Annotated in this window: 46 protein-coding genes (2 of these 46 cut by a window edge); 18 read left to right on the forward strand and 28 right to left on the reverse strand. The window is 48.6% G+C overall.

Going from position 1 to position 57671, the window contains the following annotated elements; translation table 11 throughout:
• On the reverse strand, positions 1 to 111 hold the 5' portion of the coding sequence (locus ACYVJM_RS01615) for a CheR family methyltransferase (protein ID WP_461146458.1). It extends 2937 nt beyond the left edge of the window; 111 of the gene's 3048 nt are visible here — the first part of the coding sequence; it begins with the start codon at positions 109 to 111; the stop codon falls past the left edge of the window.
• Between the two features lie 67 nt (positions 112 to 178).
• Positions 179 to 427, reverse strand: coding sequence for a hypothetical protein (locus tag ACYVJM_RS01620; protein WP_461146459.1), 249 nt, complete (start codon positions 425 to 427; stop codon positions 179 to 181).
• Positions 428 to 555: 128 nt separating this feature from the next.
• Between ACYVJM_RS01620 and ACYVJM_RS01625 the strand changes: the two genes are divergently transcribed.
• On the forward strand, positions 556 to 1554 hold the full coding sequence (locus tag ACYVJM_RS01625) for a tetratricopeptide repeat protein (protein ID WP_461146460.1): 999 nt from the start codon (positions 556 to 558) through the stop codon (positions 1552 to 1554).
• Positions 1555 to 1671: 117 nt separating this feature from the next.
• Here ACYVJM_RS01625 and menD read toward each other — a convergent pair whose 3' ends face one another.
• From menD to ACYVJM_RS01640, 3 genes are read right to left on the reverse strand one after another with little or no spacing between them, the layout of a single operon-like run.
• Positions 1672 to 3420: a 2-succinyl-5-enolpyruvyl-6-hydroxy-3-cyclohexene-1-carboxylic-acid synthase gene (gene menD, locus ACYVJM_RS01630; protein WP_461146461.1), complete on the reverse strand. Its 1749-nt coding sequence runs from the start codon at positions 3418 to 3420 to the stop codon at positions 1672 to 1674.
• 17 nt (positions 3421 to 3437) lie between these two features.
• Positions 3438 to 3845: a response regulator gene (locus ACYVJM_RS01635; RefSeq protein ID WP_461146462.1), complete on the reverse strand. Its 408-nt coding sequence runs from the start codon at positions 3843 to 3845 to the stop codon at positions 3438 to 3440.
• Entirely contained in the window at positions 3811 to 4974 is a 1164-nt protein-coding gene (locus ACYVJM_RS01640; protein ID WP_461146463.1) for a sensor histidine kinase, read from the reverse strand. Before ACYVJM_RS01640 ends, ACYVJM_RS01635 begins: the two co-directional genes overlap by 35 nt.
• Before the next feature lie 315 nt (positions 4975 to 5289).
• Here ACYVJM_RS01640 and ACYVJM_RS01645 point away from each other — a divergent pair, with 315 nt between their 5' ends.
• Genes ACYVJM_RS01645 through trmB form a run of 3 tightly spaced genes read left to right on the forward strand, consistent with a single transcriptional unit; the run spans position 5290 to position 8194 of the window.
• Complete coding sequence (locus tag ACYVJM_RS01645; RefSeq protein ID WP_461146464.1) at positions 5290 to 6234, forward strand: hypothetical protein; 945 nt, start codon at positions 5290 to 5292, stop codon at positions 6232 to 6234.
• Positions 6234 to 7529 carry a bifunctional folylpolyglutamate synthase/dihydrofolate synthase gene (locus ACYVJM_RS01650; protein WP_461146465.1) on the forward strand — a complete coding sequence of 432 codons (1296 nt, stop codon included), beginning with the start codon at positions 6234 to 6236 and terminating at the stop codon, positions 7527 to 7529. The genes ACYVJM_RS01645 and ACYVJM_RS01650 overlap by 1 nt, the downstream gene beginning before the upstream one ends.
• Before the next feature lie 2 nt (positions 7530 to 7531).
• Positions 7532 to 8194, forward strand: coding sequence for a tRNA (guanosine(46)-N7)-methyltransferase TrmB (gene trmB, locus ACYVJM_RS01655; protein WP_461146466.1), 663 nt, complete (start codon positions 7532 to 7534; stop codon positions 8192 to 8194).
• Positions 8195 to 8302: 108 nt separating this feature from the next.
• Here the strand turns inward: trmB and gap are convergent, their stop codons facing one another.
• The gene (gene gap / locus ACYVJM_RS01660; RefSeq protein ID WP_461146467.1) at positions 8303 to 9295 is read right to left on the reverse strand and encodes a type I glyceraldehyde-3-phosphate dehydrogenase; all 993 of its coding nucleotides are present in this window, start codon (positions 9293 to 9295) and stop codon (positions 8303 to 8305) included.
• A gap of 1297 nt (positions 9296 to 10592) precedes the next feature.
• Between gap and ACYVJM_RS01665 the strand changes: the two genes are divergently transcribed.
• Both ACYVJM_RS01665 and ACYVJM_RS01670 read left to right on the forward strand, forming a co-directional pair.
• Positions 10593 to 11408 (forward strand): 2,3,4,5-tetrahydropyridine-2,6-dicarboxylate N-succinyltransferase, encoded by an 816-nt coding sequence (locus ACYVJM_RS01665; protein ID WP_461146468.1) that lies wholly within the window; start codon positions 10593 to 10595, stop codon positions 11406 to 11408.
• A gap of 189 nt (positions 11409 to 11597) precedes the next feature.
• A complete protein-coding gene (locus tag ACYVJM_RS01670) occupies positions 11598 to 12116 on the forward strand; it encodes a helix-turn-helix transcriptional regulator (protein WP_461146469.1) in 519 nt (172 codons plus the stop codon).
• A 722-nt stretch (positions 12117 to 12838) separates the two neighbouring features.
• Here ACYVJM_RS01670 and ACYVJM_RS01675 read toward each other — a convergent pair.
• The 4 genes from ACYVJM_RS01675 to parS all read right to left on the reverse strand — a co-directional run bounded on the left by ACYVJM_RS01675 (position 12839) and on the right by parS (position 18072).
• Positions 12839 to 14278 carry a tetratricopeptide repeat protein gene (locus tag ACYVJM_RS01675; RefSeq protein ID WP_461146470.1) on the reverse strand — a complete coding sequence of 480 codons (1440 nt, stop codon included), beginning with the start codon at positions 14276 to 14278 and terminating at the stop codon, positions 12839 to 12841.
• A 142-nt stretch (positions 14279 to 14420) separates the two neighbouring features.
• A complete protein-coding gene (gene gyrA / locus ACYVJM_RS01680) occupies positions 14421 to 16937 on the reverse strand; it encodes a DNA gyrase subunit A (protein WP_461146471.1) in 2517 nt (838 codons plus the stop codon).
• 277 nt (positions 16938 to 17214) lie between these two features.
• Entirely contained in the window at positions 17215 to 17664 is a 450-nt protein-coding gene (locus ACYVJM_RS01685) for an RES family NAD+ phosphorylase (RefSeq protein WP_461146472.1), read from the reverse strand.
• Between the two features lie 24 nt (positions 17665 to 17688).
• On the reverse strand, positions 17689 to 18072 hold the full coding sequence (gene parS, locus ACYVJM_RS01690) for a type II RES/Xre toxin-antitoxin system antitoxin (RefSeq protein WP_461146473.1): 384 nt from the start codon (positions 18070 to 18072) through the stop codon (positions 17689 to 17691).
• Positions 18073 to 18202: 130 nt separating this feature from the next.
• Between parS and ACYVJM_RS01695 the strand changes: the two genes are divergently transcribed.
• The 3 genes from ACYVJM_RS01695 to ACYVJM_RS01705 all read left to right on the forward strand — a co-directional run bounded on the left by ACYVJM_RS01695 (position 18203) and on the right by ACYVJM_RS01705 (position 20184).
• On the forward strand, positions 18203 to 18781 hold the full coding sequence (locus ACYVJM_RS01695) for a DUF4142 domain-containing protein (protein WP_461146474.1): 579 nt from the start codon (positions 18203 to 18205) through the stop codon (positions 18779 to 18781).
• 68 nt (positions 18782 to 18849) lie between these two features.
• Complete coding sequence (locus tag ACYVJM_RS01700) at positions 18850 to 19179, forward strand: hypothetical protein (protein ID WP_461146475.1); 330 nt, start codon at positions 18850 to 18852, stop codon at positions 19177 to 19179.
• Between the two features lie 111 nt (positions 19180 to 19290).
• On the forward strand, positions 19291 to 20184 hold the full coding sequence (locus ACYVJM_RS01705) for a serine kinase (RefSeq protein ID WP_461146476.1): 894 nt from the start codon (positions 19291 to 19293) through the stop codon (positions 20182 to 20184).
• A 3-nt stretch (positions 20185 to 20187) separates the two neighbouring features.
• On the opposite strand, the gene hisS is transcribed toward ACYVJM_RS01705, so the two are convergent.
• A complete protein-coding gene (gene hisS / locus ACYVJM_RS01710; protein WP_461146477.1) occupies positions 20188 to 21552 on the reverse strand; it encodes a histidine--tRNA ligase in 1365 nt (454 codons plus the stop codon).
• A gap of 221 nt (positions 21553 to 21773) precedes the next feature.
• Here hisS and ACYVJM_RS01715 point away from each other — a divergent pair, with 221 nt between their 5' ends.
• Entirely contained in the window at positions 21774 to 21929 is a 156-nt protein-coding gene (locus tag ACYVJM_RS01715) for a hypothetical protein (RefSeq protein ID WP_012926602.1), read from the forward strand.
• Between the two features lie 32 nt (positions 21930 to 21961).
• Here ACYVJM_RS01715 and ACYVJM_RS01720 read toward each other — a convergent pair whose 3' ends face one another.
• The 10 genes from ACYVJM_RS01720 to lpxK form a co-directional block, all read right to left on the reverse strand.
• The gene (locus ACYVJM_RS01720; RefSeq protein ID WP_461146478.1) at positions 21962 to 22321 is read right to left on the reverse strand and encodes a hypothetical protein; all 360 of its coding nucleotides are present in this window, start codon (positions 22319 to 22321) and stop codon (positions 21962 to 21964) included.
• Between the two features lie 91 nt (positions 22322 to 22412).
• Complete coding sequence (locus ACYVJM_RS01725; protein WP_461146479.1) at positions 22413 to 23420, reverse strand: glycosyltransferase family 2 protein; 1008 nt, start codon at positions 23418 to 23420, stop codon at positions 22413 to 22415.
• Positions 23421 to 23425: 5 nt separating this feature from the next.
• The gene (gene hemL / locus ACYVJM_RS01730) at positions 23426 to 24715 is read right to left on the reverse strand and encodes a glutamate-1-semialdehyde 2,1-aminomutase (RefSeq protein WP_461146480.1); all 1290 of its coding nucleotides are present in this window, start codon (positions 24713 to 24715) and stop codon (positions 23426 to 23428) included.
• A 39-nt stretch (positions 24716 to 24754) separates the two neighbouring features.
• The gene (locus ACYVJM_RS01735) at positions 24755 to 26548 is read right to left on the reverse strand and encodes a tetratricopeptide repeat protein (RefSeq protein ID WP_461146481.1); all 1794 of its coding nucleotides are present in this window, start codon (positions 26546 to 26548) and stop codon (positions 24755 to 24757) included.
• 95 nt (positions 26549 to 26643) lie between these two features.
• Complete coding sequence (yidC, locus tag ACYVJM_RS01740; RefSeq protein ID WP_461146482.1) at positions 26644 to 28509, reverse strand: membrane protein insertase YidC; 1866 nt, start codon at positions 28507 to 28509, stop codon at positions 26644 to 26646.
• Positions 28510 to 28655: 146 nt separating this feature from the next.
• Positions 28656 to 30353: a CTP synthase gene (locus tag ACYVJM_RS01745; RefSeq protein ID WP_461146483.1), complete on the reverse strand. Its 1698-nt coding sequence runs from the start codon at positions 30351 to 30353 to the stop codon at positions 28656 to 28658.
• A 405-nt stretch (positions 30354 to 30758) separates the two neighbouring features.
• On the reverse strand, positions 30759 to 31397 hold the full coding sequence (locus tag ACYVJM_RS01750; protein ID WP_461146484.1) for a gluconate 2-dehydrogenase subunit 3 family protein: 639 nt from the start codon (positions 31395 to 31397) through the stop codon (positions 30759 to 30761).
• 18 nt (positions 31398 to 31415) lie between these two features.
• Positions 31416 to 33161 carry a GMC family oxidoreductase gene (locus ACYVJM_RS01755; RefSeq protein ID WP_012926610.1) on the reverse strand — a complete coding sequence of 582 codons (1746 nt, stop codon included), beginning with the start codon at positions 33159 to 33161 and terminating at the stop codon, positions 31416 to 31418.
• 237 nt (positions 33162 to 33398) lie between these two features.
• Positions 33399 to 35411: a putative porin gene (locus ACYVJM_RS01760; protein ID WP_461146485.1), complete on the reverse strand. Its 2013-nt coding sequence runs from the start codon at positions 35409 to 35411 to the stop codon at positions 33399 to 33401.
• 52 nt (positions 35412 to 35463) lie between these two features.
• Positions 35464 to 36528 (reverse strand): tetraacyldisaccharide 4'-kinase, encoded by a 1065-nt coding sequence (lpxK, locus tag ACYVJM_RS01765; protein WP_461146486.1) that lies wholly within the window; start codon positions 36526 to 36528, stop codon positions 35464 to 35466.
• An 84-nt stretch (positions 36529 to 36612) separates the two neighbouring features.
• Here lpxK and ACYVJM_RS01770 point away from each other — a divergent pair, with 84 nt between their 5' ends.
• The 3 genes from ACYVJM_RS01770 to ACYVJM_RS01780 are packed head-to-tail and all read left to right on the forward strand — an operon-like array spanning position 36613 to position 39784.
• Positions 36613 to 37713 (forward strand): o-succinylbenzoate synthase, encoded by a 1101-nt coding sequence (locus ACYVJM_RS01770; protein WP_461146487.1) that lies wholly within the window; start codon positions 36613 to 36615, stop codon positions 37711 to 37713.
• Positions 37714 to 37728: 15 nt separating this feature from the next.
• Positions 37729 to 39231, forward strand: coding sequence for a helix-turn-helix domain-containing protein (locus ACYVJM_RS01775; RefSeq protein WP_461146488.1), 1503 nt, complete (start codon positions 37729 to 37731; stop codon positions 39229 to 39231).
• Between the two features lie 16 nt (positions 39232 to 39247).
• Positions 39248 to 39784 (forward strand): GNAT family N-acetyltransferase, encoded by a 537-nt coding sequence (locus ACYVJM_RS01780; RefSeq protein ID WP_461146489.1) that lies wholly within the window; start codon positions 39248 to 39250, stop codon positions 39782 to 39784.
• Between the two features lie 156 nt (positions 39785 to 39940).
• Here ACYVJM_RS01780 and ACYVJM_RS01785 read toward each other — a convergent pair whose 3' ends face one another.
• Complete coding sequence (locus ACYVJM_RS01785; RefSeq protein ID WP_461146490.1) at positions 39941 to 42208, reverse strand: aconitate hydratase; 2268 nt, start codon at positions 42206 to 42208, stop codon at positions 39941 to 39943.
• A gap of 309 nt (positions 42209 to 42517) precedes the next feature.
• Between ACYVJM_RS01785 and ACYVJM_RS01790 the strand changes: the two genes are divergently transcribed.
• Positions 42518 to 42973, forward strand: coding sequence for a CHRD domain-containing protein (locus ACYVJM_RS01790; protein ID WP_461146491.1), 456 nt, complete (start codon positions 42518 to 42520; stop codon positions 42971 to 42973).
• Positions 42974 to 43051: 78 nt separating this feature from the next.
• Here ACYVJM_RS01790 and ACYVJM_RS01795 read toward each other — a convergent pair whose 3' ends face one another.
• The 3 genes from ACYVJM_RS01795 to ACYVJM_RS01805 form a co-directional block, all read right to left on the reverse strand.
• Entirely contained in the window at positions 43052 to 43519 is a 468-nt protein-coding gene (locus ACYVJM_RS01795) for an Hsp20/alpha crystallin family protein (RefSeq protein ID WP_461146492.1), read from the reverse strand.
• Positions 43520 to 43580: 61 nt separating this feature from the next.
• Entirely contained in the window at positions 43581 to 43847 is a 267-nt protein-coding gene (locus tag ACYVJM_RS01800; RefSeq protein ID WP_461146493.1) for a hypothetical protein, read from the reverse strand.
• 371 nt (positions 43848 to 44218) lie between these two features.
• Positions 44219 to 44689, reverse strand: coding sequence for a GNAT family N-acetyltransferase (locus ACYVJM_RS01805; RefSeq protein ID WP_461146494.1), 471 nt, complete (start codon positions 44687 to 44689; stop codon positions 44219 to 44221).
• A gap of 142 nt (positions 44690 to 44831) precedes the next feature.
• On the opposite strand from ACYVJM_RS01805, the gene ACYVJM_RS01810 reads away from it, so the two are divergent.
• The 4 genes from ACYVJM_RS01810 to ACYVJM_RS01825 all read left to right on the forward strand — a co-directional run bounded on the left by ACYVJM_RS01810 (position 44832) and on the right by ACYVJM_RS01825 (position 51998).
• Positions 44832 to 45578, forward strand: a complete 747-nt coding sequence (locus tag ACYVJM_RS01810; RefSeq protein ID WP_461146495.1) for a hypothetical protein — start codon at positions 44832 to 44834, stop codon at positions 45576 to 45578.
• 518 nt (positions 45579 to 46096) lie between these two features.
• Positions 46097 to 48775 carry a type I DNA topoisomerase gene (gene topA / locus ACYVJM_RS01815; RefSeq protein ID WP_461146496.1) on the forward strand — a complete coding sequence of 893 codons (2679 nt, stop codon included), beginning with the start codon at positions 46097 to 46099 and terminating at the stop codon, positions 48773 to 48775.
• A gap of 127 nt (positions 48776 to 48902) precedes the next feature.
• Positions 48903 to 51245 carry a glycoside hydrolase family 20 protein gene (locus ACYVJM_RS01820; protein ID WP_461146497.1) on the forward strand — a complete coding sequence of 781 codons (2343 nt, stop codon included), beginning with the start codon at positions 48903 to 48905 and terminating at the stop codon, positions 51243 to 51245.
• Positions 51246 to 51290: 45 nt separating this feature from the next.
• Positions 51291 to 51998, forward strand: coding sequence for an SIR2 family NAD-dependent protein deacylase (locus ACYVJM_RS01825; protein WP_461146498.1), 708 nt, complete (start codon positions 51291 to 51293; stop codon positions 51996 to 51998).
• A 739-nt stretch (positions 51999 to 52737) separates the two neighbouring features.
• Here the strand turns inward: ACYVJM_RS01825 and ACYVJM_RS01830 are convergent.
• The 3 genes from ACYVJM_RS01830 to ACYVJM_RS01840 all read right to left on the reverse strand — a co-directional run.
• Complete coding sequence (locus ACYVJM_RS01830) at positions 52738 to 54771, reverse strand: beta-L-arabinofuranosidase domain-containing protein (RefSeq protein ID WP_461146499.1); 2034 nt, start codon at positions 54769 to 54771, stop codon at positions 52738 to 52740.
• 69 nt (positions 54772 to 54840) lie between these two features.
• Complete coding sequence (locus tag ACYVJM_RS01835; RefSeq protein WP_461146500.1) at positions 54841 to 56055, reverse strand: DUF5009 domain-containing protein; 1215 nt, start codon at positions 56053 to 56055, stop codon at positions 54841 to 54843.
• A gap of 95 nt (positions 56056 to 56150) precedes the next feature.
• Positions 56151 to 57671, reverse strand: the 3' portion of a protein-coding gene (locus ACYVJM_RS01840; protein ID WP_461146501.1) for a M61 family metallopeptidase. The gene runs 336 nt beyond the window's last position; only the last 1521 of its 1857 coding nucleotides appear in the window; the start codon falls outside the window, past its right edge — the gene reads right to left on this strand; its stop codon occupies positions 56151 to 56153.

Consider the following 57671-nt stretch of genomic DNA (forward strand, 5'->3'; position numbering starts at 1 on the left):
CAGTTCAGAAATCGCTTCCGGCCCACCCATCGACGCCCCAATGGCCACAATGGGAATGGTCTGGATGAGTGATGTTGGCTGAGGGCCAATAGTATGATCAGACAAACTCATGTCGGGTAAGTGGCAGGTAGGTAACGTTAACAAGTTGAACTTGTGAGCAGATCATTCACCGGGTACGTCAAAAAGCATCATTGCGCTCGCCGGTAGCCTGCCAATCGGCATCCATGTCCAGAAATCGTTGTTCAACCCTGTTCAGAAATGGTTCGTCGAGCAGATTGGGTACTGCATCGCGGTTAGTGATGTCCATTTCACTGATTTTATATGTCTGTTCGTACGGACCTGCTTCGATTTTGACGATATATTTGCCATTCCAGGCATAAAGGCCTATGCGAAAACGGGCGTGGGGAATATCCTGAACAAAACGCATCTTGTTATTGACGATTAATACGAATGACTAATTTTCTATTAAATGTGTGCCGATTGGCAAAGGTAACCAACGTAATGTCCCGGTTAATCATCCGGATAAGTATGCTCCGTCATTTAGTCAACCTTCTTTTGGTTACTTTCTTATTTTCCAGCTGTTCCAACAGCATTACCGATGAAGCCGCTCAGTTTTTCTTAAAGGGCAATGTTCAGCTACAGAAACGTGAGTTTAAAGAAGCCATCCGGTATTATTCAGAAGCTATTTCGAAAAAATCTGATTTTGCCGACGCGTACAACAATCGGGGATTAGCCAAATTCAGGAACGATGACCGGGAAGGCGCCCTGGCCGATTATACCCGGGCCATTGAACTGGACCCCGATTTCAGCACAGCTTATTTTAATCGGGCCGAGGTGCTTCTGGAAACGGGCGATGTTGCGGGTAGTGTAGCCGATCTGCAACGGATTGAGAAACAGTACCGTGATTCTACATTTTACCAGACTCGTCTGGGCGATGGTTATGTACGATTGGCTAAAACATCCCAGGCGCAGGCAGCGTATGACCGGGCGCTCCAACTCAAGCCTGATAATGTGGAAGCCTTGACCAACCGGGCGGCTTTGTACTATAGCCAAAAAGCGTATGAACAGGCTGGTGAGGATATTCAGCGTGCCCTCCAGCTCAATCCGAAACAGGATGCCGCGCTTAATAACCAGAGTTTGCTGCTTGCTCGTTCCGGGAAGTTCGCCGAAGCACTCACCTTTGTGGAGCGTGCTCTGTCGGTACAGCCCCGCCAGCCTTATTATCTGAACAATAAGGCGTATTTACTCCTGAAACTAAACCGGCCTGCTGAAGCACTCCCGTTGGTGGAGGAGTCACTCCAACGCGATAATCAGAATGCATGGGCACATCAGACCCTTGGCCTCTATTATATGAGTCAGCAGCAAATGCCCCAGGCACTAGCTGCATTCCGGCAGGCTGAAAAACTGGACGCATCCGTTGACCAACTGTATTATTATATCGGTAAGGCCGAACAATCCCTGAAGCATCAACAGGCAGCCTGCGAAGCCTGGCGTTTGGGTGAAGCTGCGGGGGATGATCAGTCCCGACAAATACGTGCAAAGGAATGTAAGTGACCTATTAAATGGGGTGAGTAAATCGAGATCTGTACGCTTACAGTTTTCCACATACAACTATACCTGTAGTTATAGTTGTATGTGGTGCGATTTTAAAGTGCGTTTCCTTTAACTTGGTTAGTGGGATTGAAATACGTTTACTGAAGCTTTGTAGGCCTGGAATTGATCCTGATTGGCTTGTTTGTCCGTTTTCAATTCGAGGAGTTTAGCCGTACTGGCAGGTTTAAAGAAATCGGGTAGGGTGGTTTGCAGAGAGTCCAGTGATTCGCAGGGAATATACGTAAGCCCGGCATCTTGTGCCGTGTTGCGGGCAGTGTAGCCGTGTGGAGTTTCAAAATAAGTTTCCAGTTCAGGTTGACGACTCGGGCCGTCGATCATTCTGAAAATATGCCCGCTATCATTGTTCAATAAAATGATTCGAAGGTTAGGCGGTACCGGAGCTGACCAGAGGGCGTTTCGGTCATAGAAAAATGCTACGTCGCCAATCAGCAGAGTTATAAGCCTGTCCGTCATCAGGGCGGCTCCAACGGCTGTACTTAAACACCCGTCAATACCGCTAACCCCCCGATTGGCAAAGACATTAACTTGCCGTTGTTCGTCTATTCCACACAGGTTTGCGTAACGGACGGGCATACTATTGGCCAGGTGCAGAATTGACATGGCCGGTAATTGGTCGAGGATATGTAATACGGCCGACCAGTCGGTGAGCGTGTTGGTTGGGGTGGCAAGGTTTTTTTCGACCAGGCGTGTTGCCTCACGATCCATCTGTCGCCACTGGTTTAGAAATTCATGTCTCTCCTCCTCCTCCTCATCGCCCTGGAGGAATCGCTGGAAGTCGAGATCGGCAAAAAGTTTTTCCAGGAAGACGAGTGGGGTTGCCGGGATCAGGGTGGTCAGGCTCTGGAACGAGTCATTGATGTGGTCGATGGTTGGTTGTATGTGCCAGTGACGACGGGCGGGATATTGCCGTAAAAACGTTTTTAGGTTCCGGGTCAGGAAGGAATTTCCAATGGTCAGGAGCAGATCCGGCTGAAGGGAACGCGCTACTGGCTCTCTGATTCCGGCCAGGAATGTATCCGTTCGGGTTATAAATAGTTCATTTCGGGGGATGTTCCCAACGATTTCGCCAACAACGACAACGCTGGTTTCTTCACTCAGTTTTCGTAAAACTGCTAACAGTGCCGGATTGTAGGGTAACTGGCCCACGGCGATGATCGTCCGTTCACTCTGTTCCCATTCGGTCAGGAGCCTGTGCCAGGTATCGGTTGCCAGGGTAGGTTGGGCACGGCATACGTCAATGGTTCGTACCGGTTCATACGTAAATGTTTCCTCGGCGCCTGGGTAGAACGGTTCCCGAAGTGGCACATTAACATGAACGGGTCCTGCCGGTTCGAGTTGGGTGAGTGTGATCGCTTCGTTTAATGTTCGTTCGATGTACCAACGGGCATCGTGGTGTGAGTAGTCGGCTGGCAAATCATAACTTCGTTTTACGTGATCACCAAAAATACCCACCTGGTTAATGGTCTGCCCGTCCTGCTGATGCAGCCACTCATGCGGTCGGTCGGCGGTTAACAGCAGGAGGGGAGCCTGGCCAAAGTAGGCTTCGGAAACGGCGGGGGCCAGGTTATAAACGGCACTGCCCGAAGTACAGATAACGCCCACCGTTTTTTGGGATTGTAAGGCCATTCCCAGGGCGACGAAACAGGCGGATCGTTCATCGGCCATCACCCGAACGCGCAGATGTGGGTGCCGGGCAACGGCCAGTGTAAGAGGAGCCGAGCGTGAACCCGGTGAAACAACAATATCCGTTAAACCTTTTTGATGAAGAAGTTCGGCAATATTGACAATGGGTTGAAGAACGGGCATAGGGTAATCTAACAGTGTTAGGAGAAATAGGTATCGACCAATTCGTTGATCATGGCCTGTGTCAGGGGTTTTGTTCGATACGAATTTATTTCCGGTAATGAACTAGCCCGCTGTTTATCAATGGTACTGATCGAGGTTGTCAGCATAACAACCACAACATGGCCTTTTAGTTGGGGATCGAGTCGCTGGTATTCAGCCAGGAACTCGAATCCATTCATACCCGGCATATTGATATCGACAAAAACGACATCGGGCCGGATGTACTTCGGATGATCGGTTTGATTTAAATAAGCAAGAGCCTCCATACCGCTGCCCACAATGCGAACGACATCGCACTGGTTCGATTCGTCAATGATGAGCTGGTGTAAAAAATTATCGTCGGGATCGTCGTCAATTAACAGGATACAGTGAATGGGTCTGTGCATAGTGCTGACTTGTCTTGATAACTTTTGGAATTACTACATAAAAAGTGGAGCCAACGCCAACGGTACTGGTGAGACCGATCTGACCGCCGTAAATGTCGATTACTTTTTTACAGGTAGCTAATCCAATGCCGGTTCCCGGATACTCATTGCGGCCGTGTAGTCGCTGGAATATCTGGAAGACCCGGTCAAAATAGTTGGCGTCGATCCCAATGCCGTTATCACTTACCGTAAACCGATACTGATTCCCCTCATCCATTGCCCGTATCTTTATGCTGGGTACAGCGTCCGGGCGACGGTATTTCAAGCCATTGGTCACCAGATTCTGAAATACCTGTTTCAAATCTGTCCGGTGGGCTCTGATCGTCGGAAGAGGGCCTATATCAAAGGTAGCCCCGGTCGATAGAATATCAGTTTGTTGTTCCTCAAGGATTTCGGCCATCACCTCATTGAGGTCAACGTTCTCAAAATCTATATCTGTACCCACACGGGAGAAGTCGAGCAGGTCATTGATTAACGTCCGCATCCGTTCGGCGGCAGCGGTCGACACATTGATTAATTTAAGCGCATCGGTATCAAGTTTCTCCCCGTGTTTACTTTCCAGTAACGTAAGGTAGTTAACGATTGTCTTAAGCGGGGACTGTAAATCATGGGAGGCAATATAGGCAAACTGTTGGAGTTCCTGATTTGAACGGGTAAGTTCCTGCATGGCCTGCTGGCGGAAAGACAATTCACGGTCATATTCCTTTGATGTACGCAGGCCAACGGCTTCATCGAAATACCGGATCAAGGCCAGCACGGTAGCGACGGAGACACCGGCGGTTAAGAATCGAATCAAGGCATTGATTCGGTAGGCAGGCCACCAGAACATGACCGCATCGAACAGGTGGGTAAGGCCGCAAAGAAGAATAAAGGCTCCAAATAAGACAAAAACGCCCGATAGTGGAACACCTTTTTTGACGAGTATAAACCTGATCAAAATGAGTGGGATTGCCATATAGGCGAGCCAGATTGTTAAGTCAGACACTATATAGAGCCACCCATGAAAATCTGTCCATCGACCACAGTACCAGCGGGGGGGCCAATCGTTAACATTTGCGAGTTGCTGAAAAAACTCGATAACTTCGTTCATAAATTATTGATGGTGAGTATTTTATGTGGGGATGCCAGCGGTAATTTAATGAGAAGGTATCCTTAATTATTAGTCAAAGATACGGGTGTACCTTATGTTCTCCTATTCTCTATGTAGAGCTAAGATGTATACGTTGTCAGTCATATCGTTAAATAACTTAGTTAAACTAATGTTTTTTTCGATTTAATACAACTGATAGAAAGAGCAGCTGGTCAATTTTTCTGTTACTTTGTTTGGTTAGTCAGGCTACAATTGTACCTCATAACAAACGAAGTAGACACTGACAGCGTTATTAACCGGAAAACGATCACCTGCATGAACCGTATTACCTTTGAGAATGAGGACGAAATCCGGGTAAAATCCCTGGCTGGGGCTATTATTATCAACGTAATTTTAATAGCCTTACTGTTGCTGGTCAACTTATCCCAAACCGTACCAAATCCGCCACCTATTGAATTTGTGGAGGTGAACTTTGGCACCGACGCGCGTGGCAGTGGGCGAATTCAAACTTACAACAAAGCGTCTGACTCACCTAACCCGGTGGATGTCAAAGCAGCAGAAAATCGCCCAAATCCTAAGGTAAACACTACCCCCCGATTAGAAAAGACACGCGCAACTCCATCGCCGAAGGTAGAGGATGTTAAACCGGCTAAAACCGCAACGGAGAAACCAATCATTGCTACTAAAGCGGAGAGTCCCGTTACCACGCCCGAGCGTCCTGAACCTAAGCGAGTAGAATCGCCTAAAGCAACGGCCCCCGTAGAACGTCCGGCTCCTCCCGCGCCCCAGAAAAAAGTGGAAACGGTTAATAATGATGCTGTTTTTAAAAAATCGTCAGGTGGCGGTGGTTCGAACGGGACGGTTGGAAAAGCCTCCGGAACGGGCGGTAATAATAACGGTGACGATGCCAGTGGGGTAGGTGATAAAGGAAATCCTAACGGGAAGATAGATGCTAAAGAGTTTTATGGCACCCCCGGAGGGTCTTCTTCCGGCGTTGCTTTCGACGTTTCTGGCTGGTCTTTGGCGAGTCGGCCGAGTATAAATGACGATTCCGATGAAACGGGTAAGATTGTTTTTAAGATAACCGTCGATGGAGAAGGCGAAATTATTCGGGTTCAAACCCAGCAGACAACGGTTAGTCCCTCTGTAGTGGAGGTGTATCGTAAAGCAGTTCAGCGCCTGCGTCTCCGGCCCAAAGGCGGAGCCACCCCACCAACGGCAAGCGGCACCATTACATTTATCATAAAGTCTAAAGATTAATGCAGTATACGGAAGCAATCGACTATCTATACAGTCGGCTCCCAGTCTTTCATCGAATTGGTCCTAAAGCCCTGAAACCAGGATTAAAAAATACCCTGTTACTTTGCGAAGGACTTGGGAATCCCCAACAGCAGTTTACGAGCATCCATGTTGCCGGAACAAACGGGAAGGGAAGTACATCCCATATGCTCTCATCCGTTTACCAGTCCGCAGGGTATCGTGTCGGTTTATACACGTCACCCCATCTTAAATCCTTTACGGAACGGATTCGACTCAATGGTCAGCCTATCTCCGAAGATGAGGTTGCCCGGTTTGTGCAGGAACATCAGAGCTTAATCGAGTCGATAGAGCCATCTTTTTTTGAAGTAACCGTTGCGATGGCTTTCGACTTTTTTGCCCGTAAAGCCGTTGATGTAGCCATCATTGAAGTTGGATTGGGGGGACGTCTCGATTCGACAAATGTAATCACACCTGTTGCATCCGTAATTACTAATATTGGCTACGACCACACCGACATACTGGGGGATACACTCCCGTTAATTGCCGCTGAAAAAGCGGGGATTATTAAAATGGAGATCCCGGTTATTATTGGTGAGTCACATGCCGAAACCAAGGGGGTGTTTACATCTGTCGCGACAGCCCTTCATGCACCCATTACATTTGCTGACCAGTACTTTCGGATGGAAAATCTCGGTTTAGTTAACGGGCTGCGACAGGTGCAAGTGTTCAGTGGTGATGCTATTGAGCAATCTGTGCAATCGATTCAACTTGATTTACAGGGAAATTATCAACTAAAGAACTTACCGGCTGTATTGGCTACTGTAAAACAGTTACAGCATCAGTTTCCTGTAACCTGGGCCGAACAGCAGGAGGGACTGGCTGCGGTCAGTTCGAAAACAGGACTAAAGGGCCGTTTTCAGACCCTGCATTCACAACCCAGGGTAATTGCTGATACAGCTCATAATAAACCCGGTCTGGAAGCGCTTTTCGAAACAATACAGACAATAGCATACAAAAGACTGCGTATTGTTCTCGGGCTTGTGGCCGATAAAGATCGTTCCCAGGTGTTGTCTGTATTTCCCTCAACTGCCATTTTTTATTTTTGCCAGGCACAGACCCCTCGCTCATTGCCCGCCCTTTTACTTCAGGAAGAAGCGATTGGTATTGGACTCACAGGAGATGCATTTACTGATGTAAACTCCGCTTTATCGGCAGCTTTTGCACAAGCTGATCCGGAAGACCTAATCCTAATAACCGGTAGTAATTACACGATTGCTGAATTAATTAATTTATAACTGTGACGCGTAGAAAAACACACCGTTTCCTGCAAAATGCAGAAAGCATTAATGTTATTGAATCTGGTAAACCGATTTACAAAACTATTCGCGGTCGCTGGCGGCCTGATTATTTTAACAACGAAAATCCCATTGTTCTTGAGCTGGCCTGTGGTAAAGGAGAGTATACTGTGGGTTTAGCTCAGGCATTTCCGAATGTAAATTTTATCGGCGTCGATATAAAGGGGGATCGAATTGCCCGTGGTTCAAAAGCGGCCCAAACTTTGGGTCTAACGAATGTCGCGTTCTTGCGGACGGACATTAACTTCTTGACTGAATTCTTCAGTATAGGTGAAGTCAATGAAATCTGGATTACATTTCCTGACCCACAGCCCAGACCAAAACAGGAAAAACATCGGTTAACCCATCCCCGCTTTTTAGAGACGTACCAGAAATTACTTGTTCCGGGGGGGACGCTTCATTTAAAGACGGATAATCCAGAACTATTTACCTATAGTCTGGAGCAGATTCAGGCGGCTAAAGGTGCTAATTTACAATTTACAACAGATCTTTATAACTCTCCCCTCAACGCAATTCATCTGGGAATTAAAACCAAATACGAACAGATCTTTTTCGAAAAGGGATTTACAATAAATTATTTACAATGCAAAATGGGTGTGATTTAACAAAATCACACCCATTTGTAAACTAGTAACTCTTAATTATGTAAATTGAATAGTTTAAATAATATTTAACTTAAAATTTTTACACTATTCAATTTACAATATACATTATTAAAATAGTTTCCCTATTAAATCAGCAACCCGGCTTGAATAACCAAATTCGTTATCGTACCAGCCCACAACTTTAACCAGTGTACCATTTGCTGCTGTTAATTTTGAGTCGAAAATGCAGGAGTGGGAGTTGCCAACGATGTCAATTGACACGATTTCATCCGTGCAGTACTCAAGAATGCCTTTCAATGATGTTTCTGAGGCTTGCTTGATTGCATCGTTGATCTCCTGAATTGATGCTTCCCGCTTCAGAACAACCGTTAAGTCGGTCAGGGAACCGTCTGGTGTAGGTACTCGCATGGCGTTCCCATCGAGTTTCCCTTTGAGTTGAGGTAAAACAAGGCCTACTGCTTTTGCAGCACCTGTTGAGGTTGGTACAATTGATAAGGCAGCGGCCCGAGCCCGACGAAGGTCAGAGTGGGGAGCATCCTGTAAGTTCTGATCGGCAGTGTAGGCGTGAATGGTTGTCATGTACCCTTTTTCGATGCCAAAAACGTCATCAAGTACTTTTGCCATTGGTGCCAGACAGTTGGTCGTGCACGAAGCATTTGAAATGATGGTTTCTCCGCCAGTCAGGGTGTCATCATTTACACCTAATACGACAGTTGGGATGTTTCCTTTTGCGGGAGCAGAGATAACGACCTTTTTAGCACCGGCCTGTAAGTGCATACCTGCACCAGCCTCGTCAACGAACCGTCCGGTAGATTCCAGAACAACATCAATCTTTAAATCACTCCAGGGTAGATTTTTCGGATCACGTTCAGCATATGCATTAATTCTGATACCATTTACGGTTAGGCTATCGCCATCAGAGGCAACTGTCCCGGAGAATTTGCCGTGAACAGAATCGTATTTAAGCAAATGCGCTAATGTCGCATTATCGGTTAGGTCATTGATCGCAACTACTTCGATGTTTTCTTTTTCTAGTAGTTGTCTGAACGATAACCGCCCAATACGGCCAAAGCCGTTAATAGCAACGCGTATTTTTTCCATGTACAGAGAAAATTGGTTTGTTTTCGGGGTCAAATATACGGATTAATAAGGCTTGTTAGGCAATTAAACAATATACTAAAACAGAGAGAACAGATCATAAGCAGAAGGTTTAGTAAAAAAGAGAGAGGATATTTAGCAAATTCAATGCTAATTGCTAATAATAGTAGTATTTTTAGTATTTTTTACTAATATATTTAGTATTTTCGTTAGTATTTACTAATTTTTCTGCTAAATGCTAATTGTAATTGTTTTTTTTACTAAAATAAGCTTTTATTAGCAAATGCTGTTTATATAATTGAATTAGTATTTATGCTTAGATGAATTTATAGCAATAGGGTAGACGTTATTATCTCCTCATAGCTCATTAGTTAGGTTTATCTTATTGCATTCTAATTGATTAACAAACGTTTCTTAACCATCTAGGAGCTTAATTAATTTGACAGTGATTAGATATTCAGGCAGAACACTAATAAATCTAATCTTATTTCATTATCCTGTACGCAGTATACGACCACTTAGTGTTTTTCAATGGTTTTGATGGTTTAGCAGGATGTTTTATATTTTTCAACCGTTATGCAATTCACCTGTGTTATCATTCATGGCTTAATTTTTTGCTACTCAACCTCACAAGGCTACCTATAGTAGGCGGAGTAAAAATTGGTACGATATGTGCACCTCAATGAGGAGTAGAATCAATCTATGACAAGAATTGACCTTATGTTCTACATAACACTCCATATTAATTTTTAAATAAACATGATATCCTGCCATAGCGATCGAATAAGCTGTAACGGTATAATGACATCGGTATCGAAATGAGCGAGCCACTGTCCCTTGTAAATCCCGGCATAGGTCCAGCCTCTACCGACAATAGGGGTCGACAGTCTCAGTACCGTTTACAAAGCAGTTTAGAGAACTTCCTGCACACCCAGCTCGTTCGGCTATCTCTTGTCTAACCTGCTTGAGTCATCCGGGTTCTCCTTAAAAGGCAAATTATGCAACGAAAGCGCTTTTGAACACCCAATGATTCCTTAATCGATAATAATGGATAAGGTTAATTATACAATTGCGGCAACTTAATCAATACTTACCCAATAGTTAGGATTGCCTGGTTGTCGGGAATCAAATTATTTAAGGCATATATTTCAACTATACAGGTGTTAGTGTTACCTTTGAAAAAACAAAAAGAGATATCTATATAATATTGTTATATAACAATAGAAAATTCTGACTAAAAAAAAATAGTGATGATATTCAGATAGTTATGTCCTTATCTATAAACCTTTACTTTAATTAAATGATTAACGAAATCGAAGAAATCTGGTCTAATCGTGAGTTATTAACTAAGACAGAATCAATCAGCCTGATCAAAGACGTAATAAATCAATTAGATAGGGGGGAGCTCCGGGTTGCTACACCACCCACTGATGAGGAGGGAAGCTGGACCGTTAATGAATGGGTAAAAAAAGCAATCTTACTGTACTTTGTCAGTCAACAAATGAAAGCTGAGGAGGTGGGGATCTTCACATTTAACGACAAAATTCCTTTAAAATCGAATTTTGCCAATGCCAAAGTCAGAGCAGTGCCACCCGCCGTAGCTCGTTTTGGTTCGTACCAGGCCCCCGGCGTTATACTAATGCCATCTTATGTCAACATTGGTGCCTATGTTGATGAACGAACAATGGTTGACACCTGGGCTACGGTTGGAAGTTGCGCTCAAATTGGCAAAGATGTTCACTTAAGTGGTGGTGTTGGTATTGGCGGAGTGTTGGAGCCGCCCCAGGCAGCTCCTGTAATTATTGAGGATGGGGCTTTTATTGGTTCCCGCTGCATTGTGGTAGAAGGTGCACACATTGGGAAACGAGCTGTACTAGGTGCTGGTGTTACCATTACCGGTTCATCAAAAATTATTGATGTTACAGGAGAGAATCCTGTCGAATACAAAGGCTTTGTTCCTGCTAACTCTGTCGTTATACCTGGTAGTTATGCTAAACAGTTCCCGGCTGGAGAGTACCACGTCCCTTGTGCAATAATTATTGGCCAGCGTAAACCATCTACAGATTTAAAAACTTCCTTAAACGACGCACTCCGGGAAAATAACGTATCTGTTTAATAATGTAATCCAGTAGCCAACTTAAAGCTATTTACATTCCATTAGTTACATTGTTATATAATTTACATAGCCACATTTTACAGATGTGGCTATTTTTATTTTGTAAATAATCTATTTACAAAACACTAACTATTAATTAATTATTTATATTTGTAACACATAGCCATTTAATTAATAAAGGACTTGATCATGCTGACGATTAATGACAAGATTAAACAGATATTAATCGATAAGAATCTAACACCTTCTTATTTCGCCGATGAAATAGGTGTACAACGATCCAGTATATCTCATATTTTATCTGGCCGTAACAGACCCAGCTTTGATATTATTCAAAAGATAATCCGTCGCTTTCCTGAACTAGGCTATGAATGGATCATGGAAGAAGAAGGACAAAGTAGTAATCAGGTGGCAATCTCAGCAGGAGCAGGGTTCGCAACAAATCGCTCTGTGGGTAGACCTCCCTCTGTTGAACGAGCGGATCGATTTGTTAATACGGGAGCGTCTTCCTTTCAACCTCAATCGCCGGGTGTTCGTAGCCAGCGTACAGAAATACCCCCGGTAAGTCTACCCGTACAACCAGAAACCAGCTCTTTGGACGCTCAACCCGCCGGAATTCTTAACTCTGATAAGACGGAGAAAAAGGTAGAGCGGATACTTATATTTTATACAGATGGGTCGTTTCGTGAGTACACACCAACCGCTTAATCGCGTCGATATCGAATCAAAGGATTTGTAGTTGGTCCGCTTTGTACGAGACTTTCTTTGCTTTCCTTTAAGCAAGTTGGACCACAATCCTTCAGTGAGAGCAATCATTTACGAAGGGGTGTCCGCTCAAAACCTGGATGCCTTTTCTTAGTTAGCACAAAGCCTGGAGTTTGTTACTGTATCTATTTTGGTTCTTACTCAAACAATTTGAGCCAGCAGCATGATCGGGAGTTAAATGAAAAGATCAGTTGCACCAATAGTCTGAAAAATGTCTCATGGTTAGATAAGATAAACGGTAATAGCTTAGGCTATAAGTTGTCTTGGGAGAAATTATCTGGTAGAGGTAGAACCAATATTTTTAACCAATAAGTTGATTAAACTCCCAACGGTCACAGTTTTAAATTATCACCATTTATAGGTCATGCAGCATTGATTTGGCGCGCCATTTATAAAGTGTTTTCTACGCAAATCTGCTCCTTATACCTTTATGTATTTATCTGAAAATGGCTCTTTAAAGCACAATAAGGCCATTTTTGCTATAATTATTACCTAACTCCCTGTAAAGCAATACTTTAGTGTTCCACGTGGATAACGTGTTAATAAGTCTGTGGATTACCCTATCTTATTTGTTATATAATTTATATTATGTTAAGTAAAGTGTTTATTAAATAGGGTCGGCACCTTTCGATACCGACCCTATCCTCTTACGATTACCGCTGGTTCTATTTAGCAGGCTCGATGCAGGTAATCTTCTTCTCTTCGTACTGCTTCAGGATATTCTGAAGGTTGGTCAGGTTTTCATTCACGTCAGCCTCATCTTTAATTGATTTAGCTTTTGTGAAGTACGGTAACGACTGCTTGAATTTACCGCAAACTTTACCGTCCAACTCCTTACCATTTTTGTTGTACTCCGCCATATCCATCCGGTCAACTCCACGCTTCATCTCAACAGCTTCGTTGAACAGGTAAACGGCCGTATTGAAGTTAGCATCATAGTTGTTCGGGTCAATGGCCAGCGCCTTGTCCAGATACAGCTTTTCCTGGTTCTTATTCTCTTGCTGCGCCTGTTTCAACTCGGCTAACCGCTTCGCTCCGTCTGCTGCTGCACTAGCGCTTGCGGCAGCTTCTTTAGCCTCAGCTTCCAGTTTGGCCACTTCTGTCTTTTGCTCTGCTAAGCGCTTCTGCACATCTGTTAGCTGACGTTTCAACTCCGGCTTGGGCGACTTCTTGATCGACGCTTGTAGACGGGCTATTTCGCCGTTATAGGCGTCGATGATGCTTTTCGCATCGGCTAACTGCTTAGCGGTATTACCACCCTTTTTGCTATCTCCTTCCAGTTTCCGAATTTCCTCAGAAGACTTGTTGGCGATGTTATTATACACAATTGAGAGGTTGACCAGATTCTGTACGTTGTTAGGATCTTTTTCAACCATCGCTTTCATCCCACTGATGGCTTCGTCCATCCGGTTCGTAGACAGCATAATATTGATCTTTTCATTAGCCAGATCTTTATTAGCCGGTGCCAGGGCAATCCCTTTGTCCAAAGCAGTCAATGCCTTGTCAATCTCATTATCGGCGCGGTACAGCATCGCCAGCGAACCATAAATGGTTGCATCCTTACCTCCACTGCTGATGTATTTTTCCAGTTGGGTTTTAGCCGTTGCATTATCCCGGATCTGCTGCGCAGCGATAGCCGTGTACAAGGGTGCCAGTGTATCCTTGGGATTGATATCGCCGGCGATCGACATGGACTTCATGGCATCCGCATAGTTCTTGGCCTGGAACTTGGCAACACCCTGCTGCATAAAAGCAGTAGCCATAAGCGGGGCCTTTAACGCTTCCTCTGCCTCTTTTGCCAATTTGCCCGGACCACCTTTTTTGTCCTTGTCTAACTCAACAACCTTTTTGAAAGCATCATAGGCAATCGTAGCGGCTGCAGAATCAATTTTCATCTGTCCCTGAGAAGCGATATTCTGGTACGTTTTAGCCCGATCCATCCAGGTGCTGGCTTTAGCAGCCGCTTTGGCATCGGTAATATCCTTATCACTTTTCTCCTTCTCTTTTTTAAATGCTTCCATAGCAAGCGCGTCTCCGGCTGCCTGCTGGGCGCGTACACCTAGTGAGAGGAGACACGCGACGGCGATTACAAAAACTTGTTTCATGGGTAAACTGGGGTTGTGTTTTCTTTTAAAGAACGAAATTACGGATTCTGTCTGTATAAGCATGACCTATCTGAAATTGTTTGAGCCGCCTGACTGATTATCCAATCAGCACAGGCGGCTCAAAACAACGCATCAATACAGACTATTCTTCCACGGCGGCTTCGGGTTCAACAGGAGCTATCTCCTCGCCCTCCTCCCGCTTGATTTTTGTCACCGATGAGATTTCATCGCCTTCATTGAGCTTGATTAATCGTACACCCTGTGTGTTACGACCAATCACATTGATGGCATCAACGGGTGTCCGGATAGCAATACCCGATTTATTAATAATCATTAAATCGTCGTTATCGGCTACGTCAAGTACCGCGACCAGCCGACCTACTTTCTCGGTCACTTTCAAGGTACCAACGCCTTTAGCACCCCGATTCGTAATGCGGTACCCATCGATATCCGACCGTTTGCCGTATCCATTTTGGGAAACAACCAGTAATTGAGCGTCCTGAGACGAAATACACACCATTCCGATGACATGATCGGTGGCGTCCTCCTCGTCCAGGGAGATACCCCGCACACCAGCAGCCGTACGACCCATAGGACGCACCCGGCTTTCGTGAAAACGAACCGCTTTGCCCGCACTCGACGCAATGACAATGTCGTTGTCGCCGTTGGTCATGCAAACGCCCAGCAGTTGATCATCCTCATCAATTGTAATGGCAATGATTCCGTTCTGGCGAGGGCGGGAGTAGGCCTCCAGCATCGTTTTCTTGATAGTGCCTTTCCGCGTACACATCACAATGTAATTATTGTTGATGTAGTCCTCGTTTTTAAGGTCGGTCACGTTGATGACGGCCCTGACTTTATCGTCTGACTCGATGTTAATAAAATTAGCCAGTGGCCGACCTTTCGATATCCGTGACCCTTCGGGAAGTTCGTAAACCGGCAGCCAGTACATCCGTCCCTTCTGGGTAAACGCCAGCAGGGTGTTGTGCATGGTAGCGGTAAAGAGGTGTTCGGTGAAGTCTTCTTCTTTCGTGGAAGCCGCCTTCGCCCCTACTCCTCCCCGACCCTGCGACCGGTACTCCGTCGTTGGTGTTCGTTTGATATAACCTTCGTGCGAAATGGTGATGACCATATCCTCATCGGCAATCAGGGAAAGATCACTGATGTTACCATCACCAAGGGGATTGATTTCAGTCCGGCGCTCATCCCCGTAACGGGCACGAATATCAGTCAGTTCTTCTTTGATAACCTGGCGTTTTCGCTCCTCGCTGGCCAAAATCTCTTTCAGATCAGCAATTTCAGTCATCAGTTCATCGTACTCGGCCTGTAACTTATCCCGCTCCAGACCGGTCAGCCGTTGCAGACGCATTTCCAGAATCGCTTTCGCCTGAAGATCGCTCAGACTAAAGCGCTCCATCAGCCCCGTACGAGCCACTTCCGGATCACGTGACGAGCGGATCAGTTCGATAACCGCATCGATATTATCCAGCGCAATTAACAGCCCTTCCAGAATATGCGCGCGTTTCTCGGCTTCGCGAAGTTCGTACTGCGTCCGACGGGTAATTACTTCGAACCGGTGCTCGACGTAATACTTCATCATATCCTTCAGATTCAGCATCATTGGACGTCCCTTCACCAGGGCGACGTTGTTGATACTGAATGACGATTGAAGCGCGGTATGCTTGTACAGGTTATTCAGAACGACATTAGGGATGGCATCCTTCCGGAGATCATACACCACACGCAGGCCGTCGCGGTCAGACTCGTCCCGGAAGGCCATAATGCCTTCGATCTTCTTATCGTTGATCAGTTCGGCCGTTTTTTCGAGCATTACCGCTTTATTGACCATGTACGGAACGTCCGTGACGATGATCTGGGTTTTGCCCCGGTTCTCTTCAATCGTGGCGTGAGCCCGCATAACAACGCGTCCACGGCCGGTCTTGAAAGCCGACTTAACACCTTCCATCCCGTAGATAGTCGCGCCGGTCGGGAAATCAGGCGCTTTGACAAACTGCATCAGTTCCTCAATGCTGATCTCACTGTTTTCCAGGTAAGCCAGAATACCATCTACAACTTCCGTCAGGTTGTGCGGAGCCATATTGGTGGCCATACCAACGGCAATACCCGACGACCCATTCAATAACAGGTTCGGCAGTTTGGCCGGCATGACGGTTGGCTCCTGTAGAGAATCATCGAAGTTTCCCTGAAAATCAACCGTCTCCTTGTAAATATCGGTCAGCAGTTCGTCGGCTATTCGTTTCAGACGCGCTTCGGTGTAACGCATGGCAGCGGGTGAGTCGCCATCGATTGAGCCAAAGTTTCCCTGTCCATCAACAAGCGGATAGCGTAATGACCAGTCCTGGGCCATTCGGACCATGGTATCATACACCGATGAATCGCCGTGCGGGTGGTATTTACCCAACACTTCACCAACGATACGGGCGGATTTCTTATGTGGTTTGTTGTAATTGACCCCCAGTTCAGCCATTCCGAACAATACCCGGCGGTGCACAGGCTTTAGACCGTCACGCACATCGGGCAAGGCACGAGAAATGATAACCGACATTGAATAATCAATGTAGGCACCACGCATCTCGTCTTCAATGTTGATAGGAATGATATTACTGGGAGATTCGAGGTCGGGAGTTTCGTCCGCCATGTGCCAAAGGAGTTTCGCAGAAAATTACTATTCCGGCTCACACACTACGCGTGAACCGCTCTATAGACAAATATACAAAATTTTCAGGAGAAAAGAGAAGTAAACCCGTAAAAACGCGCCTAAGCGGCCTGAAATACCCGATATAATCCTAGTATCAAGAACGTAAAATGAACCCCTCAACCGGCACAATCATCTAAATGAAATACAATTCTATTTCAACTAAAACACAAGCTATAATCATACCCGCACTTACTACTCCAGTAGAGTACTATAGCTGTCAGGATTTTAGGCGTGGGTCAAAGGAAAATGGCTCGGTACTCACTAAGGTGATACGGGAAAAATCAGGATGTGCCGGGTTTAGAAGGTAGTTCGACTCGTCGGGAATAATTGCAGAGGGGACACGCAGAACAGCGGCCTGTCTTTTTTCGAGCCACTCCCCTCCCAGTTGCTGACAAACGCCATATTGCCAGTAATCAGACCAGTTCTCGGGCAACAGTTTCCTATCCACTGTATCCATAGACAGGTTGTCCGGTACGTTGATGACCATTACCCGGAAGTTGTCCATGAGGCCTTCGCTGGAGCGGTGAACGACGTTCTCAAGGCAGGCCAGCGCCCGGGTTCCAGCGGTATAGATAACAAACTGGCCGCGGCTATTCCAGCGTGCGGCTCCGCCCGATGCAACCAGGCGATCCGCGTAAACAGCTTTCGTAATTCGGTAAACAAGCATCAAACAGGAAATCCGTTAGTACAATCAGGCCAGGTCGCCGTATTCAATCCGGGTGACCTCATCCATTACCAAGTCGATTCCCCCGGAGGTGTGCAGTAAATCGAATGGGACCTGGTTACCTAAGCCATAGGCGGGTTTGTCCATCCAGCGCCGAAAGGAATCGGCAGAACCAAAAACGGATTCGCCGGTCTGGAACAGGGCCATGATTTTAAGCACTTTCTCGCTGTCCTGCGGATTAAGACTTTTTTTTTCGCGTTCGTACCGCTGAAAAGTTTTGAGCGATGTATCGAAGACTTCCGCCAACTGCTCTCGCTTATAACCCGTTAGTTCAGCAATTTCAAAGAAACGCGTGGCGGGAACCCCCTTTAGAGCAGAAAATACAAGCGCTATACGATCTGGAATTACCATGTAACAAACATAAGAAATATGTCCGATAAACTAAGAATTTTGTCCAAAAGTTCGCCTTCATTTACATACCTTAAAACCTAACGGGCTTAAAAACGTTTGTAGTACTAGTTCATTACTTAACAATAACGTTATGAAAAAGATAAGCCTGGTTGTACTACTCGCGATCAGCACCCTGAGTTTTCAGGCATGCAGCGACAAGAAAAAAGAAAGTGAAGACAGCGTTGAGAACGCAGAAAACGCCAACGATGCCAAAGAAGATGCGGGAACCGGTCAGACCGAAGAAAGCAACGAGTTTGCCGTAAAAGCCGCGAATGGTGGCATGATGGAGGTTGAACTGGGTCGTCTGGCACAAGAAAAAGCCCAGAGCCAGGATGTGAAGGAGTTTGGTGCTATGATGGTAGCCGACCACTCGAAAGCAAATGACGAGTTAAAAACTATCGCGGCTACGCAAAACATCACATTGCCCACTACCTTGGGTGAAGACGAACAGAAGCATGTAAATGACCTCGCCAAACTGACCGGCGCAGAGTTCGACAAAAAGTACGTAAGCATGATGGTTGATGACCACAAAGAGGACATCGATCTGTTTAAAAAAGCCGCCGACGACGAAAAGACGAACCCGGCGGTTAAGGAGTTTGCCACAAAGACTCTGCCTACGCTGCAAAAGCATATGGATCGCATCAACGCCATCGATAAGAAAATTGATTAAGCAATCGTAAGCTTCCGTACCGGCCTTGTCATAAGGCCGGTACGGAACAACACAAACGACCTCAACCTATGAAAACGACAGTCTCAACCATTGCGCTGCTTGCATTTCTTAGCGTCGCCATAACCAGCCAGGCGCAGTCAACAACGGGTGGGCGCAGTGGGGGCTCAACGGCTTCTACCGGAACGGGTTACCTGACGGAAGGCAAACGAACAACGGCATCTGATCCAGCCAGCATGACAATTGCCGACGAAGGTGCTTCCCGGGCATACATGTACGTCCCCCCCACAACAGCGAAAAACCGGTCAACATCACCGGATGGGTCGGGTGGACGCACGAAAACGTCGACAAAAACACCCGCTGACACGGGTAAAAAAGCATCGGCGAAGAAGGTGAATTAACCCAGAGTCCTCTCCTACCTTAAAACCACTTTTCGGACTGGTTATCGACAAGGCTGGTATTTTCCTTACTTTTGGACACCCGGACCAAAAGCGTAGGGTAGCTGCGTTACAATGAAAAAATACCTGGCCTTTGGCCTGACCCTTGAAACCGGGCTTGATTTCACGGACGTTCTGCAAGAGTCAACCGCAAAAACCGACGTTCGATTAACCGAAGCAATAATCCCCGATAAAGCCGATCGACCAACCCGTGTGCACCGCCGGGGTATACGAGCTGGATTCGGTAAAACAGCAACAAGTCTGCTTCTGAACTGGCCCGGCATTGCCAAATTCAAGGTCTCCGCCGGAAACGAAATTATCTATCAGAATCTAGGCGCCGATGAAGGCACGCTGCGGCTATTTATGCTGAGTGAAGTTGTTGGCTTACTCCTCTACCAGCGGGGCCTGTTTCTGCTCCATGGGAGTGCCGTACAAGTGGGCGCAACAGCATCAGTATTTGTGGGCGTACCCGGCGCGGGTAAATCAACGACAGCTGCTGCCTTTGGGAGAGCCGGTCATACTGTGCTGACAGATGATCTGGTCGCCATTCAACTACTCGATAACAGGCCGTTTGTCATCCCGGCATTTGCCCAGTACAAAATCTGGAAGAATACGGTGGATGGGCTGAACATCGATGAGTCAAAGCTGGAGCCGTCCTTTGAAGGAGCTACCAAATTTCTGGTAACGCAGCCTTTAGCCGATTTTCCCCGAAACCCTGTCCCCCTAGACCGCATTACGCTCCTGTATCCGCCGAATGCTCGCCGACCGAATGAGCCGATCAAACCCCTTAGGGCACCGGTCGAACTGCTCAAACATTTTCCACTCCCGGTTCAACTTCTGACGGGTCAGTTTTTACAGACGCATTTCCGGGATTCGCTGTCAATTGCTCAGCATGCCAGCATCTACCAATTAAAAAGGCCCAACGGATTTGACGCGCTGGACCTTTTCATTCAATCGTTTGCGGCCTGATCCTTACCGGACTCGTTGCAGCAAGTCCTCCTTATTGACCTTGACCTGTTCGCCCGTCACCATATTTTTGAGTGTCAGCATACCCGTCTGCACTTCTTCCGAGCCAATTAGCACAACAAAAGGAATATTTTTTGCATTGGCGTAATCGAGCATCTTCTTCACTTTCGATAGATCAGGATACATCTCGGCGGCAATTGTGGCTGTCCGAAGTTGCTTCAACAAGGGCAACGCTACCGAACGGGCATCTTTATCGAAGGGCACGATCAGCACCTGCGTTCCCTGACCGGCATCGGCCGGGAAAAGAGTCAACTCCTCCATCACATCGTAAATCCGGTCTACGCCAAACGAGATCCCTACACCCGACAAACCCGGCATGCCAAAAGCACCGGTTAAATTATCATACCGGCCTCCCCCGCTCACACTACCAATGGAAACCCCATTGGCTTTCACTTCAAAGATGGCACCCGTGTAATACGACAGTCCACGCGCCAGTGTCGGATCAATTTCCACCCCGGAATCAGGCAATCCATATTGATCGGCTAAAAGAAGCATTTCTTCCAGTTCAGCAATGCCCTGACGAGCGGTATGGGAAGCCGAAAGCCAATCTTTTAACTGATCGAGCAGCTGTCCAGGGGTAACAGAGCCGAATTGAAACAATGGCTCCAGACTCACGATGGTCTCTTCCGCAAATCCCCGCTCCCGGAGTTCATCCAGCACTTTCTCTTTTCCGATCTTATCCAGTTTATCGATGGCCACGCTTAAAGTACTTTCCTGACCCGGCGCCCCAATAACCTCAGCAATGCCTGCCAGAATTTTCCGGTTGTTGACTTTTAGCGTAAAGTCCTGAATGTTCAGATTTCTGAATACCTCATGAATCATCAGCACGATTTCGGCTTCACAAAGAAGCGAATCCGTACCCACCACATCGGCATCACACTGGTAAAATTCACGGTAGCGTCCTTTTTGCGGGCGATCGGCCCGCCAAACGGGCTGCATCTGGTAACGTTTAAAGGGCAACGTCAGCGAATTACGATTCATCACTACATACCGGGCAAAAGGTACGGTAAGGTCGTAGCGCAGTCCCTTCTCGGCAATTTTAGGGGTTAGTTTTTTCGATCCGGTGGCCAGATCGAGTTCAGTAATTCCCGCAGCAAAATCGCCGGAATTCAGTATTTTAAAGAGGAGTTGATCACCTTCATCCCCGTACTTACCCGTCAGGGTCGACAGGTTTTCCATAGAAGGGGTCTCTATAGGATGAAATCCAAATCGTTGAAATGTCTGACGAATCGTATCAAAAATAAAAAGCCGTTTACGCATCTGCTCCGGCCCAAAGTCACGGGTGCCTTTCGGCAAGGTTGGTTTTTGCATAGTGCAAAAATAATAGACAGGACTACAGGATTGCAGGAAATTGTTAGAACACATCCTGCAATCCTGTCGATAGACGCTTGTCAGGATCACGGAAATCCCAAAGTACGGTCGGCAAAAGACGACAGGTAGACGACAAAAAAAGCGCACAATTGTATAATTCTCTCTAAAAAAAGCGTACTTTTGCGGTCTGATTTTGAACTGACACGTAAAAAGATACAATCATGGGAGTAACAGAATTAAAGCGGAAGGCTCGCCGGAACCGCGCTATCGCCAATAACAAGACCAACGCGATCAAACAACTGCTGCGTAAGCCAACCATCAAAAACGTAGACGTAGAAGCCATCAAGGCATCGTTTGCTGAGAAAAAAGCAGCCTAACGAATACAAAGTCGGTTAAAACCAGACAATCCTTATTTAGTAGCCTCGCCCTTACCCGGTGAGGCTTTTCTTTTGGGGCGAAAGCGCTCCCAGTCGCGATCACGCTTTTTAAGTTCGCGACGCACAAACCGACGATAATCCAGCTGTGCACGGTAACGAATAGCCTGCCCGAACAGCAGTAATCCCCCATTGATCAACACCAGGCTGTAGGCCCCCCATAAAAACCATTGCCGAAAGGGAGCCCCCCCGTGTTTTGCCTCCGCAGCTTCACTTAATACACACAGGCCCACGCTAAGCAGAAGCAGACCCAGGGGGGCCACTATCAGGCCTTTGGTTCGGGTACTCATGCGTTTTACCAATCGTTGACCAGGTGGCTTAGCGAGTTTTGCCATAGACTATAGAGTGACAGAGGGGTTTAAGTAAGTAACGTTCCGGCGGTTAATTTCGTTGATTCCGGGTATATAATTGCACTAAAAACGCGGCTCAGGATGGATATTCGAGGGTAGCTCCCGTTTCGCGGAATTCTTTGGGCTCTTTCCATCGTTTCCAGCCTTCGCTCAAAAAACCGGTTCCGTAGCCGATCAGCTGAACAAAAGCGGCTACAATACTCAACAGACCTACCTTCAGGCTTTTTTCCTTACGGGTAGCATCCACAAAAATCAGGACCGAAAACAGGACCAATATACCCACTGCCAGCGAAAAGAGTACTGAACTGAGAAATGCCCAGATGGGTACGGAGTAAACGAACAGCGTAAAGAGCGCCGGAAAGGCATGAACGAGCTTTAACTCGGCCGGATAATACCGGGATATATTGATGCGGGCGCGACCAAAGAACCGTAACTGGCGAAAAAACTGTCCAAAATTGGTTCGGCGCTTGTGATAAATGAACGCATTGGGAATCAGACCGGTGCGAAAGCCATTTTCAATAATCCGAATAGCAAATTCAATATCCTCCCCCATCCGGCTTAGTTTATAGCCGCCATTGGTTTCCCAAACGGTTCGGGAAAGCCCCATGTTGAAGCTGCGGGGATGGTAGGTTCCGCCCAGGTTCTTTTTGCTGCCCCGAATTCCTCCCGTCGTGAAAGGCGACGTCATGGAGTAACTGATGGCTTTCTGAATGGGTGTGAAGTCGGGGTGAGCCGCGTCCGGGCCACCGTAAGCGTCGAGCCAATCCGATGTCAACTGCTGATCAACTACCGAAAAATAGTGCGGGGGAACAAGGGCGTCCGAGTCGAAGATAACGAAGTAATCCCCCCTGGCCCGTTCAAAACCATAATTCCGGGTAAATCCCTGGCCGGAGTTTTCTTTAAAAAAATAACGGATAGCCAACTGGTCGGCGAAGTCAGCTACGACCCCGTCCGACCTGTTGGTTGATCCATCTTCAATAACCAGCACCTCAAAATTTTTATACGTCTGTTTGGTCAAGCTTACGAGTAGTTCACGCAGCTCACCCGGACGGTTAAAAATAGGGATGATAATGGAATAGTACATTGACTTTACTCGTTCATCATTTCCAGCAAACTTTCTTCATTGGCCTGGATAACCTGATCGACCAGTTCATCGGTGAGAGCAACGGATAGAAACAGGCTCTCGAACTGGGACGGAGCCAGGTATACACCTCGCTTTAGCATCGCATGGAAATAACGACCAAAAAGAGCAACGTCACACGTTTTGGCATCTGTAAAGTTGCTTACCGAACGATCGGTCATGAACAGCGTAAACATAGACCCAATGTGATTGATGGTATACGACAGGCCCGCCTTTTGCAATCCGGCCCGGAAACCATCAGTCAGCTTTTTACCAATCTCTTCCAAACGGCTGTACACATCAGGGTGCTCATTCAGGTGATGAAGCATGGCCAGCCCCGCCGACATGGCAATCGGATTGCCGGATAACGTGCCCGCCTGGTATACCGGACCCGCCGGGGCAACCATATCCATTATATCCGCCCGCCCGCCATAGGCACCAACGGGCATACCGCCACCAATAATTTTCCCCATAGTGGTAAGGTCGGGTGTGATGCCGAAGCGTTCCTGAGCGCCCCCTTTGGCAAGCCGGAAACCGGTCATCACTTCGTCGAAGATCAGGACAACGCCATGTTTATCGCATAACGAGCGTATTCCTTCCAGAAAACCCGGTTCGGGTAATACACAGCCCATATTCCCAACCACCGGCTCCAGAATGATAGCGGCTACCTGGTTGTGATTATTATCCAGCAACGCTTCAACGGCCGCCAGGTCATTGTACGGCGCGGTCAGGGTATCGGCAGCCGTTGCTTTGGTCACGCCCGGACTATCGGGAATACCCATGGTCATGGCACCGCTTCCGGCAGCGATCAAAAACGAATCGCCGTGCCCGTGGTAGCACCCTTCAAACTTGATTAGTTTCTCCCGGCCGGTAAATCCACGCGCCACGCGGATAGCCGCCATGGTAGCTTCGGTACCGGAATTAACCATCCTGACCTTTTGTACCGAGGGCACCATAGCCGTGATCAACTCGGCCATTTCGACTTCTTTTCGGGTGGGAGCTCCAAACGAAAATGAATTCTGAATGGCGTCGCGAACGGCTTTCTCGACGGGCTCAAAAGCGTGGCCCAAGATCATGGGGCCCCAGGAATTAATCAGTTCAATATACTGCCGGCCATCCTCATCCACGATGTAAGGTCCCTTAGCCGACTTGATAAAAATGGGTGACCCACCCACAGACCGAAACGCCCGGACGGGTGAGTTTACCCCACCGGGAATCAGCGTCTTCGCTTTCTCAAACAGTTGTTCGCTCGTTGTCATTTTGTTGCAAGACCGAATAAGCTTCATTCCTCCGCTTACTCACTCATTAATTTTCACAAACCGCCCGTCTTCGTATTTTACGATGGGTACAATTTGATTGTCATTACTTTGTGTATAATCAAACCCTGAGAGCAGGTAATCGTCGGTATCGGAGATCAGCGTACTTCGATCCCGGAGTTGAAGGCCGTTCTTCGCCAGTTGACGACCAAAGAACAGCATCATGTCATACCCTTCACAGGCATAAACCGATGGAATTGTATTCCGTTTGGCTAAGTACTCTTCCTGAAAATCCAGGACGGACTCCCGACTTTTGTCCATAAAATCGGGGTATAACAAATACAGTTCCCGCCGGGTAAAGGTCGAGACAGGAACTTTATACAAATCGAAAGCGGAGGCCGTTGAAATTAAAGGAGCACTTACTCGTCGGCGACTCAATGCGTCTAGCATCCGAACACCATCATCCTCATTAGAACTGGAAAAGAACACATGCTCAACGGACGAACTGGAAAACGGTGAAGTAATTGGATTAGTGGAACGCGTTGCCGTCGTCGCACCGGAAAACTGCATGGCGTCGGCCATTTGCTGCGCAGAACCTTTCAGTTTACGAAAATCAACGACCTGATAATTCTGCCGCTTGAGTTCAGCCTGATACGCAGCCGCCAGCAAAGAGTCCTTACGCGTTGCGCCAAAATAAATGGCGGCCCGGCGAGCCGTATTTAAAGTACGCACCAGATCAGCTACTTTACGCGCCTGCTGATTCATGGAAGGCTGCGCCAGAAAAGACATCGGCTGGTCTGTGATCAACTCGCTACTGGTCGCTATTGGATTCAGTAACAAAATATTATGCTGATTAGCGTATGCCAACGCAATCCGGTTGGGTTCCAGATAGAGGGGACCAATAATCAGATCTGTTTGCGCAAAGGCCGGACTATTGACTAACTCAAGCGCTTTATTGGCATCATTATCCAGGTCATAGGCAAACAGGTTGATGCTGATTCCCTCTTCCTGCAATCGGGCTTTTGCCAGCTTAATGCCATTATACAGCTCATAAACGTACTGATTGGCTCTTGCCCGTTTATCGGCATTAAACTCATCGACCCGAAAGGGGAACATCACCGCCACATTATAATATCCCTTCGGACGGGTGTTTCGTCCATTCGGCGAAATAGGTGTAACCGGACGCGAGCCGCCCCCCTGAATCGTCGTTGCCGTTGGCTGGGTAGCCGTTACGACCGGAACCCCAAACCGGTTTGTTAATCGGTCGGATAGTTCAAGATCATCCTTATCCGTGGCCGTTCGCTGAATCAGGTCAATTAAGGCCAGACCAATAAAACGGTCAGCAGGAAAAGACTGATTCAGGGCCTTCAGCCGGGTCAGATCGGTAATACGCGGGATAAAATTCTGTTCAAGTTTGGTAACGTCAGAGCGGAGTTCAGCGTCATTGATGGCCTGTAAAGCTGTCATTGCCTCTTCATACTGGCCAAGTTCCATGCAATTGGCCGCCAGAAGGTAGTTGGCATCATCCATCTTCTGCCAATCCGGATATTGCTCTATCAACTGCCTGAGCATAGCACGGGACTGCGGAAACTTTCGCTGCCGGAACGCGGCAATCGCATAATGATAGGAGGCATAGGGAGCCAACGGTCCACGCTGCTGAATCAATACATTCAAGTCGGATTTGGCGCGTTCATAGTCGCCGGTCCGTACCAGTTCCAGTGCCGCTTTATACCGTTTCTGCGCATCGGCTGGCAGTTGTGCCCAAGCCGCCCGGGAGCAGATTACCCCACAGAACACAACAACCAGCTTTATCAGGAAAAGAAACCTGCCATTCATAGTTAATTGGGTTAATGCACAAAAGCAACGCGAAGGCGTTGCTTTTGTCAATGAAGGATGATAAATAGAAGCAGTAATCACCGTTTATTCATCACTTACTTCTTAGACTTCGCTCGGCGCTGGGCTTCATCGGCCTGCTTACGGGCCTCTTCGGCAGCGGCAAGCTGTTTCTGGAGCAACGCCTGGAAACCGCCGGGCTTTTTACCCTCTCCGGCTGCGTTTTTACGTCGGTTCTCATCAAGAACAGCTTTAATCTTATCTTCATCAACAAACCGACGGATCAGTTGTTGCTGGGCAATCGTGACAACGTTCGATACAAAGTAATAAAACGTCAGACCAGCCGGGTAGGAATTCAATACGAACATGAACATGAGCGGGAATACGTAGCTCATGGCTTTCATGTTTACTGGTCCTGGTTGCGTTGGGGTCGTCTGGTTATTATAATACGCATAGGCAATCGACGAAATTGTCATCAGTACCGTAAACAGACTGAGGTGACTGCCAATAAAGGGTATCGTCGGGAAGGTAATGAACGCATCGTAGGTTGAAAGATCATTGGCCCATAAGAACGATTTCTGACGCAGCTCAATCAAATTTGGAAAGAGCATGAACAGCGAGAAAAGAATTGGCATGGTTGCCAATACCGGAACACAACCACTCAGCGGACTCACACCCACTTCCTGATACAATTTCATTTGCTCAGACTGTTGCTTCGCCATGTCGTCACCAACGCGTTCCTTCATTTCATTCAATTCTGGCTGAAGGACCCGCATTTTGGCCATACTGATGTACGACTTGTAGGTTAACGGTGTTAGGATTAATTTCACAAACACCACCAGCGCAATGATCAGCAAGCCGTAGTTAGCGATAAACTTCTCCAGGAAGTTGAACACCGGCACAAAGAAGTACTTGTTAATTGGCTTCAGGACAGAATACCCCAGGTACACATTCTGGTCGAATTCCGGGGCAACACTTCCCAGTAGTTGGAAGTCATTAGGTCCGTAATAGAACTTGTACTGCCCTTTTCCTGCTTTTACATCAGCAAGGGGCAGGGTTACGTCAGCGATGGCCGTTTTCACCACACTGCTGTCGGCGGGATCAACCAGTGCTTTGAAATTCGCCTTTGTGAGCGGACTATTCTTTGCGACAAAACCCGACAAAAAATATTTATGCTTGATGGTAAACCACTGCACAGGCTCTTCGGCAGTGGCCTCCTGATTGCTTTCGCCTTCGGTCAGCTTCTCGAAATCTTCATCGGCCGTCAGGTAATTGATGGTAGCCGCCCGGCGGTTGTTAGCCAGATCGTTTTCGTACTGACGCATTTTATCTTCCCAGAAAAACCGGATATCGCCACTGCCAACCGTATTCGACAGGCCATTCAGCTTGAGATCATAGTCGAGCACATATCCCTCAGCCGGGATGGTATACACCTGCTCTACGGACTGACCCGGCGCGACTTCGGCCCGGAAGACAAGCTGTTGTGGCTGACCACCCACCGTACTATTCTGGGCCGTTGTCTGGTAATATAACTTGTGTAGATCTACTTTACCCCGATTGGTCGGGAGTTCAAGGAGAGTTGTGCTGCTTTTCTCATCAATCAAAACGAGAGGCTTTTGATCGAAGGTTTTGTACTTCTTCAATACAACCTCTTTCACGCGCCCGCCCTGGGTAGTAAAAGTTACTTTGATGTCGTTATTTTCAATGACAATATCGCGCGCCTGACCGGTGGCAACGGTGGCAAAATCACCAAATTGAGCTGTTAACGCAGCAGAGTCAGGAGCTTGCTGACGCGTGCTATCCGTGCCTTTATCAAGGGCAGCAACCCCGGAGGCCGTTGTTGGATTTGTTGTTTGTGTTTGTTGAGCCGCCTGTTTTTCGGGCGCAGGTTTCGGTACCAGCAGCTGGTAGCCGACCAGCATCGCCAGAATCAGGACAATGCCAATAAGTTGATTACGATCCATTTTATAAGTTAGTAAGTCGGTAAGTCAGCAAGTCGGACAGTCAGTAGGTGACTGACGCATGTATTATCCTGGCGTGAGTCATGTACTGACTATCCGACCTGCTGACTTACTAACTATTTTGCGCAAAAATACGTCAATCCGGCTGCTTAATCAACCACATCGGCGGTTTCTACACGGGCGGTCATTACATCGGATGTAGAATCTGCCGTACGTTTTTTCTGAGTGTACGCAAGCGCAGCCTTTACGAACTGAACAAACAGCGGATGAGGGTTCATGACGGTGCTTTTCAGCTCCGGGTGGAACTGAACGCCTACAAACCAGGGGTGCCCTTTTAATTCAACGATTTCGACCAGGCCGGTATCCGGATTGATACCCGTTGGGCGAAGTCCCGCTTTTTCGAAGGCTTCCTGAAAGTCGCTGTTGAATTCGTAGCGGTGCCGGTGGCGTTCGCTGATCTGCATTTTCCCATAAATCTGATGGGCTAATGAATCCCGCTTGAGCTTACAGGCATAGGCCCCCAACCGCATGGTTCCCCCTTTGTCTGTAATCGTTTTCTGCTCTTCCATCATGCTGATGACCGGGTTTGGCGTATGCGGCTCCATCTCTGTAGAATGAGCATCGGGAATACCCATTACGTTACGGGCATACTCGATCACGGCCATTTGCATACCCAAGCAGATACCCAGGAACGGAATACCCCGCTCCCGAACAAACCGAACGGCGTTGATTTTACCGTCTATGCCCCGCTCCCCAAAACCGGGCGCTACCAATACCCCATCCAAGCCACTCAGTACCTCAGCACAGTGGTGTTCATCGACCAGTGTTTCGGATTGAATCCACTCCAGCTGAACTTTACATTCATTGGTAGCTCCGGCATGAATGAACGCTTCGGCAATGGACTTATATGCGTCGTGCAATTCAACATATTTCCCGACAAGACCAATCCGGACGGTGTCACCCGGATTCTTCAGACGCCCCAGAAAGCCTTTCCAGGCATCCAGGTCGGCATCTTTATCGTTGTATAGATCGAGCATATAGAGCGCCCGCTGATCGAGCCGTTCCTTTTGCATCAGCAGGGGAACATCATAGATCGTTTCGGCATCGAGGGCTTCGATAACGGAGCTAACCTGAACGTTACAGAACTGAGCTATTTTTCGCCGAATATCCTGGGGCAACGGATGTTCGGTACGGCAGGCAATAATATCCGGCTGAACGCCATTTTCAAGCAGCATCCGGACGGAGTGCTGGGTTGGTTTGGTCTTAAGCTCCCCGGCCGATTGCAGGTAAGGCACCAGTGTAAGGTGAACAACAAGGGTATCTTTTTCACCAAGTTCAAACTTCAACTGGCGTACAGCTTCCACAAAAGGCAACGACTCAATGTCGCCCACACAGCCACCAATTTCGGTAATGACAATGTCGTAATCGCCCGTTTCGCCCAGAAGCTTAATATTTCGTTTGATCTCGTCGGTGATGTGCGGTACGACCTGTACGGTTTTCCCCAAAAAATCGCCCCGTCGCTCGCGGGTGATGACATTGTTATAAATGCGTCCCGTGGTAATGTTATTCGCCTGTGAAGTTGGCCGGTTCAGAAACCGCTCGTAATGCCCAAGGTCGAGGTCTGTTTCAGCCCCATCGTCTGTTACATAGCATTCGCCATGTTCATAAGGATTGAGTGTACCGGGGTCGATGTTAATATACGGATCGAATTTTTGAATCGTAACCGTGAGCCCCCGTGATTGAAGCAGTTTGGCAAGTGAAGAGGCTATAATGCCTTTGCCCAGTGATGAAGTTACTCCGCCAGTAACAAAAATATATTTCGCGGATTTTGGTCCCGTAGCCGCCATGATTGAAACCTGTTTAGGTCGTTACGGGATGTAAAGGTACAGGAAAAATGGCGGAATGGGCGAACAGAATTCATAAAAAGTTAATCTAATTTACTTAATCAATTGGTCATCAGGCCGCTCTAGCGAAAACTTTTCTTTTGTAACCTAAAGTAAAGTTAAACTTTACATATAAATGTATTTTAGGGGTAATTAATAAGTGTATTATACCGCGCCCGGACGGGGCTATCCGGCGATCATCGGGCATGACTTCACCATCAACTTCTGGCTATCCATAAGAATAGATAGATTGATTTTCAACACCTTATACATAAATCATTGCTATCGTTTCTATTCAATTCATGTTTGCATAAACAACAAAAGCGCCCTTATGTAAAACATAAGAGCGCCTAAGCTTAAATCTATACTTTATTTACCCTGGGTTAACTCGCGCTCTTCGTAGGCAAGTCCGTATTGCTTCAGAACATCGGCGGGTACGCCATCCCATTGGTTCGGTACGTTACCAACATACCCAATGTCTTTTATGCCCATCTGACTAGTGTAAAAACCGGTAGCCGTCATGTTACGCATGAAGCTAAAGAACGAGGCTCCCTGCGTCATATCGGGCTTTGCTTTCGATGGATAGGCGATCTGCTCGACCATATCGATTTGCTGAGCCTTGGTGCACTGGACAAAGGGTTTGCCGTATCGTTTGGTACAGGTATTATCCAGCCACTTGATGCCACCCCGCATAGGCGTCTGGTTTTTCGGCTGGTCTTTCATCATGAACTCGATAAATGCCGGAACACCCGCCTGCGACGCACTTCCCGACCGTTCGTCGGCCGGAATAATGATGTCCGACAGGACGGTCACCGTCTGTAGTTCGTGAGGGGTAAAGAATTTTTCGGCGTTCAGGCGCGCATCCCGCTCGGCTTCAAACTTTTGGCGGCCACCGGGAATCTTAAGCGGCTTAACATCTGGTGGCGCGGGAACGGCCGCTTCAACGGGGTTGACTGCCAGGCCAAAACCCGTGAGCGACAGGGCTTTTAGGGAATCTCTGCGTTTCATTGGTTTTCGGGTTAAAGGTTATATGTTTTTCTGTTTTACCTGATCGATTAAATACTCACTGGTACGCATGGAACTGGCCAGAATGGTCCATGTGACGTTCTTATCGCCCTGCGATGGGAAAGGAGCGGCATCCACGACAAACAGGTTTTTCACATCATGGGCCTGCTGGTATTTATTGAGCACCGAGTTTTTCGGGTCATTACCCATACGGGCGGTACCCACTTCGTGGATTATTTGACCCGGAGCGGCCAAGCCATAATTATTAGCAGCATTGGGTTTATCGCCCAGGGCAATTCCGCCCATCGAGTGAATAATCTCTTCGAAGGTTTCCTGCATGTGCTTGGCCTGCTTCACTTCATAGTCCGACCATTTGTAGTTGAAGCGCAGCACCGGGATACCGTATTTATCAACCACATTGGGGTCAATTTCGCAATAATTACTCTCCAGGGGTACCGGCTCTCCCCGACCGGCCATACCCACATAGGCCCCGTAGAATCGGCGATAGTCGTCTTTCAGGCTGGCGCCGTATCCGCCACCAGGATGCATTTTCCCATCGCGACCCGGAATCATGCCGTTCATCGCTTCGATACCCCAGCCAAATCCGTAGGCTGGCATACCCATGCCGCCCCAGTATTCGATGTGGTACCCCCGCGGGAAGTCCAGCTTTTTGTTATCGAGCCACCAAGGCGTAAAGACGTGCATGCCGCCAACACCATCTTCATTGTACCGTTTGCGGTCCATCAGGGCCGGAACAAACGCCGAACGACTGGCACCCGTAGAGTCATTGATGTATTTACCAACTACATTACTGGAGTTGGCCAGCCCGGTCGGGAAACGGCTCGACTTGGAGTTGAGTAACAAGCGGGCGGTTTCGCCCGCACTGGCCGCCAGAACAACCGATTTAGCCTTCACCGTAACCTCCTGCAAGGTCTGCGTGTCGACGTAACTGACACCCGTACAAAGACCGGTGGCCGGGTCTGTAATGACTTCTCGAACCATGGCTCCGTTAATAAGGGTAACGTTGCCGGTTTTCATGGCGGGTTTTACCAGTACCGACGACGACGAAAAGTCGGCATACGCCTGGCAGCCACGGCCACACTGGCTACAATAAAAACAGGAGCCACGCTCGTTATTAACCGGTTTTGTCAGGATAGACAACCGGGACGGAATAACCGGAATACCAATACTACGAGCTCCTTTCCGAATCATCAATTCGTGTAACCGGGGCTTGGGCGCCGGCAGGAAAATACCATCCGGCTCGGAAGGCATGTTTTCGACGGAACCAAAAACGCCGATCATCCGGTCGATTCGGTCGTAGAAGGGCTTGATGTCGTCGTAACCGATTGGCCAGTCTTCACCAACCCCCGTCATGCTTTTACGCCGGAAATCGTCCGGAGCAAAACGAAGTGAAATACGCCCCCAGTGGTTCGTTCGACCTCCCAGCATCCTTGACCTGAACCACTGAAAATCGGACCCTTTTGCGTTCGTATACGGTTCGCCTTCAATATCCCATCCACCCCAGGCTGCATCGAAATCGCCAAAGGCTCGCGTTGTACCAGCACCACGCCGGGGCGATTCCCAGGGCCATTTCAGTTGAGTAATGTATTTTGGATCGGCTGGATCGAAGTAGCCACCTGCTTCCAGCAAGACGACTTTCGCACCGGCTTTCGCCAGCATATAAGCCGCCATGCCTCCTCCGGCTCCTGAGCCGACAATCGCTACGTCGTATTGGACGGGAGCTTTTTGAATCTGAAATGGATCCATGCAAAAAAAGTAGGTTAATTAATTAATCGAAATAAATCCCAACAGTATTTTAAAATAATTTAAAAAGCAAAAAACAACGTTATTTACTTCTCTGTCGGGTCGGCAAAAGCTACCAATCAATACTAATACATTGACTTATAATGACTTAGTCAATCACTAATATCCTTGCACCCTTATAACCTATACTTAAACAGAATAAGCAGGAAACAGTCATCTCTTACCTGTTATCAGTAAAAATCAATCGAACAGATACCAATCGACGCCAAAGGCAAAACCACGTCGCATCGGCAGAAAGTCGGGGGCAACGTAATAACCCGGTGTAAGTATGCCCTGGTTGGCATGGGTTAACTTAATGAATAGCCGGGTGCGATTTATACGCAGGTTTGCATAGAGATCGGCCAACACATAGCCTTCTACCTTTTGCCGATCCTGGATGTGATATTGCTGTGTAAGGGGCATGTATGCATCTCCGTAGTAAGGCGATTTATAATGCAGGTCAATGCCGGTTTGGATGTAGAGCACTTTAGCATACAGAAACTCATACTGTATACGGGTGTTCATGAAGAACGGTGGCATACGTATAACGTCTGGCCCTTCTTTGGCAGTATAATACGCCTGTCCGGCTACAAGAAACTTGCCCAGTTGCAAATGATACCCCAAGCCCGGCCTTATGATGCTAATGGGCGACTTCTCCTGCTGAACAACTCCGGCTGTATCGAAATAAACATAATTTTTAACCAGATAATAATCCAGACTCGGTTGAATACGCAGCTTTTTATAGCCAACGTTTAACTTCCCAAAAGCATATAGATAGTTTCGTTTGGACAGTGGCGCGAGCCCCCGCGATGCATCGGGCCAAAGGTAAACTTTACTTTGGAACCGCTCCTGAAGTAAGGTTGGCTCGACATTTACGTAAGACCCGCCCGCCGTTAAAAATTTACTCTCCACCTGTCCCTGAATCCGGTAGCTACCGCCTGCCCCCAGTTCAGCCTCGGCCGTCAGCCGCGACAGGCTGTCCGGAAAATAATAACCAAGCCATCCCCCCACGAACGTTTCGGTTCGGGTAGTTCCATATTCATTATAGTTGGTTCGTGACGTGTTGTATAAGCTCGTTTGCCGGTAATTCCGGATACGCAGGTAGGCCCGGTAGTTGAACGAAGCCCCTTTATATTGTGAGATGCCTTTAATACCAAACTGATTTTCAAAAAGCCGGAAACGGGCATGCTGCTCCAGCCGGGAGGTATCACCCAGAACAGTCGGGTAAAATTGCCTAACATCCGTGGTCAGGCTGGCATCATTCAGATTCAGCCGCAGGGTATCGTCCTGATAGAAGTTTTTCTGAATCTGGTAGTCCAGTTTATGGTAGAGTTGAAACCCTTTATCGAGAATATACTGGTGGTAGATGTGTGAGTTGTTCCGAATCTCCCAGCCGTGGGGTCCCTGCACCGCTGTACTACCGCTTCGCAAACGGGCATCACCGGTATAATTGTAGAGAATAGGGACACCACTGGCTGTTTCGCCCGGCAACACGCCACCCTGCTCATCGAGGCTGTGGTTCATGTTGATGAAGTGAGCCAGCAGGGTATATTTATCATTTTTTGAACGGTAGTTCGTATGTAGTTGTACACCCCAGTTCTGCGCTAACAGCTTGTAAGGGTCCGTATTCCCACTGGTGCCAAACTGTTTTTGCGATGTAAACCGCTGTACATCGAAGCCGACGTTCCAGCGGGGGTTGATATTCTGCGCCATATCAAAGCGCAGTATGTTCTGGTTATTTCCGCCCAGCGCAATATACATATCCGTAAAGGGCGACTTGGTATCGTAATACCGGACGTCCATTGTTTGATAGGCATAGGGTGAAAAAACGTAGTATCCCGACTGCGCCCCTAATTGCTGGGGAACCTGAAGGAAAACTGACCGCATGGGCGTACCCAGAGCCCCTAAATCCTGGTAGGTATTCTGGCTCCGTTGCACATACGTAAACCGGTGTACATCGTCCATGGTCGTATCGAGGGTATAGAGTTTCCGTCGATTATTGAAGACATCATCTTCCAGCACGTATCGTGTTGATTTGGGACCGTAGATCACCTTCGTTGAATCATCAATACCATTGGTACCCGTGGTTGATGTTGGCATGCTCTGGCGTCCGCCAAAACCACCCGGAACCTGCGTACCTCCCGGGAACTGCTGCGCCCAAGCCGGTATGGCTACGCTTAAACTAATCAGTAAGGCAATAAAACTACGCTTCATCAGATCAAAAGTACACCAAAACGCCGGACACCTGTTCGTTAGCGCCATTCAGTTAAGGATTTTTAAGCCGGGCGGCAGCCAGAAACCGGATAAATGCCGCTTCCTGGCTGCCCAGAAACTGCATGGCAACGGGTAGATAAGCGAAAGGCAAATCATTGCGCTCTTCATCGGTTAACAAAAGATCCAGTTTTACCCAATCCTTTTCCGTGGTGAGCACAAGGGCGTCGGCCGGTAATTTTGCCAGCACGGCATCAATGTCGGCGCGCTGATACGCGTGATGATCCGCAAACCGGACATGATAAAGGAGCGTATACGTATTGCGTACGTACTGTTCCAGTGGTCCCGGATTAGCCAGCCCCGACACCAGCACAACTTGTCGAACCTCAGCAACTACCGGCTTGCTGGCAAAGGAAACGGGCTGTCCATACTGTAACCCGGCAAAGAAAATCGGGGTTTTAACACCCGCATAAGGGCGAATGTTGGCTTCGATCTGTAGTTGCTGGTCAGTTTCTAAATTATTCGGGCACTTGGTAACGACGATAACATCAGCCCGCCGGGCTCCTCTGCGTCGCTCCCGCAATCGACCGGCGGGGAACGGGTAGTCCAGATAAAATGGCCGGTTGTAATCCATCAGTAAGATAGCCAGGTGGGGCTGCACAGCCCGGTGCTGAAATGCATCGTCCAGTAAAACCTCCTTTGTGTCGGGATTAAGATACATCAACGACTGCAATGCCGGAGCCCGACGCTCACCAACGCTTACCCGAATCAGCGGGCTGAATTTTCGATACAGTAGCAGGGGTTCATCGCCAACGGTCGACGCGGTATCTACCTCCGATACAACCCGAAAGCCAGTCGTCTGTCGACCATAGCCCCGGCTCAGGGTTGCGGTGTCGCCAGCGGTATAAGCTTGCTCAAAAACTGACCGTTTAATCAAAAATTCGACCATTGGTGTCTTTCCCGTTCCGCCTACTGTCAAATTACCAACGCCAATTGTGTATACCGCAGGCTGATATGACATTAATAAGTGACTGTTAAATAGCCAATTACGGATGTCCGTAATTATCCCATAAAGTCCACTGAATGGCAAGAGTATACATTTAATTATAAACCGTTTCATTAATAATTTCGTAATATTGCCATCTTGAGCAGTCAAAATTAGTACTTTTAGGACTGGGAACTCCCGTCCTCACCGTTTAGTACAATGAGTTTAAAAGCCGACTACCTGAAATACACGTTGCATTTTCGCTTCGAAGCGGGTACGTCACGCGGCACCCTCACCGAAAAAACGTCATATATAATCCGGCTGTTTGACGACGAAAATCCAACTGTTATTGGGTATGGCGAATGCGGGCCTTTGAAAGGCCTCAGCTACGACGACCGTCCCGATTTTGAAGTATGTCTGCGTCAGTATTGCGATGAATTTACGGCGATGGACCTCCAGCTTTTTAGCTGGAACGTCCCAATCGTTCTTAACCAAGTCATCAGCCCACAGTTTCCAAGCATTTTGTTTGGCTTCGAAACGGCCATGCTCGATTTCCTGACGGGTGGTAAACGCATCATTCGCCCCTCGGATTTTATCAGTGGGCAGCGCAGCCTACCCATCAACGGGCTTATCTGGATGGGTACGCAGTCCTTTATGCGGCATCAGATCGAGGAAAAACTACTGGCGGGATATACAACCCTGAAATTAAAAATCGGCGCCATCGACTTTGAGCAGGAATGCGACCTGCTGTCGATGATTCGGGAGCGTTTCCCGGCCGATCAGATAACCCTTCGGGTCGATGCCAATGGCGCATTTAATCCCGACGAAGCCATGAAAAAGCTCGAACGGCTCGCGGCTTTTGATCTTCACTCCATTGAGCAACCCATTCGAAAAGGGCAGCCGGATCTATTGGCTGATTTGTGCAAGCACTCGCCCCTGCCCATTGCCCTTGACGAAGAGCTCATCGGGCAAATGGAGTACGTCCATAAATTTCGGTTACTGAAAAAAATTCAGCCTCAATACATTGTCCTGAAGCCGACGCTGCTGGGCGGCCTCCGTCACTGCGATGAATGGATTGAACTGGCCGGCCGATTAAACATTGGCTGGTGGCTTACCTCAGCACTGGAATCGAATATTGGCCTGAATGCGGTAGCCCAGTATACAGCTCAGTTTAAAAACTTGCTGCCCCAGGGCTTAGGCACGGGCCAACTATACCACAACAATGTCGACAGTCCACTCGTTGTCGAACAGGGTCAGCTTCGCTACGACCTTAGCCGGACCTGGAATTTAGGGCCTCTTTTTACGGATGCCACTCACTAAGCAACCACTTACTCATTGAACCTACCCGCCGACCATATTCGCCTGCTGTTTGGCTTGAAACTGCGACAGCTAAGACTAGACAAAGGCCTGTCGGTCAGCGAGCTGGCTCAACGAGCAAGTTTGTCTGTTTCCTATGTTACCGAAATTGAGAAGGGGCGTAAATACCCGAAAGCTGATAAGATCTCAGCGCTGGCCAACGCCATGCAGGTGGATTATGATACGCTGGTTTCCTTAAAATTAAGTAAAAAGCTAGAGCCGATCTCGGACCTGCTTCGGTCCAAGTTTCTTACTGAAATCCCGCTTGAACTCTTTGGTATCGACCCATCGGATCTGCTCGAACTACTAGCCGAGGCTCCGGCTAAAGTCAGTGCCATGATCCGAACATTCATGGATATTGCCCTCAGCTACAACATGAGTGTTGAACGGCTATACTTAACTATGCTGCGGTCGTATCAGGAAATGCACGACAATTATTTTCCGGATATCGAAGCCGATGCTGACCGTTTTTTAGCTGAATTTGCTGCGGGGACCAATCAGCCGGTTACTGAGCTTATCCTGAAAAACCTCCTCAAAACGAGGTACGATGTTCGTCTGCAACAGTTTGACCCATTGATGCAGCCGGAGCTGACCGCCCTTCGATCAGTATATCGGCCGGAACAGCATACATTGCACCTCAATGCCGGATTAACGCCCGAACAACGATTGTTTATTCTGGCCAGGGAGGTAGGGTTTCAGTTTATGGGCTTGAAGAATCGACCCTACAGTTATTCCTGGGTCGAAGCTGAATCGTTCGAGCAGATTCTAAATAATTACAAGGCGTCTTATTTTGCCGGGGCTATTCTGATTCGACGTGCCGTTCTTGTGGAGAAGTTAAGTGCCCTGTTTGCCCGGGATACCTGGAACAACGACAATTTCCTGCAACTCATTCATGAGTTTGGAGCAACGCCCGAGCAGTTCTTTTACCGGTTGAGTGCTATCCTGCCAAGTCAGTTCGGCATTGATCAGCTTTTCTTTTACCGGTTCAATCACACACCCGGTCAAACGACCTTTCAGTTAACCAAGGAAATGCACCTTTCTCGTCAGCAGGGCCCGAGGGGCATCGTTGATGAACATTTCTGTCGGCGCTGGATCGCCTGGACCATACTTCAGGAACTCCAGTTTCTGCAACAGAACAAAGGGTTCGACGGCGCGCTTTGCCGGGCCCAGATTTCGGAATACTTTGATTCGAAGCAGCAATACCTGATCATCTCGGTAGCGCATCCATTTCAGGCCACCAGTCATCAAAACATTAGTTTATCTATGTGTTTTGCGGTCAATGACGCGCTGCGCAGTAAGATGAAATTTCTTTCGGGTTCGTCCCAGTCGAATCCGGCCAGTGAAGTATCGATGCGCGTCGTTAATGAAGCCTGCGAACGCTGCGGCATATTTGATTGCCGGGAGCGGGTAGCCGCTCCGACCGTCCTTCAAAAGAAACGGCAGTTTGCTGCTATGAAAAAAGCCATGGAAGGATTGAAATAATAGGGGCTGATTGAGTATGCTTTTCAAACGAATCACGGAGCCACATCCCTATTTGGTGTCAATTCAAGAGTGGTATGAAGCCTCCTTTCCCGCCGATGAGCGCCGTAAGTTTGACGACCTGCGTCAGCTGCTTCACTGCCCCGATATGCATTTGTGCGCCCTGACGGAAGAGGAACAACTTGTTGGCTTTCTGATCTACTGGCAATGGCCAGGCGTGGTTTTCCTTGAACATTTTGCCATCGACCCAAACCTGCGGGGTAACCGGTTGGGCCATCGCGCACTCATCCGCTTGCTGCAACTCGATAGTCCGTGTTTTCTTCTGGAAGTAGAGCGACCAACGGATGACTTAAGCCGTCGACGGATTCAGTTTTATGAACGACAGGGCTTTTTAGTTAACCCCTTTGACTATGCCCAGCCACCGTATCAACGTGGTGATCCGCCCATACCCATGTACCTCATGTCGAGCCCGTTACTGTTAAGTCAGAAGGATTTTGACGGCTACAGTCAATTGATCTACGAACGGGTTTACGAGCGCTTCTATACAAAAAATTAAAAAGTATTAGCAGAGGCAGCCCGTCCTCTACGCTTAAGTTACCATAAACTTGCCTAAAGGATGAAACTCTGATCTCAATTTATAGAGAAGTCTTACAAAAAAAGAAGCCGATTGTCTTTCGACAATCGGCTTCTTTTTTGTAGAAACACGAATAATCTACGCGTTCTGCTTCATCCGGATGATGTTCAGCGCGGCACCCGCTTTGAACCACTCAATCTGACCTTCGTTGTAGGTATGATTAACCGGGAAAGCATCCGTTGAACCGTCGGCATGATGCAGTACAACCTCAAGCGGGCGACCCGGAGCAAATTCCGTTAAGCCATTGATTTCGATCGAGTCGTCCTCCTGAATTTTGTCATAATCGGCAGCATTGGCGAACGTCAACGCCAGCATTCCCTGCTTTTTCAGGTTGGTTTCATGGATACGGGCAAATGACCGCACCAGAATGGCCCGAACACCCAGGAAACGAGGCTCCATGGCTGCGTGCTCCCGGGAAGAACCTTCACCGTAGTTTTCGTCGCCCACCACGATTGACCCGATACCAGCCGCTTTGTAAGCCCGCTGAACAGCCGGTACTTCGCCGTACTCGCCCGTTAACTGGTTTTTTACGCTGTTGGTCTTCTCATTGTAGAAGTTGACCGCGCCAATCAGCATGTTGTTGGAAATGTTATCCAGGTGACCACGGTATTTCAACCAGGGACCCGCCATTGAAATATGGTCGGTGGTACATTTGCCTTTTGCTTTGATCAGCAGTTTCAATCCTTTCAGGTCGGTGCCTTCCCAGGCCGGGAACGGAGCCAACAATTGCAGACGATCCGATGTTGGACTAACCAGCACCTGAACACCCGAACCATCTTCGGCTGGAGCCTGGTAACCGGCGTCATCAACTGCATAGCCGTTGATCGGCTGCTCGATACCCTGTGGCTCATCGAGTTTAACCTGCTCACCGTCTTCGTTGGTCAACGTGTCGGTCATGGGGTTGAACGTCAGGTCACCGGCGATGGCAAATGCCGTTACGATTTCGGGCGAAGCGACGAAAGCGTGGGTGCTGGCGTTACCATCGTTCCGCTTGGCGAAGTTCCGGTTGAAGGAGGTGATGATCGAGTTTTGACGGCTTGGATCGTCCATATGACGTGCCCACTGCCCGATACAGGGACCACAGGCATTGGCCAGTACAACCCCTCCGATTTCTTCGAACGTATCCAGCAGTCCATCACGCTCGGCCGTAAACCGAACCAGTTCAGAACCTGGCGTTACCGTAAATTCAGCTTTGGTCTTCAGTTTTTTCGCCGTTGCCTGAGCCGCTACCGAAGCCGAACGGGTCATGTCTTCGTAGCTGGAGTTGGTGCACGAGCCAATCAGACCCACTTCAAGTTTGGCGGGCCAATTATTTTCTTTCACCGCTTTGGCAAAGTTCGACAGCGGCCAGGCCAAATCGGGCGTGAATGGTCCGTTAATGTGCGGCTCCAGTTCAGACAGGTTGATTTCAATTAGTTGATCGTAGTACGATGCCGGATCAGCATAGACCTCGTCATCAGCCCGTAGATCGGCTTTAACGGCCGAAGCCGCATCAGCGATATCAGCGCGGCTGGTTGCCCGCAGGTAGTCGCCCATCTTTTCGTCGTACGCGAAGATCGAGGTCGTCGCACCAATCTCAGCACCCATGTTACAGATGGTTCCTTTACCGGCCGCCGACAGTGTTTCGGCACCTTCGCCGAAGTACTCAACGATGCAGCCCGTTCCGCCTTTTACAGTCAGGATACCAGCTACCCGCAGGATGACGTCTTTCGCCGACGACCAGCCACTCAGCTTGCCCGTCAGTTTAACTCCGATCAGTTTCGGCATTTTCAATTCCCAGGCCAGACCCGCCATTACGTCGCAGGCATCGGCACCACCCACACCGATAGCGATCATACCCAATCCGCCCGCCATTGGCGTATGCGAATCCGTACCGATCATCATACCGCCGGGAAACGCGTAATTTTCCAGGACAACCTGGTGAATAATGCCCCCACCGGGTTTCCAGAAGCCAATACCATACTTATCCGAAACCGAAGCCAGGAAGTCGTATACTTCTTTATTTTTATTTTTGGCAATGTCCAGATCCTTCACAGCGCCTACTTCGGCCTGAATAAGGTGGTCGCAGTGAACAGTTGACGGAACAGCCACTTTTGGACGACCAGCCTGCATAAATTGCAGCAGGGCCATTTGGGCCGTTGCATCCTGCATAGCCACTCGGTCGGGTGCAAAATCTACGTAATCTTTCCCCCGCTCAAGGGCTTGTGTGGGAGTACCCGCAAAGAGGTGACTGTATAAAATCTTCTCCGACAGGGTCAGCGGTTTGCCCACTGCCTTCCGGGCGGCTTCGACGCGTTCGCCGAGGTTAGCGTAAACGCGCTGAATCATGTCTAAATCAAAAGCCATAGCAAAAAAGGGGATAATAAAACAGGTTACTAAAAGGGATGTTCTCTTTAGAAGAACCAACAAATCCGGAAAATGGATTCTGGTTAGCGGCTCAAAATTAGAAGATTCTGAATCGTTTTGGAAATATTAGCAGGAATGGATTGTAAACAACTGAAAAGAAGTGCCCGAAAAGCCCATTTCCGGGTATTTTGTGCCCTAAATGCAGAACTAAATAGATAAACAACTTATCTTGGCAGTCAAATCAGGTCGGTACGTGCCCTAATCCCAACAAACACCACTGACGTATCGATCCATAGATGCTGAACAGCTATGAACAAAAAATCTGTACTCTTTTCGGTGTCCACGCTTCTGGCACTGGCGTTCTCTCTTTCCTCATGCCTTGATGAAGAGAACCCAACAGTTACTTCAACCATCACACAGCTTTCGGCGACACTAACAGGTCCCGGTGAAAAACCCACCCCTGTTCCATCCACAGCAACCGGAACGTTTACGGGAAAACTGAATACGGTAAGCCGGGTTCTTAGCTACACAGTAACCTATCAGGGGCTGAATCCAACGGGAGGCCATCTGCACAAGATTGTGAACGCCGATGGCACAGGCCCGGTCGATATCCCGTTCCCAAGCCTGACCTCTCCGATCATTGCCACCACTGCCGCCCTGCGCCAAACGCAGGTGGATAGTTTGCTGGCTGGCCTCTACTACGCCAACCTTCACACAGCCGCTTACCGGGGGGGAGAAATCCGTGGAGAAGTCAGAAAAAAATAGTTGATTTTTCGATACCCATCCCGCAAAAAAAGCCCCTGCTGATTATGGCAGGGGCTTTTTTTGTACTCCCGAATTCATTTAGTTTACACTGATCGTTTGGGCCGGTTTATTTGTAGCCGGGTTCTTCGGCAAAATCACCTTCAGAATCCCATCGGCATAGCTCGCCGATATATTTTCTGTAATGACTTTATCATTTAGCTGAAACGAGCGTTCGAAAGAGCGGTTTCCATACTCCTGATATGTGTAGTTGCCAGTCGTGGCTTGCTCCTCCATTGCCGATGCGTCCGATCCTTCGTAGGAAATGGTGAGCACGTCATTTTTTACGGAAAGCTTTACATTTTCCTTGATCAGGCCTGCCGCAAACAGCGAAATGATATAGTCAGCATCGGTCTCCTGAATGTTAACCGGTGCCTGAAACAGACTGCCATCGTGACGGCCCCAGAATCCACCGAATTTACCCCGCCCCCACTTGCTGCCAAATCCTCCGCGGCCCATTTGTCCGCAACCTCCTTTATAACCTGATTGAAATGCCTGTTTGTTATACATGGTTGTGTGTTTCTAGTATTGTGTTTACTGATTGTGTTCCTGAATGTTGTTGTTCATACCCTTAGTTGATGGGGATAATCCGGGCGTAGCTTGCCTGGTTTACCGGCGCCCGATAGGCTGGATTGTCGATCGATATAATGGTCGACGACTGCCAGCCGCCGTCTCTAACTCGTCCAAATGCCCGGCCACCCGCCAAACGGCTCCCGACAATCCGCGCCAGCAGGGCAATGCCCAGTGCTACTAAAAGTACTTTTAACAGGAGTGATACCAGAAAGAGTACCAAACCGGCCGCCAGGGCTAGGCCAGCGATTCGCCAAATGATGTTCATGATGCTTGTTCGTTAATTGGTTGCGAAAGCCCTACGATAGCAGAAAGTCAATGACTACGAAAAGTGACGGCCGATTTTTTCGTGTTGTGTTATTCCGCTGTAAGCCTTTGGTAAGGATGACGGGCAAGCCCGGCGTTTTACTTTAATGAATCGCAAAGTTTTCTCTAAAAAAATAGAACGAACAACGAATTTCCGGAAAAGGCCAGAAGTATCGGCAAGACATATCGCTACTAATCAATGATATAGGATTAAATAGTTAGCAGATCCGGCAGATTGAGAAAGAAAAAAAATTCTAAAAATAAAGAGTCGACATATAAGCTAGCCCAGACTATCGGGCTGAACTATGTTAATGCAAGCCCTGTCATACCAGGCTAGTCAAGCTTAATCTTCATTCCCTCGTGAGTGGCAACTAAACCTTGTGATTCATAAAATCGAATGGTATCGGGTCTTCGTTTGTCCGTTGTAAGCTGCAGTAAATGACAACCCTTTTCTTTGGCTCGCTGAATGGAGTAGTCAATTATTTTCTTTCCGATACCCCGACCACGGTAGGCCGAATGGGTTCTTACCGCTTCAATCTGTGCTCTTCGCCCGCCCTGATAGGTAAGGTACTGGATGAACGTCAACTGAAACGTCGCTACAATCTCACCGTTCAGTTCTGCCACGGTTAATTCCTGATTTGGATCTAAACGAATGGCGTCAAATGCTTTTGTATAGCATTCAAATTCGGTCGTTCCGGGGTTTTCCCGTAACGCACCGAGTGTATCGTCTAAAAGCATTTGGACAATAGGCGGAAGGTCACTTAGGGTGGCCAGTCTGAAGGTAAGTTTTAGGTTTGTATCCATGGGTGAAATATGGTATAGCCATTCCGTATCCTCACAAATGTCCATTCATAACGAGCAATCAGGGATGCGCTGAAGTTAGGCAGCTAATGAATTATCATCAATAAATCGAACTATCAACTAAGTCAATTAACCAATCAACGGTATGAAAAAAGCACTCATTGGGACAATGATCATTGCCCTTGGCTTATTGGGGTACGCCTGCAAAGACGACGACGAAAACCCCATTGCCACAACCAACAATCCGGTTCAGTTAACGGCGACGCTTAATGGCGCATCGGGTGGTTCGACGACCACAACAGGAACCGGTTCATTTACGGGGAGTCTAAATCAGGGAACAACATCAGGTTCAACGCAATCTTCCAGCGTTTTGAGCTATACGGTTAACTACTCAGGCATTACGGCTACAGCCATCACGCTTGATCCTGTCGGCACATCGACTTCGGCTGCTACGGGTACATCATATGCCAACAGCATTCTGCTGGCTGGCATATTCCCGTCAACAACGACCACACCAGGCAGCGGCACCAGCACTGTACCCGGTAGTGGTACATCTACAACACCAGGCAGCGGTACAACGACCACACCCGGTAGTGGTACATCCACAACGCCAGGTAGCGGTACCAGCACAACGCCGGGAAGTGGTACATCCACAACACCGGGCAGCGGGACCAGTACAACGCCGGGAAGTGGTACCAGCACAACACCGGGCAGCGGCACCAGTACAACGCCGGGCAGCGGGACAGCGGTAGCGTTAACCTCGCCTATCAGCGGCACTGTTTCTGTTTCACAAAGTCGCGCCGATAGTATTTCCAGAGGTTTATACCAACTAAATATTCGGTCGGCGAACTATCCAAATGGCGAAATAGGAGGAGCCGTTCGGGTTCGGTAAACGAATTTTGCCTGAAGCTTAAACAAATCTGATTAACAATGGCTTCGTCAACACGGCGAAGTCATTGTTCGTTTAAATGAGGATTATACTGCCTCCCTTCCCGGCGAATTAAGGTACTTTAACTTGTTATATAGTACCGTCGGCTCAACCGTTTGTAACCTTGATCGAATAAATAACTGAACTATGGAGTGCCACACAGACCGAAGGGACCTTAAGGATCAAAAAATATTTATTGACAATTCGCGCTGTTCATCGGGTTACTGAATGACCATAGTCTGGACCATAAATAGTAGGTAAAATCGCGCTTATCTGTTCATTTTAAGGGATTTTATGCAATAGATACGAACTGGTAGTGACTATGTGTTGTTAGGCATGTATACCCCATCCTGCGACACTAAAATCCCCTGACTTATTTTGGCGTATGTATCCTGACTTGCATAAGTCAGGTCTTTTGCGTCTATATTTGGCCTGATTCGAGGGGGAGAAGAGCGGAGAGAATATCAACCTGACCATTAATTATGTCGAAAAACTTAGTCATTGTGGAGTCGCCGGCAAAGGCAAAAACCATAGAAGGCTATCTTGGAAAAGACTTTACAGTGAAGTCCAGCTTCGGTCACGTCCGCGATTTACCCAAAGATGGGTTGGCCGTTGACGTCACCAATGGCTTCCGGCCCTCTTACGAAATCTCGCCAGATAAGAAGAAGTTAGTCACTGAACTTAAGTCACTGGCGAAGGCGGCAGAGGAAGTATGGCTGGCAACTGATGATGACCGCGAAGGGGAAGCGATTTCGTGGCACCTCAAAGAAGCCCTCGGTCTGCGCGACAATACCAAACGAATCGTGTTTCGCGAAATCACTAAGAATGCGATTTTAAACGCTATCAAATCGCCCCGCACCATTGATGTTGACTTAGTAAACGCCCAGCAGGCCCGTCGGGTACTCGATCGACTGGTTGGCTATGAACTCTCACCGGTATTGTGGCGCAAAATCAAAGGAGGCAGTACGGGTTTATCGGCTGGTCGTGTGCAGTCTGTTGCCTTACGACTCGTGGTGGAACGCGAACGGGAAATTGATAAGCACTCGGCTAAATCGTCGTTTAAAGTGACCGCGCAGTTTATCGTTGACGGTAACAAAGTGCTCAACGCCGAACTGCCAAAGAACTTTGCCACCGCTGTCGAAGCACGCGCTTTTCTGGAAGCCTGCGTCGGGGCAACGTTTACCATCAAAAATCTGGAAACACGCCCCGCTAAGAAATCACCGGCTCCCCCCTTTACAACCTCTACCTTACAACAGGAATCGTCGCGCAAGCTGAGCTATTCAGTTGACCGCACCATGCGTATAGCGCAGAACCTGTACGAAGCCGGTAAAATCTCTTACATGCGTACCGACTCAACCAACCTCTCGCAGGAAGCCATTGAAAAGGCTGTAGCGGAAATTGGCACTGAGTTTGGCGAGAAATACATTCAGACCCGTCAGTTCAAGACCAAGAACGAATCGGCACAGGAAGCCCACGAAGCCATTCGCCCGACGAACTTCAACGACCGCAATGCCGGGGGCGACCGCGACCAGAAGCGTTTGTACGAGCTGATCTGGAAACGGGCTATTGCCTCACAGATGGCTGATGCCCAGCTTGAACGGACCACCGTAACCATTGGCATACGCTTTGCCAACGGCGTTACCACCACGTTTCAAACGAATGTGGACGATAGCCCGTTTGTCGAAACGCCCAAAAACGAGAACCGGGCATTCCCGAACGAACTCGTAGCACAGGGCGAGGTTATCAAATTCGACGGCTTTCTGCGCGTCTATCTGGAATCGAAAGATGATGAAGACGATGAAGATGCGAAAGGCATGCTGCCACCGCTCAACATCGGGCAAGGGCTGAATCTGGGGCAAATGAAAGCTACGGAGAAGTTCACCCGACCGCAGCCCCGTTATGCCGAAGCATCGCTGGTGAAAAAACTCGAAGAAATGGGTATAGGTCGACCCTCAACCTATGCGCCAACGATTTCGACGATTATTAACCGGGGTTATGTTACCAAACAGGACAAGCCTGGCCTGGAACGAAAATATACCGAATACACCCTGCAACGGGATCAGATCAGCGAAACCAGCGGCAAAGAAACCTATGGCTCAGAAAAAGCCAAGCTCTTTCCAACCAACACCGGTATTGTGGTGAATGATTTCCTGGTCGAATACTTCCCAGACATTGTGGACTACAAATTCACGGCTAGTGTTGAGAAGGAATTCGATGAAATTGCCGATGGACGGATGAACTGGCAAACCATGCTTCAGGACTTCTACGGTGACTTCCATAAAAACATTGAGGACATCCAGGGTTCTTCGGTAGTCGCGTTTAAAACCGGCGCCCGCGATTTGGGTATCGACCCCCGTACAGGCAAGAAAATATCGGCCCGGCTGGGTAAATACGGAGCATACGCCCAAATTGGTGAATCGACCGACGACGAGAAACCCCAGTACGCCAACCTGCGCGATGGTCAATTAATTGAAACGATTACCTTGCAGGAGGCCCTCGACCTGTTCACTCTGCCACGCGAAGTTGGTTTCTTCGAGGATAAACCGATGACCATCGGTATCGGTAAATTCGGGCCATATGTAAAGCATGACGATAAATACGTGTCGTTGACGAAAGAGGACGACCCGTACACGATTGACGAAAGCCGGGCTATTCAGCTCATCCAGCAAAAACGGGCCGAAGCGGTCAGCGAAGCTTTGGGCGAGTTTGAGGGGAAGATGGTTTCGACGGGTAAAGGGCGGTTTGGGCCGTATGTGAAGTTTGAAGATAAGTACATTTCGATCCCCCGCAACGAATCGCTCGCTGGTTTGACGCTGGAGCGGGCCATTGAGCTGATTCAGGCTAAGCGCGTCGTTGAAGCGAACAAATACATCAAGGAATTTCCGGAGAATCCGGCCGTGAAAGTCATTAACGGTCAGTATGGACCATATCTGGCCATTGGCAAACGGAACGTCAAAATTCCAAAGGATGTTGACCCAGCATCGCTGACCCTGGAAGATTGCCTGAAGCTGGGTGGTGACGAACCCGCTTCCAAGACCCCGGCGAAAAAGGCGGCTACAACAAAAGCAACAGCTACCAAAACTGCTGCAAAGCCAAAAGCAACAGCTACTGCAGCCAAAAAGCCTGCAGCCACCGCCAAAAAAGCAACGACAAAAAAATAAGCCCCTTTTGCTTTATATGACGTTATCAAAAACCTTCCACTCGGAAGGTTTTTGATTTTTAACCCCTTTCCGCAAAATCATCGTTATTTTGCCAGCTAAACCATCACCCGGTCGCGGTCACGTTCGCATGAAACCTCTGATTTTTCTGCTCTTTTTATCCAGTAGTGTACTTGCCCAATCTGATAACGAATACAATCTCATTCCCTTTCCAGCCCGATTTTCGGGGCAAAACGGTCAGTTTACCCTCACTGCAACCACTCGGATTGTGGTATCCCCGGCAACGGACGCAACGCTCAAATCCCTTGCTCAGACATTTTCCAGTCAGGTTAAAACGGCAACGGGAATTACCCTTCCTGTTGTGCCAGTCAACCCGGCACTTGCCAAAGGCGCCCATATTTTCCTTACGCTGAACAAAAAACTGAACCTGGGCGATGAGGGCTATAAACTCACCGTTACCCCTACCCGTGTTCAGGCCGAAGCGTCAACCCAAAAGGGATTATTTTATGCGGCCCAAACAATGCGTCAGTTGCTGCCCGTCACTACATCGGCCCCGGCCACTATGCCCGCCTGCGCTATTACTGACAAACCCCGCTTTGGGTACAGGGGCTTAATGCTGGATGTAGGGCGTCATTTCATGCCGGTCTCCTTCGTCAAAAAGTTTATTGACCTGATGGCGATGCACAAACAAAATACCTTTCACTGGCATTTGACGGACGATCAAGGCTGGCGGATCGAAATCAAAAAATATCCCAGACTAACGCAGGTTGGCAGTAAAAGAGCCGAATCCATCGTAGGGCAGTATTACCAGAATTACCCCCAGCAGTTTGACGGCAAACCTGTTTCTGGCTTTTATACACAGGAGCAAATCAAAGATGTGGTGCGGTATGCCCAAAGCCGGTTTGTGACAATCATACCGGAAATTGAAATGCCCGGGCACGCGCAGGCCGCCCTGGCCGCTTATCCCGAACTCGGCTGCGACCCCGCCAAAGGCTATCAGGTGTTTACGAAATGGGGTGTTTCGGAAGACGTTTACTGCCCGTCGGAAAAAACGTTTGCCTTCTTACAGGATGTGCTAACTGAGGTCATTCCTCTATTTCCGGGAAAATACATTCACATTGGGGGAGACGAATGCCCCAAAACGGCCTGGAAACAAAGTGCTTTCTGCCAGGAGTTGATAAAAAAGAATAACCTGAAGGATGAGCATGAACTTCAAAGTTATTTTATCCGGCGCATCGAGAAATTCATCAATAGCAAAGGCCGGTCGATCATTGGCTGGGATGAGATTCTGGAAGGCGGTCTGGCTCCCAACGCTACAGTCATGAGCTGGCGCGGTACCGAAGGCGGTATTGCCGCTGCCAAACAGAAGCACAATGTAATCATGACGCCCGGCGGCACCTGCTATCTCGATAAGTATCAGGGCAATCCGGCCACTGAGCCACTTGCGATTGGCGGCTACCTCCCCCTCGACAAAGTGTATGGGTACGAACCCATGCCAACCGAACTGACGGCCGCCGAGCAGAATTATGTGCTGGGTGTACAGGGAAATATCTGGACGGAGTACATGCCTACGTCGGAGTCTGTAGAGTACATGGCGTTTCCCCGAGCAATTGCCCTGGCCGAAATTGCCTGGATGCAGCCGGGAACGCACAATTTTGAGGATTTTAGCCAGCGACTAAAAAATCACCTCCCCCGGCTTAAGAACGTGAACTACGCAAAACGGCTGTTCGACATCACCGCCAGTACACAAGCCAACGAGCAGGGTCAGATTCAGGTCGTTCTAAAGAAACTGGACAGTGACAGCCGAATATTCTACACAACCAATGGAAAAGAACCGAACGAGCAAAGTGCTGAATACATTGGCCCCATTACGCTGACCAAAACAACCACCATCCGGGCGATGACCCGGACTGGAGGGTCCCCGACTGGAGGGTCCCCGACTGGAGGGTCCCCGACTGGAGGAGCGCCAACCGGCGGTCAGCTTACCCAGACATTTGTGCTGCATAAAGGAAAAAATAAGCCCTATACCTATGCAGTATCTCCAGGTCAGAACAGTGATCCGGCAGCGACGAAGTTAACGGATGGTGTTCGGGGTGAAACGCCCCGGAGTCGACAGGAATGGGTAAACGTGTACGGTACCGACATGGACGTTACCCTCGACCTCGGCAGCGTGACAAGTGTCACTAAAGTATCCCTAAACTTCCTCAAAGTCATTCTGGAGAAAGGATTCCCGCCGAAATCGGTTGAAATTGCCTTGTCGAAAGATGGCAGCGACTTTAAAGAGGCCATTGCCCAACCCGTAGAGTATGAGCTGAACGGCCCCTGGGACATTTTACCGGTGGTTGCCGACTTCAAAACGGCCAGAGCCCGTTATGTACGAGTCCGGGCAAAAAATGCCGGCCTTTGTCCGGCAGGACATCCGGATGCCGGTCAGAAAACCTGGTTTTCCACCGATGAAATTGTGGTAGAATAGTAGTATATTTAGAAGAAGGAAGGGTGCAATCCTTCCCGAAATCATATGCTTAATTGTAAAAAAATAGTAGTTCTTTCCGGCGCGGGTATTAGTGCTGAAAGTGGTATTCCAACGTTTCGTGCATCGGATGGGCTTTGGGAAAACCACCGGATCGAAGACGTCGCCACCCCCGAAGCCTGGCAGCGCAATCCGACGCTGGTGCAGAATTTTTATAACCAGCGTCGTAAGCAGGCACTGAGTGTTCAGCCCAATACAGGTCATCGGGCACTGGTTAAACTGGAAGAGAAATTCGACGTTACGGTCATTACCCAGAACGTTGATAACCTGCACGAAAAAGCCGGTTCGTCGAAAGTAATTCATCTACACGGCGAGTTGTTCAAATCCCGATCCACAGTCGATGAGTCGTTGATTTACCCCATTGAGGGCTGGGAGATAAAGGAAGGCGACCTGTGCGCAAAAGGCTCACAGCTCCGGCCCCACATTGTCTGGTTTGGCGAAGCCGTACCGATGATGGACATTGCCCTGGACATCACCGAAGAAGCCGACATTTTTATTGTGGTGGGAACATCGCTCAACGTTTATCCGGCTGCCGGACTGGTGTACGCCGTCCGGAACGGTGTGCCGGTGTATGTCGTTGACCCAATTATTCCCGACATGCACAAAAAAAACAACGTCACGTTCATTGCCGAACCGGCTACCGTTGGATTAACCCGGCTGGCGGATCAACTCATCGCCGAAGTGGAAAACAAGTAAAGGCATGTGAGCTAACCGATGAACAGGTCTCCTTAGTGATTTAAACGGTGCGTGACTCACGTCAATTTACAGGAAAAGCCGCTTCCAATGGTCCAGGGAGCGGCTTTTCCTATAACGTAAGGCGATTGTTTCTTAAAACAAATCGGGCTCTACTAACTGGTAGTCACTTATTAATTTGACACAACCTTTGCCCGCATCGAATTTATTCGTCTGCTGGACGGGCTTAACAACCCAGGCGAGAAATACGATTTCCGTAACAGCACCTGTTGGATACAGGTTTCCAACTCTTTCAGATCACAGTCACAGGATAATAATCCTTTCACACAGTCTGGCAACGAGTCTGAAATCGGGAGGGCTTGGGTAAGCAGCCAGATCTGACGCCCATAAGCGGGCCTGAACGCAGGCCTCGGGAGTTTATCCGTTAACAAAATGGTGGATGGCCAATCCGCCGGACGTATTGTTTCACGGGTTTCAATCCGAAGCCCCCTGCTCTGTAGAAAGTAGGTTAGAAGACTTTGCTGTAGCCGTTGGCTCATATCAAGTACTAGCATATCGGTGAATCGGTAGGTAAAACGGATGACTGACAGTTTTTCACCTATAGACGCGGTCTGCTTCTTTTCGCCACAAGCATTTAGAAAAATAAACGCCTTCAAGAACGCAAATCGGGCCATCAGCCAACTTTATATTGATTAGTGCACCGATTTATAATGATTCCGATCCAAATTTGTAACCCCATCACCTATCGAACTAACGGAAACTGAGCGATACGAAGCGTAGTGCAACCATACGGTATCAACGTAATTTCCTCCAGCTTTTCTGTTTCCAGGCCATTTGTCAGGCTGTAAGGAATTGGCCCGGTCATGTCGTTATAAAGTTGCCAGGAAGGTATTCGCCGAGCTTTTACCCGAATTTCAGAGGGGGCATTTGCCAAGTTCCATGGGAAGGCAGACACCGTTCCCTTTTTTATTACCTTTACGGCCTGCTCTATTTTCCCTTCAGGGATAGTTACCAGACCAAAATTCCAGGGCGACGACGATCGGACTTCGGTATAGTCATTACCGTAATTAATCGGATCCCTGTCATTCTTTACCGTTCTCGCTTCCTCTTCCATTTTTAGCGCGTACGTCAATGGGCCGCGCTCGATGGATACCGAATTTTCGTACCAGGTGTTTTGTATGACGTGCATCGGGAGCTGTAATTCAACCACATCGCCCGACTTCCAACTGCGGTTCACCGTCACAATCTGATCTCCGGAAACTTCTTTCCATACCTTTCCATTCAGGGTTATGCTCGCTTTTTTACACCAGGCCGGAATGCGCAAATGGAACGGGAAAGCCAGTGATTGAGCGCGCTTATCCGTCTTCAGTGTAAATCTGATCGTCTCGTCGAAGGGATAGTTCGTTTCTTCGGTAAACGTGACAAGGGTGCCACCCGCCACGTAGGCGCTTACCTCACTCGGCGAGAAAATCAATGCCGCCAATCCTTTATCGGGGGTGGCATACCACAGGTTCTGAGTGAATTTGGGCCATCCCTGGTGCATATTCGATGTACAGCAGGGATAACCAGTCAACAGTCCCATGCACACATCGGTACCCCCATGATTTTGGTCAAAATTGCGAATGTGCCGAGAAAGCATCACCTGATTGGCCTGCTGAAAGTACTGCCTGCTCATAAAATCGTCGGAGACCTGCGCTGGTAAGGCGTTAAACGCAATTTTCTCCAGTTGATCAGCGTAGGCCACCCGACCCGTAATGTTCAGCATACTTTCCAGACTGAACATCATCTCGACAGCGCTACACAATTCGGAACCCTGCGTTGGGTTGTTTCCGTGCAGCGCTTCATCGCCCCCATACAGACCATGCGCCATACCGTTGAAATGATGCAGGTCGGTGAGTCCTTTATCGACCGCCTTCGGATAGTTTGGGTCCGGGTGCTGCTGGTAATAAATCAGGGGCTCTTTAAAACCCTGCGCCAGATTGACACAGTGGATACTCCCCTGCTGACTCAGCAGATTGGTGTTTAAAAAACTGTTGGTATAATCGAACGTTTGTTTGTGCAGTAAATCGGCCAGTTGGAGCAAAAAGGCATCGCCGGTATGGTTATAAAGCCAGTAAACGACCATCAGGTTGTCCCCGCCCCGATACCGCGCCCAGAATGTCCAGTGATCGAGCGGATGCTTCGGCAGTTCCTTCAACTGGTACTTGAAGTAATTGGTCATTAGCTTAATAACCCGTTGATCCCGGGTTGCCGAGTAATACTGCTTCAGGATTTTGAGCATCACCATTTTGGGCCACCAGTCCTGGCAATTATCCCGCTGCACGCCCGCTTCCTGCGGATAATCGGTTATGGGACCGAAATACCCATTGGGTTGCTGGCTGTTAATGGCCCACTCAACCCACGGTTTCACTTTGGCAATCAACTCCGGATCGTTCAGGATATACGCCAGCGGCAAAAGCCCGTCGATCCAGTAGGGGCCCCGCTCCCACTGATCACCGTCGCCCCCGAGCCAGCCATTTCGTTTGCCCATAACAAGGGGATACAATTCATCCAATCGGCCCGACGCCCCCGTTTTTTGACGGAGAAGCATTTCTTTTAGCCAACCCTGCGGCCTGATGGCTCCCAATGGCAATTCCAGGTACGGGTTTGGCCTCAGCGGGCGCCGGTTAGCAGTATAACCCGTAAAAGAAGTTGAATTATTACGGCCTTTAGGTTGGGCAAGGGTGTGATTTTGTAATCCCAGACAGAGCAATAGGACAATAGATATACGAAACATGGAGGCAAGGGAACAGCGAATGAGTTAAGGCATGAAAAATACAGTTTCGGCAATCAACATTCGACTCCTTTAGAGTTTCAACCGTACGCCCAGCTTATTCAGGCGCCCCGTAATCCAGACGCAGAGCAGCGCAAACAGCACAGATTTCAATAACCCTACACCGCCGGTCAGCAACACGTCGGGCAGATGCAGATCCAATAAGGTGGTGAATGCATACGCGAAATAGGGTATCAGATAACAAAGCAGGGTATCCGTTCCGGCGGGTTTTATAAAGTTGAGTTTTTGGACGTTCCCTGCCCGGTCAATCAGCCAGTAGATCACCATAAACGCAAGCATTGTAAAGGCACTGCACAAAAACAGCCAGGCGGGAGTAGCTGCCAGCTTACTAAGCCCCCAGAACATTCGGGTGTAAACGGACAAGCCAATTAATGCGATAGCTGTAAACAGGGAAACGAATAGCATACGCTTATAATCAGTCTTTTGCCGGAAGAAGTTAAAGAGCGTAGACACTACGACGCCCCCCATCGAAAGTCCCACTAAGGTACCTCCGCGAATAGCACTGGGGATGAACGATAGGAATTCGGGCAGTAGATCAGCAGCAGAGACTATGCTCAGGATGCTAAAACCAACCCAGGCGGTCAGTAAAATACTTATTCGATTTCGGGCTGCTATCGTCACCAGGGCCGCGGCCAGATACGACCAGCCAATCAGGCCCAGAATGCCCCACCAATGTGTGGCAAATCGTTTTTCCTCCTCCCCTCTGTAAACGAAGGCCAGCCCGATGAGCGTGGCGAAGCCTACGACTTTAGCAACCGACACAACCCAGTTACTCAATGTTCTGGGGTAAGCATTCCAGATCAGGATGAACGAACAGCACGACAGCACATTCCACACGAGCCGGTTTATGCCCGTTGCTTTCTCGTCGATAGACTCACCATTAACCAGAAAGACGCCCATGACCAGCAACGCAATTGAACGCATGATGACGTGACCAACGAGAACGCTGTCACTGTCGCCTTTTTGTCGTCGGGCATTGATAGCAAACGGCAGCGACATGCCCACAATAAATAGAAACGCAGGAAAGACGACATCCGCCAGGCCAATCCCGTCAACGCCACCCGGCACGTGTTCCAGCCATTCGGGTATAACGGTGAGCGACCAAAGGTCATTAACGAAAATCATCAGAATCATGGTGATGGCCCGGAGAATATCAATGGCATCAACCCGCAAGGAAAGGGCAGCTAATCGGGAAGCCTGTGGATTGGCGGTTTCTGGCTGGATCATGGATGTTTAGTTACAATGCGGGGAATACATAAAAACGAGTTAGGCCCGATAATCTACCGGGCCTAACTCGTTTTTATGTGGTGCTACTTTGTTTATTAGTTAATGTACAACCATTTGTTGTACAACGCTTTTTGGGCAGCGGTCTGACTGCTCAAAGGCTCGATACGGTAACTGGCCAGTGGGTTCTGGGTGAGGGTAACGGGTATTTCGCGAAGTTGACCCGCCCGATTGACAAGCACAACCAGCTTATCGCCCACCCGACGGCCACTAACAAACCGCAGCAGATCATCGCCAACCCGGAATCCGTCTACCGATATGACTTCATCACCTACATTCAGGCCATCGCGGTAAGCCGCCGAGCCACGCCTAACGGACGAAATGGTTGCCTTTCCGTTCGCAACCGTCGTGGCAGCGCCCAGAAATCCATCCTGCGTTCTGGCTGCTACATTGATCAGTTGCATACCCACCAGTTCAAAATAGGCATTGTAATTTATGGGCTCGGCCGTATTGACCCCGATGTTAAAAAAATCATCAAGTTTACGACCGGCGACCTGCTCAGCTGCCTTCCGAAATTCATCGTCAGTGAAGCCACGTTTCAGCTTTTTGTAATATTCGTTATAGAGAAGCCGCATCAGGTCGTCCATATTACGTTCCCCGTTGCTTGCGCCAATTATAGCCAGATTCAGCAATGTTCCCAGCACGCTGCCTTTGCTGTAGTATGAAATGGTGGTGTTGCTGGAATTTTCGTTGGGCCGGTATCCTTTGATCCAGGCATCCCAACTCGACTCAGCCGCCGACTGCACCCGGGTACCTGGCTGATTCTCAATATCCGTTATACTGCTGGCTACCAAGTTAAGGTAGGCATCCGGTGAATGAAAACCCGCCCTCCGCAGGATGTACTCCTGATAGAATGACGTGCAGCCTTCCGACAGCCACAGCATATGCGTGTAGTTCTCGTTCTCGTAATCGAACGGTCCTAGTGCAACGGGTCGAATACGCTTTACATTCCAGAGGTGAAAGTACTCGTGGGCTACCAGCGACAGAAACCGCTTGTAGTTCGCTTCGGTCGAATAGGCGTTACGGGTTGTTTCGAGGGTCGTGGAGTTTAAGTGCTCAAGACCGCCACCACCCGGCGGAATGTGATGCACAATAAAGGTATAGTGCTTGCAGGGATGCTCACCAACGACGGTTGCCGCAGCTTCACAAACGCGCTTGTAATCGTCGGCCAACCGTTTTTCATTGTAACTTACATCGCCGAACATAGCAACCGAGTGAGGAACATTCGACGCCGTGAAGGTAAACGTAGAATGATTCCCGATCTCAATGGGCGAATCGACCAGAATATCAAAGTCAGCAGCTTCGTAGGTATAGGGCTGCCCGGAAACGGGTTCGAGACCGGTGGCTACGTTTTTCCAGTCTTTGTAAGGCTGCACCACCACGCGTAACGGGATATTTTTCAGTGCATCATGGTACATGAACATACCGGCGGGTGTTACGTAGCCATGGTCGGCATCGACAAAGCTTGTCCGAACGGTCAACTCGTTGGCATATACCCGGTACTTGACGGTCAGGTTATCATCGGTCGTTTGGACACGCCAGGCATTCTTGCGGATTTT

This window comes from Spirosoma pulveris (assembly GCF_054781875.1).

Excerpts from the sequence above, each read along its gene's own strand:
- ACYVJM_RS01675 (WP_461146470.1), bottom strand. The coding sequence starts at position 14,278 with ATGAAACAAGTTTTTGTAATCGCCGTCGCGTGTCTCCTCTCACTAGGT.
- ACYVJM_RS01750 (WP_461146484.1), bottom strand. The coding sequence starts at position 31,397 with ATGAAACGCAGAGATTCCCTAAAAGCCCTGTCGCTCACGGGTTTTGGC.
- ACYVJM_RS01790 (WP_461146491.1), top strand. The coding sequence starts at position 42,518 with ATGAACAAAAAATCTGTACTCTTTTCGGTGTCCACGCTTCTGGCACTG.
- hisS (WP_461146477.1), bottom strand. The coding sequence starts at position 21,552 with ATGCAAAAACCAACCTTGCCGAAAGGCACCCGTGACTTTGGGCCGGAG.
- ACYVJM_RS01725 (WP_461146479.1), bottom strand. The coding sequence starts at position 23,420 with ATGTACTATTCCATTATCATCCCTATTTTTAACCGTCCGGGTGAGCTG.
- ACYVJM_RS01720 (WP_461146478.1), bottom strand. The coding sequence starts at position 22,321 with ATGGCAAAACTCGCTAAGCCACCTGGTCAACGATTGGTAAAACGCATG.
- parS (WP_461146473.1), bottom strand. The coding sequence starts at position 18,072 with ATGGTAATTCCAGATCGTATAGCGCTTGTATTTTCTGCTCTAAAGGGG.
- ACYVJM_RS01760 (WP_461146485.1), bottom strand. The coding sequence starts at position 35,411 with ATGAAGCGTAGTTTTATTGCCTTACTGATTAGTTTAAGCGTAGCCATA.
- ACYVJM_RS01830 (WP_461146499.1), bottom strand. The coding sequence starts at position 54,771 with ATGTTTCGTATATCTATTGTCCTATTGCTCTGTCTGGGATTACAAAAT.
- ACYVJM_RS01835 (WP_461146500.1), bottom strand. The coding sequence starts at position 56,055 with ATGATCCAGCCAGAAACCGCCAATCCACAGGCTTCCCGATTAGCTGCC.
- ACYVJM_RS01795 (WP_461146492.1), bottom strand. The coding sequence starts at position 43,519 with ATGTATAACAAACAGGCATTTCAATCAGGTTATAAAGGAGGTTGCGGA.
- hemL (WP_461146480.1), bottom strand. The coding sequence starts at position 24,715 with ATGACAACGAGCGAACAACTGTTTGAGAAAGCGAAGACGCTGATTCCC.
- ACYVJM_RS01785 (WP_461146490.1), bottom strand. The coding sequence starts at position 42,208 with ATGGCTTTTGATTTAGACATGATTCAGCGCGTTTACGCTAACCTCGGC.
- ACYVJM_RS01670 (WP_461146469.1), top strand. The coding sequence starts at position 11,598 with ATGCTGACGATTAATGACAAGATTAAACAGATATTAATCGATAAGAAT.
- gyrA (WP_461146471.1), bottom strand. The coding sequence starts at position 16,937 with ATGGCGGACGAAACTCCCGACCTCGAATCTCCCAGTAATATCATTCCT.
- ACYVJM_RS01755 (WP_012926610.1), bottom strand. The coding sequence starts at position 33,161 with ATGGATCCATTTCAGATTCAAAAAGCTCCCGTCCAATACGACGTAGCG.
- ACYVJM_RS01705 (WP_461146476.1), top strand. The coding sequence starts at position 19,291 with ATGAAAAAATACCTGGCCTTTGGCCTGACCCTTGAAACCGGGCTTGAT.
- lpxK (WP_461146486.1), bottom strand. The coding sequence starts at position 36,528 with ATGAAACGGTTTATAATTAAATGTATACTCTTGCCATTCAGTGGACTT.
- ACYVJM_RS01735 (WP_461146481.1), bottom strand. The coding sequence starts at position 26,548 with ATGAATGGCAGGTTTCTTTTCCTGATAAAGCTGGTTGTTGTGTTCTGT.
- ACYVJM_RS01780 (WP_461146489.1), top strand. The coding sequence starts at position 39,248 with ATGCTTTTCAAACGAATCACGGAGCCACATCCCTATTTGGTGTCAATT.
- gap (WP_461146467.1), bottom strand. The coding sequence starts at position 9,295 with ATGGAAAAAATACGCGTTGCTATTAACGGCTTTGGCCGTATTGGGCGG.
- ACYVJM_RS01700 (WP_461146475.1), top strand. The coding sequence starts at position 18,850 with ATGAAAACGACAGTCTCAACCATTGCGCTGCTTGCATTTCTTAGCGTC.
- ACYVJM_RS01820 (WP_461146497.1), top strand. The coding sequence starts at position 48,903 with ATGAAACCTCTGATTTTTCTGCTCTTTTTATCCAGTAGTGTACTTGCC.
- ACYVJM_RS01770 (WP_461146487.1), top strand. The coding sequence starts at position 36,613 with ATGAGTTTAAAAGCCGACTACCTGAAATACACGTTGCATTTTCGCTTC.
- ACYVJM_RS01800 (WP_461146493.1), bottom strand. The coding sequence starts at position 43,847 with ATGAACATCATTTGGCGAATCGCTGGCCTAGCCCTGGCGGCCGGTTTG.
- yidC (WP_461146482.1), bottom strand. The coding sequence starts at position 28,509 with ATGGATCGTAATCAACTTATTGGCATTGTCCTGATTCTGGCGATGCTG.
- ACYVJM_RS01685 (WP_461146472.1), bottom strand. The coding sequence starts at position 17,664 with ATGCTTGTTTACCGAATTACGAAAGCTGTTTACGCGGATCGCCTGGTT.
- ACYVJM_RS01810 (WP_461146495.1), top strand. The coding sequence starts at position 44,832 with ATGAAAAAAGCACTCATTGGGACAATGATCATTGCCCTTGGCTTATTG.
- ACYVJM_RS01715 (WP_012926602.1), top strand. The coding sequence starts at position 21,774 with ATGGGAGTAACAGAATTAAAGCGGAAGGCTCGCCGGAACCGCGCTATC.
- ACYVJM_RS01635 (WP_461146462.1), bottom strand. The coding sequence starts at position 3,845 with ATGCACAGACCCATTCACTGTATCCTGTTAATTGACGACGATCCCGAC.
- ACYVJM_RS01640 (WP_461146463.1), bottom strand. The coding sequence starts at position 4,974 with ATGAACGAAGTTATCGAGTTTTTTCAGCAACTCGCAAATGTTAACGAT.
- menD (WP_461146461.1), bottom strand. The coding sequence starts at position 3,420 with ATGCCCGTTCTTCAACCCATTGTCAATATTGCCGAACTTCTTCATCAA.
- ACYVJM_RS01805 (WP_461146494.1), bottom strand. The coding sequence starts at position 44,689 with ATGGATACAAACCTAAAACTTACCTTCAGACTGGCCACCCTAAGTGAC.
- topA (WP_461146496.1), top strand. The coding sequence starts at position 46,097 with ATGTCGAAAAACTTAGTCATTGTGGAGTCGCCGGCAAAGGCAAAAACC.
- ACYVJM_RS01665 (WP_461146468.1), top strand. The coding sequence starts at position 10,593 with ATGATTAACGAAATCGAAGAAATCTGGTCTAATCGTGAGTTATTAACT.
- ACYVJM_RS01650 (WP_461146465.1), top strand. The coding sequence starts at position 6,234 with ATGCAGTATACGGAAGCAATCGACTATCTATACAGTCGGCTCCCAGTC.
- ACYVJM_RS01745 (WP_461146483.1), bottom strand. The coding sequence starts at position 30,353 with ATGGCGGCTACGGGACCAAAATCCGCGAAATATATTTTTGTTACTGGC.
- ACYVJM_RS01695 (WP_461146474.1), top strand. The coding sequence starts at position 18,203 with ATGAAAAAGATAAGCCTGGTTGTACTACTCGCGATCAGCACCCTGAGT.
- ACYVJM_RS01620 (WP_461146459.1), bottom strand. The coding sequence starts at position 427 with ATGCGTTTTGTTCAGGATATTCCCCACGCCCGTTTTCGCATAGGCCTT.
- ACYVJM_RS01645 (WP_461146464.1), top strand. The coding sequence starts at position 5,290 with ATGAACCGTATTACCTTTGAGAATGAGGACGAAATCCGGGTAAAATCC.
- ACYVJM_RS01825 (WP_461146498.1), top strand. The coding sequence starts at position 51,291 with ATGCTTAATTGTAAAAAAATAGTAGTTCTTTCCGGCGCGGGTATTAGT.